This window comes from Mesorhizobium sp. WSM4842 (assembly GCF_055901575.1).
The window spans coordinates 6465170-6522301 of the sequence record NZ_CM148372.1 but is presented as its reverse complement, the minus strand read 5'-3'; the positions used below and the strand labels follow the sequence as shown (position 1 = coordinate 6522301).

Annotated in this window: 55 protein-coding genes and 4 pseudogenes (2 of these 59 only partly in view); 44 read left to right on the top strand and 15 right to left on the bottom strand. The window is 61.0% G+C overall.

The window, feature by feature from the left end; translation table 11 throughout:
• From AC0NIE_RS31610 to AC0NIE_RS31585, 6 genes are all read left to right on the top strand, one after another.
• A protein-coding gene (locus tag AC0NIE_RS31610) for a DUF736 domain-containing protein (RefSeq protein WP_008871905.1) crosses the window boundary here: on the top strand, positions 1-173 show its 3' portion. 151 nt of this gene lie to the left of the window's left edge; 173 of the gene's 324 nt are visible here — the last part of the coding sequence; its start codon lies off the left edge, out of view; its stop codon occupies positions 171-173.
• A gap of 176 nt (positions 174-349) precedes the next feature.
• A complete protein-coding gene (locus AC0NIE_RS31605; protein WP_473479475.1) occupies positions 350-619 on the top strand; it encodes a helix-turn-helix transcriptional regulator in 270 nt (89 codons plus the stop codon).
• Entirely contained in the window at positions 616-1164 is a 549-nt protein-coding gene (gene traF, locus AC0NIE_RS31600) for a conjugative transfer signal peptidase TraF (RefSeq protein WP_473489331.1), read from the top strand. Before AC0NIE_RS31605 ends, traF begins: the two co-directional genes overlap by 4 nt.
• Positions 1152-1835, top strand: a complete 684-nt coding sequence (locus tag AC0NIE_RS31595; protein ID WP_473489332.1) for a lytic transglycosylase domain-containing protein — start codon at positions 1152-1154, stop codon at positions 1833-1835. The genes traF and AC0NIE_RS31595 overlap by 13 nt, the downstream gene beginning before the upstream one ends.
• A gap of 209 nt (positions 1836-2044) precedes the next feature.
• Complete coding sequence (gene rlxS, locus AC0NIE_RS31590; protein WP_473489333.1) at positions 2045-4015, top strand: relaxase/mobilization nuclease RlxS; 1971 nt, start codon at positions 2045-2047, stop codon at positions 4013-4015.
• Positions 4016-4590: 575 nt separating this feature from the next.
• A complete protein-coding gene (locus tag AC0NIE_RS31585) occupies positions 4591-4917 on the top strand; it encodes a hypothetical protein (RefSeq protein WP_473489334.1) in 327 nt (108 codons plus the stop codon).
• A gap of 407 nt (positions 4918-5324) precedes the next feature.
• Here the strand turns inward: AC0NIE_RS31585 and AC0NIE_RS31580 are convergent, their stop codons facing one another.
• On the bottom strand, positions 5325-5564 hold the full coding sequence (locus AC0NIE_RS31580; RefSeq protein WP_473489335.1) for a hypothetical protein: 240 nt from the start codon (positions 5562-5564) through the stop codon (positions 5325-5327).
• 307 nt (positions 5565-5871) lie between these two features.
• Here AC0NIE_RS31580 and glmS point away from each other — a divergent pair, with 307 nt between their 5' ends.
• From glmS to AC0NIE_RS31515, 13 genes are all read left to right on the top strand, one after another.
• Positions 5872-7695 carry a glutamine--fructose-6-phosphate transaminase (isomerizing) gene (gene glmS, locus AC0NIE_RS31575; protein WP_473489336.1) on the top strand — a complete coding sequence of 608 codons (1824 nt, stop codon included), beginning with the start codon at positions 5872-5874 and terminating at the stop codon, positions 7693-7695.
• Between the two features lie 246 nt (positions 7696-7941).
• A complete protein-coding gene (locus AC0NIE_RS31570) occupies positions 7942-9972 on the top strand; it encodes a conjugal transfer protein TraG (protein ID WP_473489337.1) in 2031 nt (676 codons plus the stop codon).
• A 120-nt stretch (positions 9973-10092) separates the two neighbouring features.
• Positions 10093-10506 (top strand): CopG family transcriptional regulator, encoded by a 414-nt coding sequence (locus tag AC0NIE_RS31565; RefSeq protein WP_065010491.1) that lies wholly within the window; start codon positions 10093-10095, stop codon positions 10504-10506.
• Positions 10503-11471, top strand: a complete 969-nt coding sequence (trbB, locus tag AC0NIE_RS31560) for a P-type conjugative transfer ATPase TrbB (RefSeq protein ID WP_473489338.1) — start codon at positions 10503-10505, stop codon at positions 11469-11471. The genes AC0NIE_RS31565 and trbB overlap by 4 nt, the downstream gene beginning before the upstream one ends.
• An 11-nt stretch (positions 11472-11482) precedes the next feature.
• On the top strand, positions 11483-11791 hold the full coding sequence (locus tag AC0NIE_RS31555) for a TrbC/VirB2 family type IV secretion system protein (RefSeq protein WP_008871922.1): 309 nt from the start codon (positions 11483-11485) through the stop codon (positions 11789-11791).
• Complete coding sequence (locus AC0NIE_RS31550; protein ID WP_008871923.1) at positions 11791-12063, top strand: VirB3 family type IV secretion system protein; 273 nt, start codon at positions 11791-11793, stop codon at positions 12061-12063. Before AC0NIE_RS31555 ends, AC0NIE_RS31550 begins: the two co-directional genes overlap by 1 nt.
• The gene (gene trbE, locus AC0NIE_RS31545) at positions 12057-14507 is read left to right on the top strand and encodes a conjugal transfer protein TrbE (RefSeq protein WP_473489339.1); all 2451 of its coding nucleotides are present in this window, start codon (positions 12057-12059) and stop codon (positions 14505-14507) included. Before AC0NIE_RS31550 ends, trbE begins: the two co-directional genes overlap by 7 nt.
• Positions 14504-15229, top strand: coding sequence for a P-type conjugative transfer protein TrbJ (gene trbJ / locus AC0NIE_RS31540; protein WP_473489340.1), 726 nt, complete (start codon positions 14504-14506; stop codon positions 15227-15229). The genes trbE and trbJ overlap by 4 nt, the downstream gene beginning before the upstream one ends.
• Positions 15230-15258: 29 nt before the next feature.
• Positions 15259-16581: a P-type conjugative transfer protein TrbL gene (gene trbL / locus AC0NIE_RS31535; protein ID WP_473489341.1), complete on the top strand. Its 1323-nt coding sequence runs from the start codon at positions 15259-15261 to the stop codon at positions 16579-16581.
• Positions 16582-17313, top strand: a complete 732-nt coding sequence (gene trbF / locus AC0NIE_RS31530) for a conjugal transfer protein TrbF (RefSeq protein WP_473489342.1) — start codon at positions 16582-16584, stop codon at positions 17311-17313. It begins immediately after the preceding gene.
• On the top strand, positions 17303-18328 hold the full coding sequence (gene trbG, locus AC0NIE_RS31525) for a P-type conjugative transfer protein TrbG (protein WP_473489343.1): 1026 nt from the start codon (positions 17303-17305) through the stop codon (positions 18326-18328). Before trbF ends, trbG begins: the two co-directional genes overlap by 11 nt.
• Before the next feature lie 13 nt (positions 18329-18341).
• On the top strand, positions 18342-19556 hold the full coding sequence (locus tag AC0NIE_RS31520; protein WP_473489344.1) for a TraB/TrbI/VirB10 family type IV secretion system protein: 1215 nt from the start codon (positions 18342-18344) through the stop codon (positions 19554-19556).
• A 12-nt stretch (positions 19557-19568) separates the two neighbouring features.
• A complete protein-coding gene (locus AC0NIE_RS31515; RefSeq protein WP_473489345.1) occupies positions 19569-19841 on the top strand; it encodes a DUF2274 domain-containing protein in 273 nt (90 codons plus the stop codon).
• Between the two features lie 152 nt (positions 19842-19993).
• Here the strand turns inward: AC0NIE_RS31515 and hemN are convergent, their stop codons facing one another.
• On the bottom strand, positions 19994-21343 hold the full coding sequence (gene hemN, locus AC0NIE_RS31510; protein WP_473489346.1) for an oxygen-independent coproporphyrinogen III oxidase: 1350 nt from the start codon (positions 21341-21343) through the stop codon (positions 19994-19996).
• Between the two features lie 154 nt (positions 21344-21497).
• Between hemN and AC0NIE_RS31505 the strand changes: the two genes are divergently transcribed.
• From AC0NIE_RS31505 to ubiM, 13 genes are all read left to right on the top strand, one after another.
• Positions 21498-22247 (top strand): Crp/Fnr family transcriptional regulator, encoded by a 750-nt coding sequence (locus AC0NIE_RS31505; RefSeq protein ID WP_473489347.1) that lies wholly within the window; start codon positions 21498-21500, stop codon positions 22245-22247.
• A gap of 608 nt (positions 22248-22855) precedes the next feature.
• Entirely contained in the window at positions 22856-24475 is a 1620-nt protein-coding gene (gene ccoN, locus AC0NIE_RS31500; protein ID WP_473489348.1) for a cytochrome-c oxidase, cbb3-type subunit I, read from the top strand.
• A gap of 3 nt (positions 24476-24478) precedes the next feature.
• Positions 24479-25210 carry a cytochrome-c oxidase, cbb3-type subunit II gene (gene ccoO / locus AC0NIE_RS31495; protein ID WP_473489349.1) on the top strand — a complete coding sequence of 244 codons (732 nt, stop codon included), beginning with the start codon at positions 24479-24481 and terminating at the stop codon, positions 25208-25210.
• 11 nt (positions 25211-25221) lie between these two features.
• Positions 25222-25371, top strand: a complete 150-nt coding sequence (locus AC0NIE_RS31490) for a CcoQ/FixQ family Cbb3-type cytochrome c oxidase assembly chaperone (protein ID WP_040591650.1) — start codon at positions 25222-25224, stop codon at positions 25369-25371.
• Between the two features lie 2 nt (positions 25372-25373).
• Entirely contained in the window at positions 25374-26237 is an 864-nt protein-coding gene (gene ccoP / locus AC0NIE_RS31485) for a cytochrome-c oxidase, cbb3-type subunit III (RefSeq protein ID WP_473489350.1), read from the top strand.
• A 166-nt stretch (positions 26238-26403) separates the two neighbouring features.
• Complete coding sequence (gene ccoG / locus AC0NIE_RS31480; RefSeq protein WP_473489351.1) at positions 26404-27963, top strand: cytochrome c oxidase accessory protein CcoG; 1560 nt, start codon at positions 26404-26406, stop codon at positions 27961-27963.
• Positions 27960-28457 carry a FixH family protein gene (locus AC0NIE_RS31475; RefSeq protein WP_473489352.1) on the top strand — a complete coding sequence of 166 codons (498 nt, stop codon included), beginning with the start codon at positions 27960-27962 and terminating at the stop codon, positions 28455-28457. The genes ccoG and AC0NIE_RS31475 overlap by 4 nt, the downstream gene beginning before the upstream one ends.
• Positions 28454-30736 carry a cation-translocating P-type ATPase gene (locus tag AC0NIE_RS31470; protein ID WP_473489353.1) on the top strand — a complete coding sequence of 761 codons (2283 nt, stop codon included), beginning with the start codon at positions 28454-28456 and terminating at the stop codon, positions 30734-30736. Before AC0NIE_RS31475 ends, AC0NIE_RS31470 begins: the two co-directional genes overlap by 4 nt.
• Positions 30733-30888 (top strand): cbb3-type cytochrome oxidase assembly protein CcoS, encoded by a 156-nt coding sequence (gene ccoS, locus AC0NIE_RS31465; RefSeq protein ID WP_008871940.1) that lies wholly within the window; start codon positions 30733-30735, stop codon positions 30886-30888. The genes AC0NIE_RS31470 and ccoS overlap by 4 nt, the downstream gene beginning before the upstream one ends.
• Positions 30889-31093: 205 nt before the next feature.
• Positions 31094-31216 (top strand): hypothetical protein, encoded by a 123-nt coding sequence (locus AC0NIE_RS31460; RefSeq protein WP_473489354.1) that lies wholly within the window; start codon positions 31094-31096, stop codon positions 31214-31216.
• A complete protein-coding gene (locus AC0NIE_RS31455; protein WP_473489355.1) occupies positions 31213-33114 on the top strand; it encodes a glycoside hydrolase family 127 protein in 1902 nt (633 codons plus the stop codon). Before AC0NIE_RS31460 ends, AC0NIE_RS31455 begins: the two co-directional genes overlap by 4 nt.
• Positions 33115-33492 carry a hypothetical protein gene (locus AC0NIE_RS31450; RefSeq protein WP_473479540.1) on the top strand — a complete coding sequence of 126 codons (378 nt, stop codon included), beginning with the start codon at positions 33115-33117 and terminating at the stop codon, positions 33490-33492.
• Between the two features lie 129 nt (positions 33493-33621).
• Positions 33622-34803: a 5-demethoxyubiquinol-8 5-hydroxylase UbiM gene (ubiM, locus tag AC0NIE_RS31445; protein WP_473489356.1), complete on the top strand. Its 1182-nt coding sequence runs from the start codon at positions 33622-33624 to the stop codon at positions 34801-34803.
• Positions 34804-34906: 103 nt separating this feature from the next.
• Here ubiM and AC0NIE_RS31440 read toward each other — a convergent pair whose 3' ends face one another.
• Entirely contained in the window at positions 34907-35098 is a 192-nt protein-coding gene (locus AC0NIE_RS31440; protein ID WP_473489357.1) for a hypothetical protein, read from the bottom strand.
• A 71-nt stretch (positions 35099-35169) separates the two neighbouring features.
• A complete protein-coding gene (locus AC0NIE_RS31435; RefSeq protein ID WP_474047331.1) occupies positions 35170-35457 on the bottom strand; it encodes a portal protein in 288 nt (95 codons plus the stop codon).
• Between the two features lie 158 nt (positions 35458-35615).
• Between AC0NIE_RS31435 and AC0NIE_RS31430 the strand changes: the two genes are divergently transcribed.
• Positions 35616-36233 (top strand): class I SAM-dependent methyltransferase, encoded by a 618-nt coding sequence (locus AC0NIE_RS31430; protein ID WP_473489358.1) that lies wholly within the window; start codon positions 35616-35618, stop codon positions 36231-36233.
• Positions 36234-37042: 809 nt separating this feature from the next.
• Here AC0NIE_RS31430 and AC0NIE_RS31425 read toward each other — a convergent pair.
• The 4 genes and pseudogenes from AC0NIE_RS31425 to AC0NIE_RS31410 all read right to left on the bottom strand — a co-directional run bounded on the left by AC0NIE_RS31425 (position 37043) and on the right by AC0NIE_RS31410 (position 40609).
• A pseudogene (locus AC0NIE_RS31425) lies at positions 37043-37818 on the bottom strand (sulfite exporter TauE/SafE family protein).
• A gap of 122 nt (positions 37819-37940) precedes the next feature.
• Complete coding sequence (groL, locus tag AC0NIE_RS31420; protein ID WP_474045105.1) at positions 37941-39605, bottom strand: chaperonin GroEL; 1665 nt, start codon at positions 39603-39605, stop codon at positions 37941-37943.
• A gap of 62 nt (positions 39606-39667) precedes the next feature.
• On the bottom strand, positions 39668-39964 hold the full coding sequence (gene groES / locus AC0NIE_RS31415; protein ID WP_008871949.1) for a co-chaperone GroES: 297 nt from the start codon (positions 39962-39964) through the stop codon (positions 39668-39670).
• A gap of 198 nt (positions 39965-40162) precedes the next feature.
• Complete coding sequence (locus AC0NIE_RS31410; RefSeq protein WP_473489945.1) at positions 40163-40609, bottom strand: hypothetical protein; 447 nt, start codon at positions 40607-40609, stop codon at positions 40163-40165.
• Positions 40610-41066: 457 nt separating this feature from the next.
• Here AC0NIE_RS31410 and tnpA point away from each other — a divergent pair, with 457 nt between their 5' ends.
• The gene (gene tnpA / locus AC0NIE_RS31405) at positions 41067-41513 is read left to right on the top strand and encodes an IS66-like element accessory protein TnpA (RefSeq protein WP_254022669.1); all 447 of its coding nucleotides are present in this window, start codon (positions 41067-41069) and stop codon (positions 41511-41513) included.
• 134 nt (positions 41514-41647) lie between these two features.
• On the opposite strand, the gene AC0NIE_RS31400 is transcribed toward tnpA, so the two are convergent.
• Positions 41648-42757 carry an IS110 family RNA-guided transposase gene (locus AC0NIE_RS31400; RefSeq protein WP_473489944.1) on the bottom strand — a complete coding sequence of 370 codons (1110 nt, stop codon included), beginning with the start codon at positions 42755-42757 and terminating at the stop codon, positions 41648-41650.
• 98 nt (positions 42758-42855) lie between these two features.
• Here AC0NIE_RS31400 and AC0NIE_RS31395 point away from each other — a divergent pair.
• The 8 genes and pseudogenes from AC0NIE_RS31395 to AC0NIE_RS31360 all read left to right on the top strand — a co-directional run.
• Positions 42856-43298, top strand: a pseudogene (locus AC0NIE_RS31395) (IS6 family transposase); the annotation flags it as partial.
• An 88-nt stretch (positions 43299-43386) separates the two neighbouring features.
• Positions 43387-43584, top strand: coding sequence for a hypothetical protein (locus AC0NIE_RS31390; RefSeq protein ID WP_473489943.1), 198 nt, complete (start codon positions 43387-43389; stop codon positions 43582-43584).
• Between the two features lie 30 nt (positions 43585-43614).
• Complete coding sequence (locus AC0NIE_RS31385) at positions 43615-44076, top strand: MmgE/PrpD family protein (RefSeq protein WP_473489942.1); 462 nt, start codon at positions 43615-43617, stop codon at positions 44074-44076.
• A 50-nt stretch (positions 44077-44126) separates the two neighbouring features.
• Positions 44127-44468: a twin-arginine translocation signal domain-containing protein gene (locus tag AC0NIE_RS31380; protein WP_473489941.1), complete on the top strand. Its 342-nt coding sequence runs from the start codon at positions 44127-44129 to the stop codon at positions 44466-44468.
• Positions 44413-44634 (top strand): annotated as a pseudogene (locus AC0NIE_RS31375) (ABC transporter substrate-binding protein); the annotation flags it as partial. The gene AC0NIE_RS31380 and the pseudogene AC0NIE_RS31375, both read left to right, overlap by 56 nt.
• A 376-nt stretch (positions 44635-45010) precedes the next feature.
• A complete protein-coding gene (locus AC0NIE_RS31370; protein ID WP_473489940.1) occupies positions 45011-45718 on the top strand; it encodes a toll/interleukin-1 receptor domain-containing protein in 708 nt (235 codons plus the stop codon).
• A gap of 983 nt (positions 45719-46701) precedes the next feature.
• On the top strand, positions 46702-49200 hold the full coding sequence (locus tag AC0NIE_RS31365) for a DEAD/DEAH box helicase (RefSeq protein WP_473489939.1): 2499 nt from the start codon (positions 46702-46704) through the stop codon (positions 49198-49200).
• Positions 49201-49518: 318 nt separating this feature from the next.
• Positions 49519-49647, top strand: a pseudogene (locus AC0NIE_RS31360) (GMP synthase (glutamine-hydrolyzing)); the annotation flags it as partial.
• Positions 49648-49674: 27 nt separating this feature from the next.
• On the opposite strand, the gene AC0NIE_RS31355 reads toward AC0NIE_RS31360, so the two are convergent.
• Positions 49675-50550: a LysR family transcriptional regulator gene (locus AC0NIE_RS31355; RefSeq protein WP_474045102.1), complete on the bottom strand. Its 876-nt coding sequence runs from the start codon at positions 50548-50550 to the stop codon at positions 49675-49677.
• A gap of 97 nt (positions 50551-50647) precedes the next feature.
• Here AC0NIE_RS31355 and AC0NIE_RS31350 point away from each other — a divergent pair, with 97 nt between their 5' ends.
• Both AC0NIE_RS31350 and AC0NIE_RS31345 read left to right on the top strand, forming a co-directional pair.
• Positions 50648-51709, top strand: coding sequence for an alkene reductase (locus AC0NIE_RS31350; RefSeq protein WP_473489601.1), 1062 nt, complete (start codon positions 50648-50650; stop codon positions 51707-51709).
• A gap of 230 nt (positions 51710-51939) precedes the next feature.
• Positions 51940-52908, top strand: a complete 969-nt coding sequence (locus AC0NIE_RS31345; RefSeq protein WP_473489602.1) for an SDR family oxidoreductase — start codon at positions 51940-51942, stop codon at positions 52906-52908.
• 196 nt (positions 52909-53104) lie between these two features.
• Here the strand turns inward: AC0NIE_RS31345 and AC0NIE_RS31340 are convergent, their stop codons facing one another.
• From AC0NIE_RS31340 to AC0NIE_RS31320, 5 genes are all read right to left on the bottom strand, one after another.
• Positions 53105-53920: an oxidoreductase gene (locus AC0NIE_RS31340; RefSeq protein ID WP_473489603.1), complete on the bottom strand. Its 816-nt coding sequence runs from the start codon at positions 53918-53920 to the stop codon at positions 53105-53107.
• A 216-nt stretch (positions 53921-54136) separates the two neighbouring features.
• Positions 54137-55858, bottom strand: coding sequence for a hypothetical protein (locus AC0NIE_RS31335; protein ID WP_473489604.1), 1722 nt, complete (start codon positions 55856-55858; stop codon positions 54137-54139).
• A 10-nt stretch (positions 55859-55868) separates the two neighbouring features.
• A complete protein-coding gene (locus tag AC0NIE_RS31330; protein WP_473489605.1) occupies positions 55869-55994 on the bottom strand; it encodes a hypothetical protein in 126 nt (41 codons plus the stop codon).
• A 481-nt stretch (positions 55995-56475) separates the two neighbouring features.
• Entirely contained in the window at positions 56476-56865 is a 390-nt protein-coding gene (locus tag AC0NIE_RS31325; RefSeq protein WP_473489607.1) for a response regulator transcription factor, read from the bottom strand.
• A gap of 78 nt (positions 56866-56943) precedes the next feature.
• Positions 56944-57132, bottom strand: partial view of a response regulator transcription factor gene (locus AC0NIE_RS31320; RefSeq protein ID WP_473489608.1) — the end only. Its footprint extends 447 nt past the window's final position; the window shows 189 of its 636 coding nt (coding positions 448-636); its start codon lies off the right edge, out of view; it ends in the stop codon at positions 56944-56946.

Sequence of the window (57132 nt, the reverse complement as noted above, 5' to 3'; positions counted from 1 at the left end):
TCGAAGTTGGTGCCGGCTGGATCCGCACCGGCGAGACTTCCGGCAAGGATTATGTCAGCCTGTCGATTGCAGCGCCGGAGTTCGGACCGCGCAAGCTCTACGCCAATCTCGGCCGCGCCGCCGGCCAGGACGATGACGACACCTACGCCATCATCTGGAACCCGGCCGACTGATCGGCCGACCCGAGCCTCGCGCCCCATCCGGCGCGGGGCTCATTCCCAGGCGCTCCAGCCAAACCCGCCCGCCCGAAAAGGCGGCGAAAACTCTCCCCGGACTCTTCGCCCGTCCCGGAGGCGATCTCGCTCGCCCATCCTCGCCCTCGCTTGTCCGAAGCGAAACGAGGATCACCATGGACGACGAAAACGAACGCGCGGCCCGCGCCAAAAAGGGCAGTCCCTTTCTCAGCACAGCCCAAGCAGCCTTCTATATCGGGCTCTCCCAGCGCACCCTGGAAAAGATGCGGCTCACGGGCGGCGGCCCGAAATTCCGCAAGCACGGCCGCTATGTCCGCTACCATATCGACGAGCTCGATGGATGGTCGAAAGGACACCCGCAGTACGCCGGTAACGAGGGTGGTGAGGCCGGTTCCGGCCAAGCCGGCCAGGGAGGCCGAGCATGAGCCGGCGCCCTTCCATCCGTCTGATCGGCAGCCGCCTGCGGCGCCTCCAGGCACGCAAAACCATCGCCGCTGCCGTGATTGGACTGACCCTGATCGGCTTCGCCGGCACCGTCAAACCAAGGCCCTGGCTGGTCTGGAACGCCTCGGCCAGCGCGCCCGTCGGCCTCTATCGCCTCGGGTTTGCAGCACCGGCTCGGGGCGATCTGGTGCTCGTCCGCCCGCCAGAATCGCTCGCCGAACTCGCCGCCCAACGCGGCTATCTGCCCCGCAACGTGCCGCTGGTAAAACGTCTTGCCGCGCTGCCGGGCGACGAAGTCTGCACCTTCAATGACGCGGTCATCATCGACGGCGAGATCGTTGCGCGACGGCTGGCGAAGGATACCAGAGGCCGCCCGCTGCCACGGTGGAACGGGTGCCGGACACTCGCCGACAACGAAATCTTCCTGCTCGGCAGCGACGATATTCGGTCATTCGACAGCCGCTATTTCGGGCCGGTGCCGCGCGCAAATGTCATCGGGAGGCTCGTGCCGCTATGGACCGAGTGACCCTGCTGATGTTCGGCATAATCGCCTTTGCGCCATGCGCCTGTTCCGCCTCGACCGGCGCTGAGCCGGTCGCCATCTCCCAAAATCCGCAGCTTCAAAGGTGGCAGGAGTTCACAGACGAAGCAAGCAGACGCTTCCGTATTCCTCAGGCCTGGATTTACGCCGTCATGCATGCCGAAAGCGGCGGCAAGACCATGCTCGACGGCCTCCCAATTACCTCACGCGCGGGCGCAATGGGCCTCATGCAGGTGATGCCGGAAACGTATGAGGACATGCGTGCCGAATACGGTCTGGGAGCCGATCCGCACGATCCGCGTGACAATATTCTCGCCGGAACCGCCTATCTCAGCGCCATGTTTGACCGCTTCGGATTCCCCGGCCTGTTTGCCGCCTACAACGCAGGACCCGAGCGCTACGAAGAGCATTTGAAGCGTGGGAAGCCGCTGCCCAAGGAGACAGCTGCCTATCTTAAACAGCTCAGGGGGAAGGGGATTTCGGCGGACGACATTGATCAATTCGAAGGGGACTCCAAGGCGCCAAACAGCCAAAACGCTCCCTCCGGCCGCTCGCTCTTCTTCCTTCGTAACGGCGTTCGCGCCGGCGAAGCGAAAGGCGATCTCTTTGTGCCGCTGCGCGTCAATCGCGCTCGGACGAAACCGAATGGCGGGTGACTCGGCGAGCGGGGCGGTTTTGCGGGGCGGGAAAGGGCGGGTGCGGACGCCGGAAAGCGGAAGGGCGGCGTAAGGCAAGATAAAGGCAATGCCTCCAGGAGGCGGCGAAGTCTTTGTCTGCACATCGTTTTTCACGGAGGCTGCTGGCAGAGCCGGGAGTGTGGGACACGCAAGTATCTGACTCTGCTTGAAATTTCTGGGAGGCCACGATGCAGGGTGACGAATTCAGGCCGAAGCTCGGCAGAATAGGTTCGCGCGGCTCGAAGGCAGGCAAACGCTTCGCCAGCCAGGTCCGGGCGGCGATTAACAGAGCCGGCGGCCGGCCGCAGGGCGGCGGCCGCTTTAACGGCAGCCGGGCAGGGCGCGGCGGAGCGGCCGCCGCGCTGCTGAAATCACGCGACAGGTATGCTGCCTTCCGGCAGCGGCGGGTGGTGGTCAAGGCGCGCGTCGTCAAGCTGGCCGGCAAAGGCCAGGGTGGGGCGCGTGCGCATCTGCGCTACATCCAACGCGACGGCGTTACCCGGGAAGGCGCGCCTGGCGAGCTCTACGGCGCCGACAGTGATCGCGTCGACAGCAAGGCCTTCCTTGATCGTGCCGATGGCGATCGGCATCAATTCCGCTTCATCGTCGCACCCGAAGACGGCATCCAGTATGACGACCTGAAGCCACTTACGCGCCGGCTCATGGCGCAGATGGAGGAGGATCTCGGCACGAAGCTCGACTGGGTTGCCGTCGATCATTTCAACACCGGCCACCCGCACACCCATATCATCGTCCGTGGCAAGGACGACCGCGGCGAGAACCTCGTCATCGCGCGGGAATATATCTCAAGCGGAATCCGCGAACGGACCGCCGAGCTGGTCAGCCTCGATTTCGGTCCACGAACCGATCGCGAGATCGCGCACCGCCTGCGCCAGGAAATGGAGCAGGAGCGCTTCACCAGCATCGACCGGCAGCTGCTCAGCATGCGCGACAGCGATGGACTGGTTTCTCCGGTCGGCCGCGACGCCTTTCGGCAGACCCTGCACCAGGGCCGCCTGCGCAAACTTGGACGGATGGGTCTGGCCGAGGAGATCAGCTCCGGCCGCTGGCGCCTCGACGATGAGCTCGAAGCGACACTGCAGCGCATCGGCGAGCGCGGTGACATAATCAAGACGATGCACCGAGACATTGCGGGTAAAGGACTATCCCGAAGTGCAGCCGACTGTGTGATCCACGATCAATCCGGGCAGCTCGCGCGACCTTTCGTTGGCCGCCTTGTGGCGCGCGGGCTTGCCGACGAGATCAACGACCGCCACTACCTCATTGTGGATGGGGTGGACGGGAAAAGCCACTACATCGATGTCGGCAAAGGCGAGGCCACCGAACCGACGCCCGACGGCTGCATCGTCTGTGTCACGCCGAGAAACACCGGGCCGAGGCAGGTTGACCGCACCGTCGCCGAGATCGCTGCCGTCCACGGCGGGCGCTACAATGTTGATATCCACCTGAAGCATGATCCGTCTGCCAGCGAACGCTTCGCCGAAACCCATGTGCGTCGTCTGGAAGCCATTCGCCGCGAAACCGGCACTGTCAGGCGCGAAGCCGACGGCACATGGATTATCGCGCCGAACCATCTCGACCAAGTCGCCGACTACGAGCGCAAGCGAGCCATGGCTGTGCCTGTTGTCGTCGACAAGCTCTCATCAATGCCGCTGGATCAGCAAATCGGGTTCGACGGTGCCACCTGGATCGACCGGGAAATGGTTTCCGATTCACCGGAGGCCCTGCGCAACTCCGGCTTTGGCCGTGACGTGCGGGAGGCGCAAGCCCGCAGGCGGCAATGGCTGATTGCCCAGGGTCTCGCGCATGAAGAGCAGGACCGCACCGTCTATCGCGCCAACATGATTTCGATCCTCCGCCAGCGTGAACTGAACCGTGTTGCCGGTCAGCTCTCGGAAGAGCTCGGTCTGTCCTATGCTGAAGTGCGACCCGGAGACCGGGTACAAGGCACTCTCCGCCGCTCAGTTGAGCTCGCCAGCGGCAAATACGCCCTTATCGAGAAATCGCGCGAGTTTGTGCTCGTCCCGTGGCGGCCGGTGCTCGAGCGGCATGTCGGCAAAGAGATTTCTGGCATAGTGCAGCGAGACGGTATCTCCTGGAACATCGGTCGGCAAAGGAGTGGGCCTAGCGTTTCGTAACTTGTGTGGCAGCCATGCGTGAGTGCGGTGTGCCTTGGACTGGCCCGGCAAGAGTTCGACCAGGGCGCTCCGAGAGCGTGAGTGCCACCAGCTCTGGTAGGTCTATCGGACCAACGACAGCGCGCCCCGTGGCCAATTGCGATCCCATTCTAACCAAGATGCTCGGGCTCGCGCCAGATCGCCGTTAAGCTTGCCGGAGCTCGCGCAAACGTCGAGGACATTTGCTGAACCAGCTCGACAAAAAACAAGGGATAGAGCTCCTCCCGGCTGCTGTCGCTGTGGATGCCCTTCCACATGGCATGAGGATAAGGGCATTCCGAGCAACGAGTCCGCCTCCGCTTCAATGGCTCGCGAACGATCTGACGAGGTCGAGCAGTTTGGCCATGCGCTTCGAGCATCAGAGTATCGCCGCTTTCCAAGCTGATCGGTGGACGAGGTGAACCGCTCTTATGCTCGGAAAAGGCGAGGCTCGTCGCACCGATCGGGTGTAACGATGTCGACATCGGCGATAAACGTTACGAGCATCGTCGGCTGTAGGCGAGCATCATGCTTCCGTCCCAATTCGGGAGGGAGCCATGAGCAGCCCCAACACCTCGAAAATTGGCCTTGCCTACTCAAAAGACCGCGACCGTGCGCAGCCGATTTATAACCCAGTAACGGCACATAAAAACGAACTGCTGCTGCGCATGTCTCCGGCCGACCCGCAATTGCTCAGCCCACACCTTCACCGCAGCTATCTGCCATTGAGAACCCAACTCGAAACCGCAAACGCCCCTATAGAGGCTGTCTACTTCTTTGAGATGGGGATCGGCCCGGTGGTGGCGAAAACTCCGGCCGGAGCTCGACGCCGAAGTTGTCGTAGTCCGGTTTTTGTAGCACATCAGCTGTCCGCTTTGGGTTGACGGCGAAGCCCGGATGAAAGCGGAAGAACACCCGGGGCGGCTTGCTGGTTCAGGTGACTGCCGCGGCAGGCTCCTGCGCATGTGCTTGTCGCTGCCCTTGCGTCGTTTCCGGTGAAGCGCCGACCTCGTGTCGAGACGCAGTCAAGGTTGGCCGCCGCGCTGCCGCGGGCGCCGGCTGCGACGCTTCCAGGCCACGCCTTGAGGGGCGTTGAGCCGCCGGCCGGGATGTCAGCGTGCCGATGGAAGTCAGGGTCGTTGCCACGCGCTGTTTGGCATTGTCCAGAACTGATGAGTTTGGCGCAAGTTCCAGACAGCCGACAGTGCGCGTGAGCAAACATGCAGGAGTTTGCCAAGGCGGCCAGCAAGGCAGTCGAACAGGCAAAGGGAAGGTCCGGTGACTGCATCCCTCAGCGGAGATAACGAGTAGCCCGCCGCTTCGATCTGATGAGTTCAAGCAGCTCAGCCTCATCCGCGTCAGCCTCTTCTTCCAACGCGACCAAAATATCCAGGGCGAGATTGTCCGCCTCCAACGATGAGCGGGCGATATGCTCGTCACTGCATATCTGGTCGAATACCCGTTGGCATAGATCGAGATCGGCAGGGTATAGACCGGCCCGTTTGAACGGCACTTTGAAAACCCTAAGCATTGTAGCAGTCAATGGATCTAAGGGCCGTTAACCGGGCGAGTCAACAGCATGTAAAAAGCGGACATTGCGATGATCGTTACGCCTCAGCCGACTACGGAAACTCGTCCCAACTGGCGGTTGGTGGACGCAAGCCGGCACCGCGCGTACCGTTTCTCGCTGGTCAACACGTCCTCTTCTATCCACTGGCTGGATGGCAGCCATCCCAACAATCGATTTTACCTGTTTTACCTAATTCTACTAGGAGGCTCAGCGCCGGGCGGTGCCCTTCGGGTCGGCTGAGGCTACCGGGAAGAATTCGGAGACGATCATGTGCGGGATTGTTGGCATCGTTGGGCATCAGCCGGTGTCTGATCGGTTGGTCGACGCTTTGAAGCGTCTCGAATATCGAGGATACGACTCAGCCGGCGTTGCCACCATCACCGAGGGCTCGTTGCACTGCCGGCGCGCCAAGGGCAAGCTCATCAATCTCGAGACGAGGTTGAAGGAAGAGCCGCTGAGTGGCACCATCGGCATCGCACACACGCGCTGGGCAACGCATGGGGCACCGACTGAGCGCAACGCGCACCCGCACTTTACGGACGGTGTGGCCGTCGTTCACAACGGCATTATCGAGAATTTCGCCGAGTTGAAGGACGAACTGGTGGCGGCGGGCGCCGAGTTCCAGACCGACACCGACACCGAGGTCGTCGTGCATCTCTTGGCAAGACACCGCCGGGAGGGCATGGGGCGGGGTGAGGCAATGCACGCCATGCTGAAGCGCGTCAGGGGCGCCTACGCGCTTGCCATTCTCTTCGAGGATGATCCGTCGACCATCATGGCGGCGCGCAATGGACCACCGCTGGCGATCGGTCACGGCGACGGCGAGATGTTCCTGGGCTCCGACGCCATGGCGCTAGCCCCCTTCACAAATGCAATCACATATCTCGTCGACGGCGACTGGGCCGTTATCGGCAAGGCAGGCGCCGATATCTTCGATTTCGATGGCCATCCCGTCGAACGTCCGCGCCAGACTTCCACGGCCGGGGCATACCTGGCCAATAAGGGCAACCATCGCCACTTCATGGAGAAGGAAATTTACGAGCAGCCCGAGGTCATCGCCCGTGCGCTCGGTCATTACATCAACTTCGAAGGGAATCGCGTCGATACGGTTTCGAGCATAGATTTCGCCAGCATCCCGAGCCTGGCGATCTCGGCTTGCGGCACCGCCTATCTGGCCGGACTGATCGCAAAATACTGGTTCGAGCGCTATGCGCGCCTGCCGGTCGAAATCGACGTTGCGTCCGAATTCCGCTACCGGGAGATCCCGTTGCCGCCGGAATCGGCGGCTCTTTTCATTTCGCAATCCGGCGAAACCGCCGATACGCTCGCGTCCCTGAGGTACTGCAAGGGGCGTGGGCTGAAAACCGGCGCTGTCGTCAATTCCCGCGAATCGACCATCGCTCGGGAGGCCGACGCGATCTTCCCGATCCTTGCCGGCCCGGAGATCGGCGTCGCCTCCACCAAGGCTTTCACGTGCCAGCTTGCAGTTCTGGCCACACTCGCCATCGGCGCTGCCAAGGACCGTGGAACGCTAACTGAATATGAGGTGAAGGCGCTCGTCCGGAGCCTTGCCGAAATGCCGGGAGTCATGGGCCGGGTACTGAACAGCATCCAGCCAGATATCGAGCTCCTGTCGCGCGAACTGTCAAAGTGTCATGGTGTCCTGTATCTTGGCCGCGGCACCAGTTTCCCACTGGCGATGGAAGGTGCGCTGAAGCTCAAGGAGATTTCCTACATCCATGCTGAGGGCTATGCGGCTGGCGAATTGAAGCATGGTCCGATCGCATTGATAGACGAGAACATGCCAGTGATCGTCATCGCGCCACATGATCGTTTTTTCAACAAGACCGTCTCCAATATGGAGGAAGCGGCCGCCCGTGGAGGGCGGATTATCCTCATTACCGATGAAAATGGGGCCGCTGCGTCGAAACTCGACACGATGCATACGATCGTGCTGCCGGCCGTCGACGAAATTATTGCGCCGATGATCTTCTCGCTGCCGATACAGCTTCTTGCCTATCATACGGCGGTCTCCATGGGCAAAGATGTCGACCAGCCGCGCAATCTCGCAAAATCGGTCACCGTCGAATGATGTGACGCGCTCATAGGTGGCATGCGTCCATCGGAAATACACTTCAAAGCGTCACCGGCATTTGGATGTCGACGAGACGCAGATCAGGTCTGCGGCCAAGTGAGCATATTTGCTCCACCGAAAGTTTCCAGTCTGAGCGATCCTGCCCATTCCCCCATCGCACCTGGTCGTGCGTAGTGTGCATTTCAGTTCACATCGCGCCGCGCGATGCTTGGCCCCGCATGTCCAGAACTGCGGAGCAAGCCAATGACGCCTACGAAGTTGCTGATTGGGCAGATCGCCGTCGTGTTCGCAATCGTGATACTCGGCGTATGGGCGGCCACGCAGTGGTGCGCCCACATGCTCGGCCATCAACCGCCACTCGGCGCGCCATGGCTAGTCGCGGCTGGCTGGCAGATCTACAAGCCGTGGAAACTGTTCGAATGGTGGTTCCACTTCGATGCTTATGCGCCCGAGGTCTTCGATAAGGCCGGTGCGCTTGCCGGCGCCAGTGGGTTGGTGGGCTGTGCCGCCGCGATCGCCGGCTCGCTCTGGCGCGCGCGACAGCTCGGGTCGGTCACCACATATGGGTCGTCAAGGTGGGCCGCGACTCACGAGATCGAGACGGCAGGGCTGTTCCGGCCGGCCGGCGTTTTCCTAGGCAAGCTGAAGGATCGCTATCTTCGCCATGACGGGCCCGAGCACGTCATGGCCTTTGCCCCAACACGATCAGGCAAGGGCATCGGACTGGTTGTTCCAACTCTTCTGTCCTGGACCGGCTCGGCCGTCATTCACGATATCAAAGGCGAGAACTGGCAGTTGACCTCCGGCTGGCGCTCGAAGTTCTCCTACTGTCTCCTGTTCAATCCGACCGATCCGAGGTCGGCGCGCTATAACCCGCTGCTGGAGGTACGAAAAGGTTCAGACGAGGTCCGCGACGTCCAGAACATCGCCGACATCCTGGTAGATCCGGAAGGCGCGCTGGACCGGCGGAACCACTGGGAGAAAACCAGTCACTCACTCTTGGTCGGCGCCATTTTGCACGTGCTTTACGCCGAAGAGGAAAAGACGCTCGCTCGCGTCGCCACCTTCCTGTCCGACCCGCAACGCTCGTTTGCCGCGACACTACGGCGGATGATGACGACCAACCATCTCGGCGCGGCGGATAAGCCCCAGGTCCATCCTGTCGTGGCCTCGGCAGCTCGCGAGGTGTTGAACAAGTCGGAGAACGAGCGTTCAGGCGTTCTTTCGACCGCCATGTCGTTCCTCGGCCTCTATCGCGATCCTACGGTGGCGGCAGCGACATCAGCCTGCGACTGGCGCATTGCCGACCTCCTGGATGCTGAGCGACCGATGTCACTCTATCTGGTCGTGCCGCCATCGGACATCTCGCGCACGAAGCCGCTGGTGCGACTTGTGCTCAATCAGATCGGCAGGCGTCTGACGGAGCGGCTGGAGGGGGATCCTAAGAAGAGCAGGAACCATCAACTGCTCATGATGCTGGACGAATTCCCGGCGCTCGGTCGCCTTGATTTCTTCGAAACCGCGCTCGCCTTCATGGCCGGCTATGGCATCCGTGCATATCTGATCGCGCAATCCTTGAACCAGATCTCCAAGGCGTATGGCGACAACAATGCCATTCTCGACAACTGCCATGTGCGGATTGCCTTTTCCTCCAATGACGAGCGCACGGCCAAACGCATTTCGGACGCGCTCGGCACGGCGACGGAGCTGAGGTCCATGCGCAACTATGCCGGCCATCGCTTGGCCCCCTGGCTGTCGCACGTGATGGTTAGCCGCCAGGAGACCGCCCGCCCACTATTGACACCGGGCGAGGTGATGCAGTTGCCGCAAGCCGATGAACTGGTGTTGGTTTCAGGGCTGCCGCCGATCCGGGCAAAGAAGCTGCGCTACTACCAGGATCGAAATTTCACCGAGCGCGTGCTTTCTGCGCCGGTATTGCGCGACGGCGCCTACGCGGATCGGCCAGTACCGCGTCCGGACTGTTGGATCGGGCAGGTGCGGGGCGTTGACCGCCGTCTTGCTGGCGGCGGCGAAAGCGCGGGCGAGGCAATTGAAGATGAAGGAGGTGTCCAGCAACAGCGACATCCGGGTCTGCCTGAAGAGCATACAGCCGTCACTCTGGAGCCCGACCGGGACGACCTGCTCAAGCCCGCGGACGATGATAGCGAGGCAGTTGCCGACAGGCGCGTGATGGACCGAATTTCCACTGCCGCACGCGCCTATGGCATCAACGAGGGAAGGGGCGACAACAAGGACATCGTGCCCGGCTTCTGAAAGAAGCTGCCGAAGGCAGAGCGCAAATCAGCGTAGATAACGGCCATAAGCAATTTCGAGGAAGTCGCCGATGCTCGTTCCCGCCCGCGCAACAGCGCTGGGACAGTTGGAACGAGTCACATGAGCCCTCAGCGCATTCGTCATCAGTTTCTGCTCGAACCCGACCTGAGCAAGAAACTGGACGACCTCAACCGCGATCCATCGACGACCAAATCAGCGATCGTGGCGAAGGCAGTCGAGGCCTTTATCGAGCGGCGTGGCGAGAACGAGCTCGACCGGCGCTACGGCGTAAGGCTCGACCGTCTTTCTCGTGACCTCGGTCATCTCAGACGCGACGTCGAGATGATCCTAGAGAGCCTGGCGCTCTTCATTCGCTTTTCCATCACGCTTCATGCTCACACGCCAGTCCCGGACAGGGCGACGCAGGCGATTGCCCAGGAGCGCTTCGACAAATTCGTCGAGCAAGTGGGCCGCCAGATCGCCTCCGGCAAACGGTCGCTTGGGACGGATAATGGCGGGGGAGGGGAAGGATGAGTTCTCATCCGGAGGTCGACCATCGCCATCGTGCCATGTTGCGCACCGCCATGGGCCCGGCAATCGCTGAGGCCCTTGCCGATTCGTCTGTTGTCGAGGTGATGGTCAATCCCGACGGTGCGCTGCGGCTCGACCGGCTAGGAGAAGGTCGGGTCGGTACCGGCGTGCATATGCACCCATCCGAGGCGGAACGCATCGTTCGCCTGGTCGCTTCCCATGTGCGTACCGAGGCGCATGCGGGTAGTCCGATCGTCAGCGCCGAACTGCCCTCGGGCGAGCGCTTCGAGGGGCTGTTGCCGCCAGTCGTTCTGGCGCCATGCTTCGCCATCCGTAAACCGGCCGCAAAACTCTACACGTTGGCCAACTATGTCGCCGACCAAATCATGCTGCCGCTGCAGGCCGATGCGCTGAGGAAGGCCGTGCGCGAGCGGCGCAACATATTGGTCGCAGGCGGCACGTCGTCGGGTAAAACCACGCTCGCCAATGCACTGCTGGTCGAAGTCGCGGAATGCGACGAGCGGGTGATCTTGATCGAAGACACACGCGAGCTGCAGTGCGCTGCCAAGGACTGCGTTGCACTCAGGACAAGACGGGGCTCGGTGACGCTTGCCGATCTCGTACGTTCGACGCTGCGGCTCAGGCCCGACCGCATCGTCGTCGGCGAAGTCCGGGGTGCGGAAGCCCTCGATATGCTGAAGGCATGGAACACTGGCCACCCCGGCGGCATCGCAACGGTTCACGCCAATTCGGCGCGCTCCGCCCTCTACCGGATCGAGCAACTCGCGCAGGAAGCCGTCGTCACTGTACCACGCCGTCTGATCGCCGATGCCATCGATCTGATTGTCTTCATCGCCGGGCGCGGATCCTCGCGCCGCATTGACGCCATCGCCGAGGTCACCGGTCTCGACGGCAGCAGCGATTACGCCGTCACCCAACTGACGCTCCCGCAACTTCAGCAGTTTTGAAAGGCCAATTCATGTGCAAGAAGCTTCGCTTTCTTTCGTCCACCGCGCTCGTGCTTGTTCTCACGGTCTCAGCCCGCGCAGCAGGCTCCGGCATGCCTTGGGAACAGCCGCTGCAGCAGATCCTGGAGTCTGTACAGGGACCGGTCGCCAAGATTATCGCCGTGATCATCATCATCACCACGGGCTTAACCCTTGCCTTCGGCGACACCGCAGGCGGTTTCCGCCGGCTGATCCAGATCGTCTTCGGGCTGTCGATCGCCTTCGCGGCATCGAGCTTCTTTCTCTCCTTTTTCTCCTTTGGCGGCGGAGCACTCGTCTGATGGTCGCTGGAGAGCAGCATATTGAGGGCTTCGCGGTTCCCGTTCACCGGGCATTGACCGAAGCCATCCTGCTGGGCGGTGCACCGCGAGCGGTGGCGATCCTCAACGGCACGGTGGCCGCAGCTATCGGCCTCGGTTTGCAGCAGTGGATCGCTGGGCTGGTGCTGTGGATTGCCGGCCACACGCTGGCGGTCTTTGCCACAAGACGCGATCCAGACTTCGCCAGCGTGCTCGTTCGTCACCTTCGTCTGAAGGGATGGTTGGCATGCTGAACCTGTCAGAATACCGCAGCAAAGCCGACAAACTTGCGGACCATCTGCCCTGGGCAGCGCTCGTCGCGCCCAGCATCGTGCTCAATAAGGACGGCAGCTTTCAGCGGACCTTACGGTTCCGCGGGCCCGATCTCGAAAGCGCGACGGAAGCAGAACTTGTCGGCATCTGCGCCCGGGCAAACAATGCGTTGAGAAGGCTCGTGTCCGGCTGGGCATTGTTCTTCGAAGCCGAGCGCATAGAGGCGCTCGGCTATCCTAACTCAACCTTTCCCGACGCCGCGTCTTGGCTGGTCGATGAAGAACGACGCGCGGCCTTCGAGGGCAAGGTCGCGCATTACGAGAGCCGCTATCACCTGACTTTGCTGTTCATGCCGCCCCCGGACGCACGGGCGAGGGCTGAAAGCGCGCTCGTTGACGCACACCAATCTGGCGGCGGGAGAGACTGGCCCCAGGAGCTGGCGCGGTTTCGCGACGAGACCGACCGGGTCCTCGATCTTTTGTCCGGTTTCATGCCCGAGGTGCGCGTGCTCGACGATGCCGAGACCCTGACTTACCTGCACGGCACAATCTCGACCCGCCGCCATCCACTCGCTGTCCCGGAAACGCCGATGTATCTCGACGGCATCCTGGTCGACGCGCCGCTTACCGGCGGCTTGGAGCCGATGCTCGGCGAACACCATCTTCGCACCCTTACCGTCCTCGGATTCCCGAATCTCACCCGGCCCGGAATTCTCGACGCCTTGAATCATCAGGATTTCGCCTATCGCTGGGTGACGCGCTTCATCCCGCTCGACAAGACGGAAGCCACGAAGACGCTGACACGGTTGCGCCGCCAGTGGTTTGCCAAGCGCAAATCGATCGCGGCCATCCTGCGCGAGGTCGTGACCAACGAACCTGTCCCGCTGGTCGACAGCGATGCCGACAACAAGGCGCTCGATGCCGACGCAGCCCTTCAGGCGTTGGGCGGCGACCATGTCGGCTTCGGTTATCTCACCACAACGGTGACAGTGTGGGATGAGGACCATCAAGCCGCCGCGGAGAAACTTCGCGCGGTCGAGCGCATCATCAATGGGCTCGGCTTCACCACCATCCGCGAAAGCGTCAATGCGGTCGAGGCGTGGCTCGGCTCGCTGCCTGGTCATATCTATGCCAATGTTCGCCAGCCGCTCGTTCACACATTGAACCTTGCGCATCTCATGCCGTTGTCGTCGGTCTGGGCAGGTCCTGCGGCGAACGAGCATCTCGACAAGGTCACCCAGCGAGAGGCCTCGCCACTTCTGTTCGCAGAGACCAACGGGTCGACACCATTCCGGCTATCCACCCATGTCGACGATGTCGGCCACATGCTGATCGTTGGCCCGACCGGCGCCGGCAAATCGGTGCTGCTTGCCCTGATTGCGCTGCAGTTCCGTCGCTATGCCGGCGCGCAGGTCTATGTCTTCGACAAAGGCAATTCGGCGCGCGCGGCAGTCCTTGCCACGGGTGGAGAACACCACGCGCTGGGTGCTGACGGTGCGCTCGCCTTCCAGCCCCTGCGCAATATCGGCGACCAGGCTGCCCGCAGTTGGGCAGCCGAGTGGATTGCCGGCCTCATTGCCCATGAGAATGTCACCGTCACGCCGGAGGTGAAGGAGGCAATCTGGTCGGCACTCACCAGCCTTGCCACCGCGCCGGCGCAGGAACGCACGCTGACCGGCCTTTCGGTCCTGCTTCAGTCCAACGGGCTGAAGTCTGCGTTGATGCCCTACACGCTCGACGGTCCTTTCGGCCGCCTGCTCGACGCCGATGATGATCGGCTGGCCTTATCGAATGTGCAGTGTTTCGAGACGGAAGAGCTGATGCAGAGCCAAGGCGCTGTGCTGCCTGTGCTCACTTACGTGTTCCATCGTCTTGAAGAGCGGTTCGATGGACGGCCGACGCTGCTGATGCTCGACGAGGCTTGGGTCTATCTCGACAATCCGCTCTTTGCCGCCCGTATCCGCGAATGGCTGAAGGTGCTCCGAAAGCGGAATGTCTCGGTGATCTTCGCTACGCAATCGCTGGCTGATATCGCGGGCTCTTCAATCGCGCCGGCGATCATCGAGAGCTGCCCCCAGCGCATTTTCCTTCCCAATGATCGTGCTGTGGAACCGCAAGCGCGGGCAGCCTACGAGCGCTTCGGCTTGAACGAGCGGCAGATCGAATTGATCGCCCGCGCCACGCCGAAGCGCCACTACTATCTTCAGTCACGTAGCGGAAACCGTCTCTTCGAGCTCGGGCTTGGCCCCATCACTCTTGCGCTTTGCGGCGCTTCCGATCCGGCGACTCAGACCCTGATCGACAAAATCCTGTCCGAAGACGGGCAAGACAGCTTTGCCTCCCGCTTTCTGAGCGCGCGCGGCCTCGATTGGGCTGCCGAGCTTCTCCAGCAATTCCCTCAACCAGACATGGAGCAATCCTCATGATTGGACGCCGTCTTTTCACCAGCCTGATCACCGTTTCCCTGATCGCCAAGCCAATGGCCAACTATGTGCAGCCGGCCTACGCCCTTATCGTGTTCGATCCATCCAATTATGCGCAGAACGTGCTGACGGCGGCGCGCGCGCTGGAGCAGATCAACAACCAGATCCAGTCGCTGCAGAACCAGGCAACCATGCTGCAGAACATGGCGCGCAATCTTCAGCGTCTGGACTTCTCTTCCGTGGGCCAACTCTCCGGTTCGCTCCATCGCATTGACGGTTTGATGGACCAGGCGAGTGGCCTCAGCTTTGATCTGGGCAAGCTTCAAGACCAGTGGCGCAGCCAATATCCGGAAAGCTACGAGGCCACGATCAAGGTCAGCGATGTGGCAACCGCAGCGCGCGAGCGCTGGCAGACCGCCATGCAGGCGTTCCGCCAGACCATGCGGGTCCAGTCGCAGATCGTCGAGAACGTCCGCGCCGACGGCGACCTGCTTGCCGATCTCGTCAACCGCAGCCAAGGGGCAGCCGGTGCGCTTCAGGCAAGCCAGGCCACCAACCAGCTGATCGCGCTTTCGACCAAGCAGCAGATGCAGATCCAAACACTGCTCGCAACTCAGTTTCGAGCTGAGGCCGAGGATGCCGCGCGCAAGGCGCAGTCCGAGGAAGCCGCCCGCGAGACGACCAAGCGCTTCCTGGGTACCGGCTCGGCCTATCCCGGCAATTGATCACCAACTCTGACGAGGAAGGCGGCGGCATGAACGACCTTGGCGTCATCGATCGCTTCATGGAGACCTTCATCCGCTACATTGACAGCGGGTTCGGTCTGCTTTCGGGCGACGTCGCCTTCCTCACCACCATCCTGATCGGTATCGACATCACGCTGGCCGGGCTGGCCTGGGCGCTCGGCAACGAGCCCAACATTCTCGGCCGGCTTACCCGCAAGGTGCTCTATGTCGGCGTCTTCGCCTTCATCTTGAATAATTTTAAGAACCTCGCCGACATCATCTATCGCTCCTTTGCCGGGCTCGGCATCAACGCGTCCTCCGGCAATCTCTCCCCAGACAATCTCCTGCGCCCGGGCCGCATCGCCGCGACCGGTTTCGAAGGCGCTTGGCCGCTGCTTGATCAGGCAAGTCAGCTGCTCGGCTTTCCAGAAATCTTCGGCAACGCGCTCACCATCTTCGTGCTGCTCATGGCCTGGTTCCTGGTCATCATCGCCTTCTTCATCCTTTCCATTCAGCTGTTCATCACAATCCTTGAATTCAAGCTCACCACGCTTGCCGGCTTTGTTCTGGTTCCCTTCGCACTCTGGAATCGATCGGCGTTTCTGGCGGAGCGCGTGCTCGGCAATGTCATCTCTTCAGGCATCAAGGTGATGGTACTTGCCGTCATCGTCGGCATCGGCTCCACACTCTTCGGCGAGTTTGCTTCCGCGCTGCAAGGCAAGGAGCCGGACCTGGCCGCGGCCATGTCACAGGTGCTGGGCGCGCTGGCGCTGCTTGGGCTCGGCATCTTTGGGCCCGGCATCGCGTCGGGTCTTGTCTCCGGCGCGCCGCAGCTTGGCGCGGGCGCCGCCCTTGGCACGACTGCGGCGGCAGCTGGTGCATCGCTCGTTGCCGGAGGCACGGCATTTACTGGCGCGCGCATGGCAACCGGCGGCAGTCTCGCCGCAATTCGGGCCGGCACAACGATGGGATCGGCTGCTTTAACGGCCTGGCAGATCGGGCGAGCAACCTCGCCCCACACCGGCCTGTCCGGTGTGGCTGCTGGATTGCGGGGCGTGACCAGTGCCGCCGGCGGCGCCGCGATGCGAGCCGCAAAAGCTGCCGCGGGAACGTTCGGGCGCAGCGCCGATGCCGGCCGGGAAGCCGCATGGACCGCGACCGGTGGTGCGCCCACCGCGTCCATGACTCGAAACCCAACCGCTGCAGACCATAATACCGCTCCGACGTGGGCAAGGCGCTTGCGTTCCGAACAGACCGCCCGTGCCCACCGCCACGCCGCCATGCAGGCTGTCCGTGAAGGCGACAGCCCGGGAGGCAGCGCCAATCCCTCTCTCAACGACAAGGACGACTAGATGCTGTTCAAGCGACCCGTTCAACGTTACGGCAAGACACCCGAACCGGTCACGCCGTATCAAAAGGCCGCCCAGCTATGGGACGAGCGCATCGGCTCATCTCGAGTACAGGCTAGGAACTGGCGGCTCATGGCCCTCGGCTGTCTGGCCTTGGCGACCGGGCTCTCTGGCGGACTCGTATGGCAGTCGATGCAGAGCCGTGTTGTGCCTTACGTCGTCGAGGTCGACCGCTTCGGCGAGGCACGCGCCGTCGCGCCGGCGATCCAAGACTACGAGCCCTCCGACGCCGAGATAGCCTGGCACCTCGGCCGCTTCATCCAGAATGTCCGTTCCGTCTCCACTGATCCGGTGCTGGTGCGGCAGAACTGGCTGGCGGCTTACGACTTTGCCACCGACCGTGCGGCACTCTTCCTCAATGAGTACGCCAAGGCGAACGATCCCTTCGGCCAGATCGGAACGCGCAGCGTGTCCGTCCAGGTGACCAGTGTGGTCAGGGCATCCGACAGCTCGTTCCAGGTCAAATGGACTGAGCAGGTCTTTGAGCGCGGCAGCCTTGCCAGCACCACGCGCTGGACCGCGATCCTCACCATCGTGATCCGCCCGCCAAGCAATACGGATCAGCTGCGCAACAATCCGCTCGGTGTCTTCATCAACGCCATCGACTGGTCGCGCGAGCTCGACAGTGCCGCACCGACATCCGTTTCCCCGAAGGAGCCCGCCGATGACAAATAGAGCCCAATCGTTCCGTGCCGCGCTGATCCTATCCGCATCGGCAGCAGTTCTCTCGGCCTGCGCATCGAAGCCGGTGCCGCCTGAGATTTCGTATGATGCTGCCGACTTCAAAGCAGCGGCAATCGAGAAGGCGCCAGAGACACCGGTCAAGATAGTCGAGGTGCCAAAGCCGTTGCCGCTCCCCGGCCAGTTGCAGCCAGAACCGGGCAAAATCGCCGACGACAAGCGCTCTCCTGAAGAACGCGTCGCCGACGCCAACAAGGCGGCGACGCAGCAACCCACCCGGTACGGCTACGTCAATGCGGTGCAGGTCTATCCCTTCACCGATGGCGCGCTTTATCAGCTCTATGCCGCGCCGGAGCGCGTCACCGATATCGCCCTACAGCCGGGCGAGAAACTGACAGCCGTGTCGGCCGGCGACACGGTGCGCTGGGTCATCGGCGATACCGTCAGCGGCACCGGTGACGACCAGCGCACCCATGTGCTGGTAAAACCCTTCGCGCCGGGGCTTAGCACCAATCTGGTGATCACCACGGAACGACGCACCTACCACTTGCAGCTTCAAAGCACCGATAAGACCGCTATGGCGGCGATCTCCTGGACGTACAGCGAGGACCAGATCGTCGCGCTCCGCCAGCGCAACGCTCAGGCCGAGGCTACCATGCCGGTGGCGTCGAACGTGGCGCTCGAAAACATTCGCTTTCGCTACTCGATTAGGGGCGACACACCGCCCTGGAGACCGACGCGAGCCTTCGATGATGGCAGCAAGGTCTATATCGAGTTCCCGCGCCGCATAGACCAGGGAGAGGCCCCGCCACTCTTCATCGTCGGCTCTGACGGGGACAACCAGCTCGTCAACTACCGCATGCGCGGCAACTACTACATTGTCGATCGACTCTTCGCCGCGGCCGAACTACGCCTCGGCACCAAGCAGCAGCAAGTGGTGCGCATCACAAGGACGGACGGCCGGCAACCGCCGCGTCGCGTATCTCTCTTTGCGCGCTCCAGCAGGTGAGGAGAGGGGCCTTATGACCGACATTTCCCCATCCAATGCTCCGCCAAAACTCGATCCCGAGCAGCTGCAGTTACGGGCCTCGCCCCGCCGCGCCGTGCGGTTCAGGCGCGGCGTGATCATCGCCATCGCTGCCGTCGGGTCCGGTGCCATCCTGGGCGTCACGATGATGGCGCTGCAGGGACCGGCGCTTCGCTTCAAAGAACAGGCGGAAGATCTCTACAACACTGACCGCAAGCCAACCCCTGAAGGACTTGAAACACTTCCCAAGGACTATTCCGGAGTGAAGCCGAACCCTCCTGTGCTTGGACCACCACTGCCGGGCGACCTCGGTCGCCCCATCCTTGAGCGGCGGCGCCAGCTCGGCATCGCGCCAGGGCAGGACAACTCCGCCGAGGAGCAGCGCGTTGCCCAGCAGGCGATTGAGGCGCGCGAATCACAAGTCTTCTTCCGCATTGAAAATCGACCCAAGGAGGCGGGCATCGGCGGTAATGCGAAAAGTGCCCAGCAGCCGTTCGGGGCGCCTCCGCAATCTGATGCCGCTCGGCCATCAGATTCCGTTGCCCCGGCTGAGGGCGATCAGAACAATCAACAACGCAAGCTCGATTTTGTCAGCCAGCGCAACACCAGCGGGATCTACAACCCGCATGCATTGCAGACGCCAGCTTCGCCAAATCAGCTCATGGCCGGCAGCGTGATCGCCGCAAGTCTCATCACCGGCATAAATTCCGACTTGCCCGGGTTTGTCGTCGCGCAGGTCACCGAGAACGTGCACGACACGCTCACCGGCAGGATCCTGCTTATCCCGCAAGGCTCGCGGCTGATCGGGACCTATGACAGCGTCGTCGCTTTTGGGCAAAAACGGGCGCTTCTGGTTTGGCAGCGAATAATACTGCCAGACGGTTCTTCGATCGAAATCGACAATCTGCCGGCGACAGACACTGCCGGCTATGCCGGGCTCGAGGACAAGATCGATTTCCACACCTGGCAGCTGATCAAGGGAGTCGCGCTGGCCACATTGCTGGGCGTCGGCACCGAGTTAAGTTTTGGAGAAAACGAAAGCGATCTGGTCAAAGCGATCCGGGAATCCACTCAGCAGAACGTCAGTCAAGCCGGCCAGCGCATCACCGAGAAGAACCTCAATGTTCAGCCCACCATCACCATCCGCCCAGGTTGGCCACTGCGCGTCATCGTGCACAAGGATCTGGTGCTACGGCCATACGCGAGTTGAGCGGGAGTGAATATGGCCAACTTGAAACTTGGAAAGCTTCCAGACCGAACACCTTCGAAGATTACCATCACCGTCAGCTCGGAGTTGGGCCAAGCACTCAAGGAGTATGCTGCCCTTTATCGTCAGACCTATGGCGAGTCTGAAACGGTGGCGGAACTCATCCCTTTCATGCTGGCGGGGTTTCTGGAAGGCGACCGAGCGTTTGCCAAGGCCAGAAAGGAAGGTTTGCCGACGTCCAGCATGCCGGAGAAGTCGCGGCGTCTGGCAGGCTCAGATTCCGAGTAACCGAGGCAATGAGTGAACCGCCCGCACACGAGCCTCGATGGGCTAACTCCGCTTGAATATGTAACCCGATCCGTCAAGGATCACACGTGAACAGGCTCACTCACAAATGGAGGCAAACAGGGGAGCACGTCACCGCGACCGCACTCTTTGGCTCAAACTGCAACCGAGTGCCTGGCCCATCCGCTTTGGAAATATTTGTCGAACCTGGCCGCGATGCTTCGGACGAATGGGCGACTTTCAGCCGGCACGACGAAACGGTCGCCATCCAGTTCAAGCAATCGAACGGGATCGTGGAAGGCCATGGTACTCGACTCAAGAAGGAGCTTCTGGCCGGCTTTGCCGAAGCGTTCCACCAGATCGACTGCCGAGAAGGCGAAATCACACATTAGCCTCTCGATGATCCAGCCGCGAACGCGGTCGTCGTCGGAAAGCGCGATACCGCGGACAACCGCCAGCCCGCCATGCGCGACCATACTTCCGTACTCGGCGGTTGAAATATTGTTCTGCACGTAGCCCTGGCGAAAACGGCCGATGGACGAAGGGCCAAGCCCGATCAGTGTCTCGAAGCGATCCTCCGTGTAGCCCTGAAAATTGCGATGCAAAGCCCCTGCGCGGGCCGCTATCGCCAAGGCATCGCCTGGCTTGGCGAAATGATCGAGCCCTATTGCTTCATACCCCTTGTCCACAATCGCTCGCGCAGCGAGTTGCGATTGCGCCAACCGCTCCGTGGGGCCAGGCAGCCACGCCTCTTTGATTATCGTCTGGTGCTTCTTGAACCAGGGCACATGCGCGTAGCCGAACAGCGCCATCCTGTCCGGTTCCAGGGTCAGCGCCTGCGCTACGGTGGAACAGACGCTCTCCCTGCTCTGGTGCGGCAATCCGTAGAGCAGGTCCAGATTGACGGAACCGACGCCGCGGGAGCGAACTCCGTCCACGACAGCCTTCGTTTGCAAAAAGCTTTGCTCGCGGTTGATTGCCTTTTGCACTTTTGGCTCGAAATCCTGGACGCCGAGACTCGCCCTGGTCATGCCGATTTCGGCCAGCGCATCAAGGCGCGCCTCATCCATGTCGTTTGGATCGATCTCGACGCTGATTTTTGTGTCCGGGACAAAATCGAAGCTGTCCCGCAAAAACGCGCCAAGCGCCACCATGTCCTCGGGCTTCAGCATGGTGGGCGAACCGCCGCCGAAGTGGACTGCGCGGACATGGCCCTTGCCGCTGACGAGACCCGCAACCGTCGCGATCTCCGCGTGTAGCGAGCGCAGATAGGCCGTCACCGGCTCATAGTGGCGCGTCTGCTTGGTATGACACGCACAGAACCAGCAGAGTCTGTCGCAATAGGGGATGTGCAGATAGAGCGAGATCTCGCCGCCACTTTTGAGCGCCTCCAGCCAGCCACGATAAACCGCAGGATTGACGCCCGCGTGGAAATGCGGTGCAGTCGGATAACTGGTATAACGCGGGACGTTCTCGCCAACCCGGGCAGCTAATTCGGACTGCATGTCGTGGTCCACCATGTTTGCATCGCTGGAACTCTGGGCTTATTGGCAAGCCAAAGCCCTGATTTCGGTCAGCAACTCGGACAAACTGCCGCAAGGATTTTTCTACCTTAGATTGCTACCCTGTCGGCGCTTGGGAGAGGGGTAGAGCGACGGCATGACATTACGGCAAGACATTCACAGTTCCGGCGTTCCCGTTCTTTGCCTCTCTTGCGAGGCAAGGCGTCGTGGTGTGTGCGGTGCGCTCGATCCAGACCGTTTGGTTGGGCTCGCCAAGACTTCGTCGCGGCACAAGATCGAGGCGGGAGTCGAACTGATCGGCGATGCCGAGGCCGTCGACAGCTATTCGAATGTGCTTTCAGGCGTTGTGAAGCTAACAAAGAGCCTTTCGGACGGGCGCCAGCAGATCGTAGCTCTCCGGTTTGCGCCGGATTTTCTGGGACGACCCTTCAAGGTGGAAAGCGAGATCAATGCGGAAGCGGCAACAGCTGTCACGCTGTGCTCGTTTCCGAAGGCAGCCGTGGAACGGATGATGAAGGAATCACCGGAACTCGAGCATCGCCTGCTCAGGCAGACGCTGGACGAACTCGACGCAGCACGCGAATGGATGGTGACGCTGGGGCGCAAGACGGCATCGGAAAAGGTGGCGAGTTTTCTCGTCATGATCGCCCGGAATATCGATTCCAGTGTTGACCAGGCCGCCAGGTCAGCGTCGTTCGATCTGCCGCTGACTCGTGCCGACATCTCTGATTTCCTTGGACTTACGAACGAGACCGTGAGCCGCCAGCTGACGCGATTGCGAGCTGACGGCGTGATCCGGATCCAGAACAAACGCCACGTGATCGTGGACAGCATGAGCCGGCTGGAGCAGCGTTGCGGCAGCCGAATGGCGCGGCAGTTTGGATAGGCCCAAGCGGCGGGGTGTGCGTCGCCAACTCCGATTCGTGGCAGGGACACGCCCGTTCGAATGCAATGTGTCGCCATAACCCTTCGTGATGCCGCGGCAACATGAACCCGACAGCTTCCGCGCTCGCTATCGGATCACCTGACCAATCGCCAGGAGTGTTTCGGACAGCTCGCCGGCGAAGCATTGATCCCCGAGGTGGCCGACGCGCAATCGGCTGGTGGAGGCAAGATTGCCCCTCCTCGAACCTGTGAACGTCACGAAGCAACGCAACGATTGCGTTGGCCGTCCCGAGCCATTCGAAGCGAGCGACGTTTAGCAATGCACGAAAGTACTTTTCAGGGCGTCGCAGAGCCCCAGCTTTTTCCAATGGGCACGCCTCTTGTGTCGCCCATCGCCACGCGCTCCCTGCTCCGAGCCCACCCCACTTGTCCATGAGCGGGCAGGTCCGCCCTGCGTTCCCTCTTCATTCGCCACCATCTGATTGCGCCGAACTCGATGCTGCCGAAACAAAACGGGCGGCCTGACATGGATCAGGGCGACCGGGCGGCGGCTGCGCAATTGATGCACAGCGGATTTGGCGTCCGCCGGATTCGAGATCGGGATTTGCGATGAAATTCGGCACAGAGATCGTGCTTCTAAGCCTGTTTGCTTTTGCGGCCCTGGTGGCTGCCGGTTTCGGCGTAGATGAACCTTTCCGCCAGCATATGTGGGTGTTGTTCTTCGCCGTAGCTGGTTTCACCGCGATCCTGTTGCGCAATACGGAGTTCAAGCCTGCAGTTCCGATAGACCCCGCCGCTTTTATGGACGGTCCAATCCGTTACGGGGCCGTCGCGACGGTGTTTTGGGGCGTCGTAGGCATGCTGGTTGGTGTGGTCATCGCGCTGCAGCTTGCCTATCCCGATCTCAGCGTCGAGCCCTGGTTCAACTTTGGCCGCTTGCGGCCGTTGCATACATCCGGCGTGGTTTTTGCCTTCGGCGGCAATGCGCTGCTTTGCACGTCCCTTTATGTCGTACAGCGCACCTGCCGCGCCCGGCTGTTCGGCGGCAATCTCGCCTGGTTCGTGTTCTGGGGCTATCAGCTGTTCATCGTCATGGCTGCGACGGGCTACCTGCTCGGCATCACCGAAAGCCGCGAATACGCCGAGCCCGAATGGTATGTGGATCTTTGGCTGACCATCGTCTGGGTCGCCTACCTCGTCCTGTTCCTCGGCACCATCCTGAAGCGCAGGGAACCGCACATCTACGTCGCCAACTGGTTCTACCTGTCCTTCATCGTGACCATCGCGATGCTGCATGTGATCAACAACCTGTCGATGCCAGTCTCGTTCGTGGGTTCAAAAAGCTATTCAGCCTTCTCCGGCGTCCAAGACGCCTTGACGCAGTGGTGGTACGGCCACAATGCCGTGGGCTTCTTTCTCACCGCCGGCTTCCTTGGCATGATGTACTATTTCGTGCCGAAGCAGGCGAACCGGCCAGTCTATTCCTACCGGCTGTCGATCATCCACTTCTGGGCGCTGATCTTTCTCTACATCTGGGCCGGCCCGCACCACCTCCACTATACCGCCTTGCCCGATTGGGCGCAGACGCTCGGCATGGCGTTCTCGATCATGCTTTGGATGCCCTCCTGGGGCGGCATGATCAACGGCCTGATGACGCTGTCCGGCGCCTGGGACAAGCTGCGGACGGACCCGATCATCCGCATGATGGTCATGGCCATAGCCTTCTATGGCATGTCCACTTTCGAAGGCCCGATGATGTCGATCAAGACGGTCAATTCGCTCTCGCACTACACCGACTGGACCATCGGGCACGTGCATTCCGGCGCACTCGGTTGGGTCGGCATGATCTCGTTCGGCGCGGTCTATTTCATGGTGCCGAAGTTGTGGAACCGCGAGCGGCTCTATTCGCTGCGACTAGTGAACTGGCACTTCTGGTTGGCAACGCTGGGGATCGTCGTCTACGCCGCGGTGATGTGGGTCTCCGGCGTCATGCAGGGCCTGATGTGGCGCGAATACGACGACCAGGGCTTTCTGGTCTTCTCCTTCGCCGAAACTGTCGCCGCCATGCATCCGTACTACATCATGCGTGCCATCGGCGGCGCGATGTACCTGTCCGGCGCCCTGATCATGGCATGGAATGTCGCCATGACAATCCTCGGCTACCAACGCGATGAGGATCCGATGCCGCGTCCGATCGCCGCTGTCCGACCTGCGCGATCTGGAGCCTGAAAAATGGGCTTGATGAACAAACACGCCGTGATCGAGAAGAACGCCACGCTGCTTCTCGTCGGCTCCCTTCTGGTGGTGACGATCGGCGGCATCGTCGAGATCGCGCCGCTCTTCTATCTCGACAATACGATCGAGAAGGTCGAAGGCATGCGGCCCTATTCGCCGCTCGAACTCGCCGGCCGCAACATCTATGTGCGCGAGGGCTGCTACCTCTGCCATAGCCAGATGATCAGGCCGTTCCGCGATGAGGTCGAGCGCTATGGGCACTACAGCCTGGCGGCCGAGTCGATGTACGACCACCCGTTCCAGTGGGGATCGAAACGCACAGGACCGGATCTCGCGCGAGTGGGCGACCGTTATTCGAATGGATGGCACGTTCAGCACCTTGTGGATCCGCGCTCCGTGGTGCCGGAATCGATAATGCCGAGCTACGCGTTCCTGAAAGAAATGCCGATTGAGGTGAAGTACTTCTCGACGCACCTGATCGCGAACAGCCGTGTGGGCGTGCCCTACTCCGACGACATGATCGCGAGCGCGAATGCCGATCTGATGGCGCAGGCAGATCCCAACGTCGACACATCCGGTCTTGAAGCGCGGTATCCAAAGGCCAAGCTCGGTGACTTCGATGGCAATCCGCAACAGGTCAGCGAGATGGACGCGCTGGTCGCTTACCTCCAGATGCTTGGCACTCTGGTCGATTTCAAAAACTACGACGAAGCCGCCGGTTACCGCTGAGGAGAATGGTGATGACCTACAACTTCATGCGGGCGTTTGCCGACACTTGGGGCCTGCTCGCTATGGCGCTGTTCTTCGTAGGATGCATCACCTTTGCGCTCCGTCCCGGCAGCAGGACGCGAGCCGACGAAGCTGCTCAAATCCCTCTCAAGGACGACTGATCATGAGCGGTGAGCACATTGACGAAGTCTCCGACGTCTCGACCACCGGCCATGAATGGGACGGGATCAAGGAGCTCAACAATCCGCTTCCGCGCTGGTGGGTGAGCACCTTCTACGTCACCATTGTCTGGGCGATCGGCTACACCATCGCTTATCCCGCATGGCCTATGCTAAGCTCCGCCACCCGAGGCGTGCTCGTCTATTCCAGCCGCAACGATGTCAAGAATGAGCTGGCAGCGGCCGAGGTCGCCAAGGGCAAGTATGTTGCCGCCCTTCAGGCGAAGACTGTCGCCGAGATTGCCGCCGACGATGTTTTGCGCGGATTTGCTATCGCGGCCGGTGGCGCCGCCTTCAAGGTCAATTGCGTTCAGTGCCATGGCTCCGGCGCCCAGGGTTCGAAGGGCTTTCCCAACCTGAATGATGACGATTGGCTGTGGGGCGGCAAGGTCGAGCAGATCCAGCAGACAATCGCGCACGGCATCCGCGTTGCCTCCGACCCCGACACGCGCCTGTCGGAAATGCCGGCGTTTGGTGACATCATTGCGCCCGAGCAGATTACACAGGTCAGCGCTTATGTCTCGAGTCTCTCCGGCGCTGTTGGCGATCAAGCAATGGTCATACCCGGCGCCAATGTTTTCGCCGAAAATTGTGCCGCCTGTCATGGTGATAATGCAAAGGGAAACACGGAGCTTGGCGCACCCGACCTGACCGACGCGATCTGGCTCTACGGGGCGGGCGAGACGGCTATCGCCGCGCAGGTTCGCGCGCCAAAGCAAGGCGTCATGCCGGCCTGGGGTGGGCGTCTCGGCGAGGTCAAGGTCAAGGAACTTGCGGTCTATGTCCATTCGCTTGGCGGCGGAGAATAGGAACGGAAGCCTATTCTCGGCCCTCCCCCTGCCAAGCGACGAGGCCCGGCGCGAGCCGGGCCTCGACACCATTCCGGCTGTGACCTGCATCAACACGGGCGGACCGCCCACGGCGAGGCTGTTCGATGGGCGGCCCTGACATCGGCAGCGGGACTGGAGATGCCACGTGCGTGATAAAACGCAGACAGAACCGCCCGAAGCAGAAGCGATCGACTCCCCCAACACCCGTGAGCCGCTTTATGCCCCACGCAAGAAGGTTTTCCCGAAGCGAATCTCGGGTAATTTCCGTCGCTTCAAATGGCTGGTGATGGCGATCACGCTGGCGATCTACTATCTGACGCCCTGGCTGCGCTGGGACCGAGGTCCGTTTGCACCGGACCAGGCCGTGCTGATCGATCTTGCCAACCGCCGCTTCTATTTCTTCTTCATCGAGATTTGGCCGCAGGAATTCTACTATGTGGCCGGCCTTCTCGTTATGGCCGGCATCGGCCTTTTTGTGGTCACTTCCACGGTGGGCCGAGCGTGGTGTGGCTATGCGTGCCCGCAAACTGTATGGGTCGATCTGTTTCTAGTTGTAGAGCGTGCGATCGAGGGAGATCGCAATGCTCGCATAAAGCTCGACGCGGGATCCTGGACTGCGCGCAAGCTTGTGCTGCGTGTCTCGAAACACGCCATCTGGCTGGCCATAGCGGCAGCGACCGGCGGCGCCTGGATCTTCTATTTCGCCGATGCGCCATCGCTGATTGGCGAGCTCTTCGCTGGCACCGCTGCGCCCGTCGCCTACATCACCATCGCCGTGCTGACGGCAACCACCTACACATTCGGCGGGCTGATGCGCGAGCAGGTCTGCACCTACATGTGCCCGTGGCCGCGCATCCAGGCGGCCACGCTCGACGAGAATTCGCTCACTGTGACCTACAATGACTGGCGCGGCGAACCCCGTTCGCGGCATGCCAAGAAGGTCCAGGCCGCGGGGCAGCCAGTCGGCGACTGCGTCGATTGCAATGCCTGTGTCGCGGTCTGCCCGATGGGGATCGACATCCGCGACGGCCAGCAGCTCGAATGCATCACCTGCGCGCTCTGCATCGACGCCTGTGACGGCGTAATGAACAAACTCGGCAAGGACCGCGGGCTGATCTCCTATGCGACGCTGTCCGATTACAACGCCAACATGGCGGCGGCGACCGCAGGCGGCGCTTGCTCGGTGAATCCGTCGCTGGTGCGGACAGACGGCAGCGCTTTCTCCGACAGGTTAGCCCATTTCCATGTCCGCAAGATCTTTCGACCGCGCACCTTCGTCTACATGAGTGCGTGGTCGGCGGTCGGTCTCGCCTTACTCTACTCGCTGCTGACGCGCGATCGGCTCGAGGTCAACGTTCTGCACGACCGCAATCCGCAGTTCGTCACGCTGTCCGATGGTTCGATCCGCAATGGTTACACCGTCAAGCTGCTCAACATGATCCCAGAGCCAAGAACGATTGTCGTCACCATGCAGGGCCTGGCGGATGCCGAGATGAGCGTCGTCGGGATCGACATGCCTGCGGATCGCTCCCTCTCCGTTCCTGTCGAACCGGACCGGCTGAAAATGCTGAAGGTTTTCGTCCGCCAGCCGGCGGAACAGATCAATGCCCAAGCGCAGACGTTCAAGTTCCGGGTCGAGGACAAGGCGAGCTTCGAGTCGGACGAATACACGGCCACGTTCAACGCACCGGAGATCGTTAGATGAGCGTCAATGCACGAAGGCCCCCCGAATTCACCGGCAGGCATATGTTGCGTATCATCCTTAGCTTTTTCGGCGTGATCGTTGGTGTGAACCTGACCATGGCAACACTCGCCAGCACAAGCTGGACCGGTCTTGTCGTCGAAAATACTTACGTCGCGAGCCAGCAGTTCAACCGGATGGCCGAGGAAGGGCGCGCGCAGGCCGCACTCGGCTGGACCGGCAAACTGACCATCGCACGGGGCGAGGTCCGCTACGGCCTCAGCGATGCCGCCGGCAAAGCGGTCCAGTTGCACGGCGTCAGGCTCCTGTTCCGTCATCCCGTCTACGAGGCCGAGGACAAAGCCGTCATGCTTGCGCTCGCCGCGAGCCAGGAATTTGCCGCCCAGCATACGCCAAGGGACGGCGTCTGGATCGTCCAAGTCGACGCCGATGCTGGTCTCGCAGAACCCTATCGCGACGTCCGTCGAATTATAATTTCCCATGGAGCGTTAAAATGAGCTGTTGTGCACCGGGCGCCGAAACGGCGCTGGATCTGGAAAGCAGCATATCCGTCCTGCCATCAAGCCAGGAGGTCAGGCTGGCGAGCCGCTCGCTTGGCGGCGATCTGCACCAAACCGATGTCTCGGTTCCGACGGTGCATTGCGCAGCCTGCATCCAGACCATCGAGAGGGCGCTTGGAAAACTCGATCGCGTCGAGGGTGTACGTGTCAACCTGTCCACGAAACGGGTTGCGATCCGGTGGCGGGGAAATGAGGTTCCACCGTTTGTCGCCGCGCTTGGACGGCTGGGATACGAAGCGCATTTGTTCGAACCCGAGACAGGGGAGAAGGACAAGACGCTATCGGAGCTGATCCGGGCCGTCGGGGTTGCCGGCTTTGCAGCGGGCAACATCATGCTGCTTTCGATGTCGGTCTGGTCCGGCGCTCAAGGTGCGACCCGCGACCTGTTCCATTGGGTCTCGGCACTGATTGCCATCCCCGCGCTCGCCTTCGCTGGTGGCATCTACTTCCGCTCGGCATGGAACGCATTGCGTCACGGCCGCATGAACATGGATGTGCCGATTGCGGTTGGGGTCTCGCTCGCCTACGTGATGAGCCTTTACGAAACCATCAACCATGGCGACCACGCCTATTTCGATGCATCGGTATCGCTACTGTTCTTCCTGCTGATCGGCCGCACGCTTGATCACGTGATGCGCGAGCGTGCCCGGACCGCGGTGAACGGCCTGTCACGGCTGGCGGCGCGCGGCGCCATGGTATTGCGCGACGATGGCACGTGCGATTACCGACCGGTTGGCGAGATCGAACCAGGCATGCAGTTGCTGATCGCGGCCGGCGAAAGAGTCCCGGTCGACGGCAAGATCATTCGAGGCTCTTCGGATCTCGACTGTTCGCTGGTATCCGGTGAGAGCAGTCCCAGAACGGTGGCGCCAGGAGAAGCCGTCCAGGCCGGCATTCTCAATCTCACCGGCCCACTGACGGTCGAGGCGACAGCCGCCGCAAAAGACTCCTTCCTGGCCGAGATGGTCCGGCTGATGGAAGCCGCAGAGGGCGGTCGCGCGCATTATCGCAGGATCGCCGACCGCGTTTCAGCGCTCTATGCTCCAGTGGTCCATCTGACAGCCTTAGTGACGTTCCTTGGCTGGATGGCGGCGACCGGCGATTGGCATCAGGCAGTAACGATCGCCATCGCCGTTCTCATCATCACCTGCCCGTGTGCGCTCGGTCTCGCCGTGCCGATCGTGCAGGTGGTCGCCGCGCGGCGTCTGTTCGAAAGCGGCGTCATGGTCAAGGATGGCTCGGCCATGGAGCGTCTGGCGGCGATCGACACGGCGGTGTTCGACAAGACAGGAACGCTTACGCTCGGACAGCCCCGGCTCGTCAATGCGTCGTCCATCGATCCGGCCATGCTGGCCATCGCAGGCGACATGGCCGTGCATTCCCGCCATCCGTTCTCAAGGGCCATAGCCGGCTCTGCGGGCTTTGCCGGTCAGCCGAAGCTCGAGTCCGTCAGCGAGCACCCTGGTTTCGGGATCGAAGCCACCGCCGCTGGCAGCACCTGGCGACTTGGCCGGCGCGGCTGGGCCGGGTGGAAGGCCCGAACCGCCGGCGAACGCGGATACGGCGGAACGGTTCTGACCAAAGATGGGATCATTGTCGCGTCCTTTGTCTTCGAGGACGCGCTGCGTGCAGACGCCAGAGAGGCCATCGAGCAATTGAACAACGCCCGAGTTTCCGTGGAAATGCTGTCTGGCGATACCGCAGCTGCCTGCGGCGAGGTCGCGGCGATGTTGGGCATCCATCACTTTGTTCCGGCGCTGCTTCCTTCGGGCAAGGTCGAGCATATCGAAACGCTGTCGAAGGACGGCCACAAGGTGCTGATGGTTGGCGACGGCCTCAACGACACCCCTGCGCTGGGCGCGGCACATGTCTCGATCGCTCCAGCCACGGCGGCCGATGTCGGCCGCAAAGCTGCGGATTTCGTTTTCCTGCACGAAAGCCTGTCGGCCGTCTCCCTTGCCCTCGACGTTTCGCGAAAGGCCGGACAACTGATCCGGCAAAACATCGCCATCGCGATTGTCTACAACGCCATTGCCGTCCCGATCGCCATTTTGGGGCAGGTAACACCATTGATTGCGGCAATCGCGATGTCGGCCTCATCACTGCTTGTCATTGGCAATGCGTCGAGGCTGCAAGGTTTTGTGCCAGACGTGCCAAGGAGAACTGCTCCGCCTGATAGCCGCTCCCACACCGGCACATTGACGCAACCCTCATGACAATCCTGGTCTATCTCATACCGGTGGCTCTGTTGTTGGGCGGGCTTGGACTGTCTGGCTTCCTGTGGGCCTTGAGGAGTGGTCAATACGAGGATCTCGACGGAGCCGCCGAGCGTATCCTCATTGACCGGGACGAGAGGCCGGAACGCTGATTCCGTCACTCGAGGGCCTGCGTCGCCCATTCCGCCATGCAAGCGGCTGATGCCACGAAGTACCTCCCACGGCCGGACGAGCGCTGGCGATCCAACGGAGCGGATAGACCGGCGGCGCGGGTTTGTCGTGTCTGGCTGACCCAGATCAGTGCAGTCTCCTCATCGCCCTGATTTCAATGGACTAGTCTTTTCAAGGGGAGAACGCATGTCTGGCCGGACGGAAGCTGAGCGGCATCAGGTGCTGGCCGTGTTCGCCGGGGGCGCCGGCATTGTCGAAGCCGTGAGCAGGCCGGCGCACGTCATTGCAGGAGCCGATGCGTTCGAATGAGCGAGTTCAAGCCAGTTCGGTTCGTTGATGTCGCGCTGGAGGGGCAATTCTGGCGCGAGCGGCTGGAGACGGTGCTGACACGGACCATCCCCAGCCAGCACGTCCAGCTTGGCAAGCAAGGTGTATTGCTGTCCCTCACACTGCCGAACCAGTCGCTGCCACTGAGCGTCCCAGGCAACGAGCACGATTCCGGGCAGGTGTTCTGGGATTCCGACGCCGGCAAGTGGATAGAAGCAGCATCCTACGCGCTGTCACACAGGCGTGATCCCGACATCGAGGCATGGATCGAAAACATTGTCGATGATCTCGAAAAGGCGCAGGCTCCCGACGGTTATCTGAACTGCTGGTACCTGCAGCGCGAGCCCGACAAGCGCTGGACCAACCTGCGCGACAATCACGAACTCTACAATCTTGGACATCTGCTCGAGGGCGGTATCGCGTACTTCCTCGCGACGGGCCGGCGCCGGCTCCTGGACATCCTTGAGCGGTATGTTGACCATGTGCGCAACACATTCGGCCCGAACCCCGGCCAAAAGCGCGGCTATTGCGGCCATCAGGAAATCGAGCTGGCCCTCGTTAAGCTCTATCGCTTGACTGGAGACAGAATGCATCTCGACCTCGCGGCCTATTTCATGAATGAGCGCGGGCGTCAGCCGCACTACTTCGATCAGGAAGCGGTCGCGCGCGGGGAGAACCCCAGGGCTTTCAGGGCGGAAAGATATGAGTACAACCAGTCGCACAGGCCGGTGCGCGAGCAAACTAAGGTGGTCGGACATGCGGTCCGAGCGATGTACATGCTTTCTGCCATGGCCGACCTCGCGGCGGAACTGAATGACGACAGCCTCAAGAAAGCATGCGAGGTGCTCTGGGCCGACGTCATCTCCTCGAAAATCTACATCACGTCCGGCTTGGGTCCGGCTGCCGCGAATGAAGGCTTTACTGAGGATCACGACCTGCCGAACGACACGGCGTATGCGGAGACCTGCGCCTCGGTAGGCCTGATCTTCTGGGCACATCGGATGCTGCATCTCGAACTCGACGGCCGATACGCCGACGTTCTGGAACAGGCGTTGTTCAACGGCGCGCTGACCGGCCTTTCGCGCGATGGCGAGCTCTATTTCTACTCCAATCCGCTCGAGAGCGATGGGCGACGCAGCAGATGGGCCTGGCACTCATGCCCATGCTGCACGATGAATTCGTCTCGTTTGATTGCTTCGATCGGAGGCTATTTCGTCTCGGCCAGTGAAAACGCAATCGCCTTCCATCTCTACGGCGGCGTTTCGACGAACATCCAACTCGCTACGGGCAATGTGTTCCTGCGGGAAACCAGCGCCTATCCATTTTTCGGCTCGATCAGGATCGAGGTCAGCCCTGACGCGCCAGCCGAGTTCACTATCAACCTCCGCATTCCCGGTTGGGCTCATGAAGCCGAAGCTTCGGTCGGGGGATGTGCAGTCGATGTGACGGCATGCACCAGAAATGGCTATCTTGCGATCTCGCGGCTATGGAGTGCCGGAGACACCATCGCCCTCGAGCTACCGATTTCTCCCGAGCGCATCTATGCTCATCCCTCGGTCAAGCAGGATATCGGCCGGGTGGCGCTTAAGCGCGGACCATTGGTTTATTGCGTTGAAGAGGTCGATAATCCCGGGGCGCCCGTGCAGCAGCTCACACTGCCGCGAGAGTCCGAGATCGAAACGATGGAACGGGGCGATCTTTTCGATGGCGTGGTCACGCTGACTGCCTCCGCGCAGCGCGTCGAAGACCAAGGCTGGGGAGACAGCCTATACAGAAATACACCCCCCATCGCTTCGGACTGCCGGCTAACCGCCCTGCCATACTATCTCTGGAACAATCGGGCAAAAGGCTCGATGCAGGTGTGGCTGCTGGAAAGCTGAATGGCCGAGGTGAGAAACCCGTTGGTTGGCTGGCTGTCTGCCCAGGTGAGCGGAGTATGCCAAAGTTTTGTTTGCAGGAGTGAACGGATGTCGCGATTTCGCCTATTGACGATCTTCATGTCGGGAATGCTGGGAACGGCGACGTTGCCGGATCCAGTCGCCTCGGCACCAGTCCTCAACCCCGCCAATCGCAATGGGCTGGTCGAGCAGAACGAATTACTGATGCTGGAGAACAGGCTGCGGCGGCAGCAATATCAGCAGCAGCAGCAGCAGTTCCGTTCCCAGGATCGCGAGATCGCGCCGCAGCAACGGCCCGATCGACCGCTTACTTGCCAGCTACAGCCGTCAAGCAACGGCTTTGTGAGCATCTGCCGCTGATGAGGCGGCTTGCCACTTATTTAGGCGGCCATAGCTTGTGCGCGTCGTGCTTAACTAGCATCAGAGGCGTTTTTTGATTTCGCAGCTCGTGCTTGGGCACTGGAGAGCCTACGCGATGGCGCCACGCTGATGGCCGACTCCGATGACAGCTTCGACATCATTGTCGTTGGAGCGGGGCCGGTCGGACTTTGCTTCGCCGCATCACTCGCTCAAAGCCAACTCAAGGTCGCAGTTGTCGAACAGAACTCAATTGATACTCTCGCCAATCCGCCTTTTGACGGCCGGGAAATCGCGCTGACCCACGCCTCGATCAGAATCCTTCGCGAGATCGGCGCTTGGGATGCCATCCCTGCTTCGGACAAATCACAGCTTCACGGCGCGCGCGTGCTCAACGGTTCGAGCCCTTTCGCTCTGCGTTTCGATCCTCCCAGCGGGTCTGGAGAACCCCTCGGAGTTTTGGTCCCAAATTGCCGGATCCGCGACGCGCTGTTCAAGACCATCCACGTGCAGAATCACGCGCGGCTGCTGTGCGGCCACTCGGTCGTAGATGCAACAACCAGCCACACAGGAGCACTCGTAACGCTGTCTAATGGCGTGCAGTTGAACGCTAGCCTTGTGGTTGCCGCCGATTCACGTCTGTCGGCCACTCGTGATCTGCTCGGCATAGGCGCCGATATCAATCGGCTTGGCTACTCGATGCTAATATGCCGGGTGCGGCATGAGCGCCCCCACCACCAGGTGGCAATCGAATGGTTCGATCACCATCAGACGATAGCGATGTTGCCCCTGGCGGAGGGAGTGTCGTCGCTGCTGCTCACCCTGCGCTCAAACGAGGCCGATAGACTGCTTGCCTTCAGCGACCATTTGTTTCTGAGGGAATTGACGAACCGGTGTCGAGGGCGCCTTGGAAAAATGACCTTGGCAAGCAAGCGCCACACCTATCCGCTGGTCACGACTTGGGCGCACAAATTCCGAGCTCCCAGCGCCGCACTCATCGGCGACGCTGCCATCGGCATGCACCCGGTGACTGCGCATGGTTTCAACATCGGTATCAGCGGCCAGAAGCAACTCGCCTATGGAATCCTAACAGCATGTCGCGACGGTCGCGAGATTGCCGATCCCGACATGCTGCACGGATACGAAAGGTGGCTGCGCCTGTCAGCGGCGCCGCTCTTCCACGGCACGAACATTCTCGTCGGACTCTACTCAAGCGAGCACCCGGCGGCACGGCTTGCACGACATGTGGGGCTTCGGTTCGCCCAACATGCCCCCTTTATGCGGCATGGCATTTCGGCCATGCTTAGGCGATGAAACCGTACCAGCAGCTTTGGACCTTGCGCGATGAAAGAGGGCCTCATTCGCCGGAGTAATCGCTGCCCCTGCACGCAGAGGCGGCAGCTTCCTGCGGCAGGCCCTAAATGTCGCCCCGATCGATCTTGGTCGGGCGCTCGTCATGGCCGGGGGCGTCGAGACGGAGGCGGATCGGCAATTTCTTTACAAGCTTGGCTGCAGAACTGCTCAGGGCTTCCTGTTCTCCGAGGCGGTGCCTCTCAGCCAAGCTCTTGAGTAAAAGAGCACCCGAAGCAATGTTGATCACCGCCGTCAACAGTCACTGCATCGAGCAGAGCGTCAAATGACCGATGGGCTGGGGTGAGGCGGGAATGGGAAACGCGTTGATCACGGGCGTGCAACGAGCGCAAATGGGTTCGACGTCGACAGCCCGTGCCATTTTCCCGACTGCGGGATGATCAGGCTTTCCAGCCCGGCGGCCAGCCGGTTTGCAGCCGAGTTGATGGTGTTGGCGTAGACGCGGGCGCCGCGCCGCTCCTGCCGCTCGGCCTGCGGTTCCGCCCCCGGCCACCACTCCAGAAATCGGGCGCGTCGGGGTCGCAGAATTCCCGATACCGCCTCCCAGACAGCCTCATACCGGCAGCGCTCGCTCTCCAGTTCCGCCTGTCGCGACAGGATATAGTAGGCGCGGGAATTGCTCTCATGGCATTTCCTTGTTCGGTCGTATCAGCTTGTTCGAAGCCCAGATATTGCCAAGGCCAGGTCGAATTTAGTTATCTTTTTCGATAATCAAGGGGCGCGGGGGGGGGCGAATCAAGGAGATCGATGTGACAATGACGGAGAGCCTACCCGGTGCCCTGACGAGGCGAAGCAAGCAGGTTGCAAAACGGCTGATCGGCTACGATTCCCGCAACTGGCTGCGCATCAGGCAGATCGAGGCGTTCACCGCGTTTCTTGAAGCTGACGGCCGCGAATCATCTGACGTGATCGAGGTTTCACCCGGCTGGAACCGCTACTGGAAGACGATGTGCTCCAACTATACCTCGGTCGATTTCCCTGATTTCGACGTCTGCAAGGACCGCACCGACCGGCAATATTCCGTGGTCATCGCCGACCAGGTGCTGGAGCATGTGCAGCGCCCGTTTGCCGCGGCACAGAATATCCACGCCATGACCCGGCCGGGCGGCTGGGCGATGGTGGCGACGCCATTCCTGTTCAGGGTGCATGCCAGGCCGCACGACTACAACCGCTGGACCCCCGCCGGCCTGAAGCAGGTGATGGTCGAAGGCGGCTTCCCGGAATCCGGGATAGAAGTGTTCGGCTGGGGCAACAGAGCCTGCGCCAAAGCCCATATCGGCGGCCCGGTGCGCGCCTACGGCCTATGGCGCGACCTCAGCAACGACGAGGAATACCCGCTGATGGTCTGGGCGTTCGCGCGCAAGCCGGAGTAAGAGCGTAGTCTCCCCGCTTGAGGACCCTTGAGGGGAGATGCTCGGCAGAGCAGAGGGGTCATCTCGCGTAAAGCGCGGGCATCCTCTGTCCCCGATAAAGGCTGCTTCAACACGTGCCGACCCCCCGCTGTCGCCATCGGCATAATCTCCCCCTTCAAGGGCCCCTCAAGGGGGAGATTATGCGCACTCCCCCGCCGCTTCACCTGCCTCGCATGCCGGTGCCAATACCAGCAGGCCAGCGCAGCAGAGCTGTGCGAAGGCCGGTATCAACCTTGAGGTCAGGCGCGAACGGGACGACGGCTACTTTAGGTGAAAATAGATCAAGGCTTCATCCGCGGCTTGGCCAAGTCTCGGGAGGACCGGCTGCTTGTCAAAACGGTGATCGATCTTGGTCGGGCGCTCCGCATCGATGTCATGGCCGAGGCGTCGAAACAGAGGCGGACCGGCAAATTCTGTACAAGCTCGGCTGCAGAACTGCTCAGGGCTTCCTGTTCTCCAAGGCGGTGCCTTTGAGCCAAGCGCTTGAATTGGCACTAAAAGAGCACGCGAAGCAATGTTGATCGCCGCCGTCATCAGTCACTGCATCGAGCAGAGCAGTCACTGCATCGAGCAGAGCGTAAAAGGACCGATGGGTCGGGCGAGGCGGGAATGGGAAACGCGTTGATCACTGGCGTGCCATACGCCGTTCGTGGCGCAGGTAGGTTTTCCAGGGTGGCAAGTCGCCTCCAGTCCGCGATTCACTTCGGTTACGCTGATCATGATGTCCGGAAGCAAAGCGAAGGCTTAGAAGGGTAGTCCGCTTGCTCAGGTCAGACGAATCCCAGTTGTTGGGCGGTCTGGAACAAAGCGAGCAGCATGATCAGGCAGCCGACGAGCCGCAAAAGTGTCCGCTCGGCAATCGCCTTGAGCCCCCATCCGGCAAGCGGAGCGGCGACTATGCCGCCCACGATCAGCCCCAGCACCGAGCTTGCATGTGTCGACAGCGCCCCCGCTTCCTGCCAGTGCCCAGAGACGAGCGCGACGATGAAGGTGACGGACACCGCTAGCGTGATCAGGAACTCGGCCGCATTGACAGTGCCGATCACATAGCGGGGCGGCGCGCCAGCGCCGAGCAGTCCGGTCACGACCATCGGACCCCATCCGCCGCCGCCTGCAGCGTCGAGGAAGCCGCCGACAGTGCCCAGCGGCGCCACAAGACGGGTAGGAACCGGATTGCTGGGGATCTTGCGGAACGACCGGAGGAACAGCCAGAGCCCGATCACAGCGAGATAGGTCGTGACGTAGGGCTTCACCATGTCGCCGTCGAACGAGGTCAGCACGAAGGCGCCGAGGCAGCCGCCGAGAATGCCGAAAGGAGCAAGCCGCCAGAACAGCTTCCAGTCGATATTGCGGTGGTAGTGGTGCGCCGTGCCGGAAGCGGCCGTGGTGAACACTTCCGCCGCGTGTACCGCGGCGGAAGCCTGCGCCGGCGGAACACCGAAGGAGAGCAGCACGGTGGAGGAGATCGCGCCATAGGCCATGCTAACGCGCCGTCAACGGCCTGGGCGAGGAAGCCGACAATGGCGAACAGAATGAAGTCAGTCATTGGTGTCCGCCGTGAAAGTGCCGCCGTATGTAGCCTTATGGATGTGGCATCCGGCTTGGCTCCGCGTCAGAGAAAAGGGCGGCATCGCTGCCGCCCATCGAGATTGTTGAGGTGCGTGGACCTTAGAAATCCATACCGCCCATACCGCCCATACCGCCCATGCCGCCGCCGCCCATGCCGCCAGGCATGCCGCCGCCAGCCGACTCCTTCTTCGGAGCCTCCGCGATCATGGCTTCGGTGGTGACCAGCAGGCCGGCGACCGAGGCCGCATCCTGGAGAGCTGTGCGCACGACCTTGACCGGATCTACGATACCCATGGCGATCATGTCGCCATATTCGCCGGTCTGGGCATTGAAGCCGAAGGTCGGGCCCGTGTTCTCGAGGATCTTGCCGGCAACGATCGATGCTTCCGCACCGGCGTTGGCCGCGATCTGGCGAGCCGGAGCCTGCAGCGCGCGACGCACGATGCTGATGCCGGCGGTCTGGTCGGAGTTGGCGCCGCTGACGGTGATGGCCAGCGAAGCGCGCAGAAGTGCGACGCCACCGCCGGGAACGATGCCTTCTTCGACGGCCGCACGGGTCGCGTTGAGGGCGTCATCGACGCGGTCCTTCTTTTCCTTGACTTCGATCTCGGTCGCACCGCCGACGCGAATGACGGCAACGCCGCCCGCCAGCTTGGCGAGACGTTCCTGCAGCTTCTCCTTGTCGTAGTCCGATGTGGTCTCCTCGATCTGCTGCTTGATCTGGGCGACGCGGCCCTGGATCTCGGCCTTCTTGCCGGCACCGTCGACGATGGTGGTGTTCTCCTTGGAGATCGACACCTTCTTGGCGCGGCCGAGCATGTTGAGGCCAACATTCTCGAGCTTGATGCCGAGGTCTTCGGAAATGACCTGGCCACCGGTGAGGATGGCGATGTCTTCCAGCATGGCCTTGCGGCGATCACCAAAACCCGGCGCCTTGACGGCGGCGATCTTCAGGCCGCCACGCAGCTTGTTGACGACGAGCGTGGCCAGAGCCTCGCCTTCGACATCTTCCGAAATGATGACCAGCGGCTTCGAGGTCTGCACGACAGCCTCGAGGATCGGCAGCATGGCCTGCAGGTTGGAGAGCTTCTTCTCGTGGAGAAGGATGTAAGCGTCTTCCAGATCCGCAACCATCTTGTCGGCGTTGGTGACGAAGTAGGGCGAGAGGTAGCCGCGGTCGAACTGCATGCCTTCGACGACTTCGAGTTCGGTCTCCGCGGTCTTGGCTTCCTCGACCGTGATGACACCCTCATTGCCGACCTTCTGCATCGCTTCGGCGATCATCGAGCCGACCGAAGCATCGCCATTGCCGGCGATGGTGCCGACCTGGGCAACCTCTTCCGAGGTCTTGATCTTCTTGGCGTTCTTGATCAGCGTCGCGACGACGTCGCTAACCGCGAGGTCGATGCCGCGCTTCAGGTCCATCGGGTTCATGCCGGCGGCAACCGACTTGTGGCCTTCCTGGACGATCGACTGCGCCAGAACGGTCGCGGTCGTGGTGCCGTCGCCGGCGATGTCGTTGGTCTTCGAAGCGACTTCGCGGACCATCTGCGCGCCCATGTTCTCGAACTTGTCTTCAAGCTCGATTTCCTTGGCGACGGTGACGCCGTCCTTGGTGATGCGCGGTGCGCCGAACGACTTGTCGAGGACCACGTTGCGGCCCTTGGGGCCGAGCGTGACCTTCACAGCGTCGGCGAGGATGTTGACGCCGCGCAGCATGCGCTCACGGGCATCGCGAGAAAATTTTACGTCTTTGGCAGCCATTTTTAGCTCCTGGCAGGGGCTTGAATTGAGCCCTGAGGTTTAAGTGATGGTGAGGCCGATATTCAGCCGATGATGCCCATGATGTCGGATTCCTTCATGATCAGAAGGTCTTCGCCATTGAGCTTGACTTCGGTGCCCGACCACTTGCCGAACAGGATGCGATCGCCGGCCTTGACGTCCAGCGGGACGAGCTTGCCGGCTTCGTCACGGGCGCCGGAACCAACGGCGATGATGTCGCCTTCCTGCGGCTTTTCCTTAGCCGTATCGGGGATGATGATGCCGCCGGAGGTCTTGGATTCGGATTCGACCCGACGAACGACCACGCGGTCATGCAGCGGCCGGAAATTCGACTTTGCCATTTTGGATATCCCTGGTGCGGAGGTTGAAAGGTTCTCCGTTGCCGGAGCGTGGTTAGCACTCGCCAGTGGAGAGTGCTAACGTGGCGCTGAAATAGGCTGTGGGCTCGTACTAGTCAAGACGGACGAGGGGACGGCCGAAGAGCAAAGGATTTGGAATCGGCGCGGAAGCCTCGCGTCCGTTACGGTGCATCCAACTGCCTAAGCGAGCGTTTCGGCCGTAAGCGCTGGGCCAACTTTCGTCTCTGTTTGGAATGTGAAATTATGTGAAATTAATGGCCGAGCAGTCGGCCGGAATCGATGGTCAGCCAAACAGTCTTGAGCTTTTTGCAATTCATCATAACCTAAGTGGCATCGCCAAAAGGAGCGCTTATCGCAATCGATGGTCTGCAAATGCCTGCCGAAGCGCCTGGCAATCCTAAAGCGCGCTCGCAATTTGCTTGTTCGGTAGGTTCCGATCAGCGGGTCGAGCGGAATGCTCGTTTTGAGGACGATGTTTGGGATTTCATGATCGAGGTGGATTGTTTCAGTGGTGAGGTTTGCCGCTTCAGAGAGCCTGAGTCCCATGTCGGCGATTAGATAGACAGGATGGCGCGCCTCCTCGTTGAACCCGTCCAGTGCGCCTTCCGCGAGAAACTCTCCCTGCACGAATTCCGCCGTGAACGCAGCGCGTTGAGCCGCAACGGCACCGGAAAGCCGTGACGATCATGCCGGGTACTGGCGTGTGCTGCGATGTTGTAGGTGGTCACGCGGGCCTTGACGTCATTGCGATCGGAAGACCGAGATTTTCCATCGGCGTCACAGTTTGCGTTACGGTTGTGGCCTCGGAGTTCACAAGACCAATCGAGCACTGAGACGTTGGCCAAGTGTTAAGAGCTTCGTTCGGCCCTTCCATTGCTCTGCGGCATCTCCGGAGGGAACTGACAGGTTCGCCGCGATAATCTGCGGCTCGCACCCTCAGGGGCCTTACGCCGGTTTTACCCACCCTCGTGGGCCCCACGCCGATTTGACCATAAACCGAGATGAAACGTAAGCGGTGTTCCGACGGCACCTTTCGGAGATCGGCATGAAGGACGATGTTCGGAGCCTTTGAGGGCTTCGACATATGACGATTTCAGAGCTAACGCTTAAGTCGAACGATTTGGAGCCGGTGCGCCGGTTCGAGGTGTTCACGGGCTCCGGCCGGCGACGCGAGTGGCCTCCAGAGGAGAAGGCGCGGATCGTTGCGGAGAGCTACGAGGCTGGCGTGACGGTTTGTGCTGTAGCTCGCCGATATGCGCTTTCCCCGCAGCAATTGTTTGCCTGGCGCCGTGCCGCGCGTCAGCCATCGGCAGAGGCGACGGCATCAGAATCCCTGTTCGTTCCTGCGGTGGTTGCAGCGTCTTTGCCGGAACCGGTGGCGCAGCGCCCAGGACGACCACGGAAGCAGAAGGCGGTCCGCGACGCCGGAGTGATCGAGCTTGAGATCGGCGGTGTCGCCATGCGCGTTGGCCGCGGCGCCGACACCAAGACGGTGGCTGCTATAATCCGCGCGCTTAAGGCAACGACGTGATCGGGCCGACGGGTGCGGTCAAGGTCATGGTGGCGACGAAGCCAGTGGACTTCCGCAAGGGCGCGGACGGGCATTCCCCTGGCCGTGGTCCCGCCTCCGCCCATGCGCGAGGTGTACACTGCCGCGGCGAGCGATCAGGTGGAGCGTGCCTCCCTGGCGACGGCCCACATGAAGCCGACTAGTTCGCGGGCGATCGCCGTGCAGACCACCGTCGTTCGCTTGCCTGGCGCAACCAGCTTTCGATACCGGGTCGTCAGGCGGGCCTGAGCCTTCCATGCGATCTCGCGGACTTTCGGCGGCGCTTGCTCCAACCGGTATAGCTTCGCCTTACCGATCCGGGGCGGATGTCGATAGGTCCAGGCGCTCTCGACCAGCATGTGGCGAACGCGGCCATTGCCTGCCTTAGTGATGCCGCCACGCCTGATTGTCTCTCCAGTCGATCGCTCACCGGGAACGAGGCCGAGGTAGCCCATGAGCTGGCGAGGGCTCTCAAAACGGCTCACGTCGCCGACCTCGGTAGCGAACGTCACGGCGACAATCAGATCGACCCCACGCAATGTCTGGAGCGCTCGTACGATCGGCGCCAGCGACCAGTTCGGAATGAACTCTTCGATCACGCGCTCAAGCCGTTCCACCCGCTCGTTCGACACGCGCACCGCTTCGACCATCTCCTGGAGCGCGATCTGATGTGCGGGATAATCGAACCGCTGCTCCTGCAACCAGCGCAGGTAGCGCATGGTCCAGCTCTTTGTGCGCGGATAGGTACGACCATGCTTGAGCATGAAAGCGCCCACCTGCTGGCGATGGACCCGCAGCGTCTCGACCGCGGCTGCCCGGGCGCGAACGAGATCTCGCATGGCTTCGTGATCTTCATCGGGAACCCATACCGCCGTCAGTTCGCCGGCGCGCAGCAGCCTTGCCAATGAAAGAGCATCCCGGCGGTTCGTCTTCACCCGATCGCCAGGCTTCCTTGGAATCAGCGATGGCGCGACCACGGTGCATTCATGGCCAAGGGAACGGATCAGCCGGTAAAGGCCATAGCCGGTTGGGCCCGCCTCGTAGCAGAGGTGGATGCGATCGAACTTGGCGGCGATCCGTTGGATAACGCGGCGCATGCTCGTATCCGATGCGTCGACCTCGCCGAAGAACCGAACCTCTCCCTCCCGGCCGGCTTCCGCAATCGCGATGGCATTCCTCAGCTTGGCGACATCGATTCCGACAAATGCTTCCCTATAATCTGCCACGGCTCGTCCTCCTGTGATGAGGATCGGCTCGGACCGCCCGAGCAACCCTCGGACGCGCAGTGTAGGGCGAGCTACCTCACCGGCAGAAGCGGACATACGGTCTTACGAAACACTGTTTGTGGCGCGCCGTCGACCAGGATGGCTATGTGCTCGACGAGATCGTCCCGAACCGCCGCAAGACCAAAGCGGCCAACCGCTTGCTGACGCGGCTGCTGAAGAAGCAAGGCGTCTCGCCGAAGCGCATGATCACCGACAAGTTGCGTCCCTATGGAGCAACCAGGCGACAGGTGATGCCGGGCGTCGAGCATCGGTCGCATAAGGATTGAACAACCGGGCGGAGGATGCACATGTGCCGCTGCGAAAACGGGAGCGGATGATGCAAGGCTTCCGATCACCAGGAGCACTGCAACGCTTCGTTTCGATCTTCTCGGCTCTGCGCAATCTCTTCGTCCCGCCCCGCTCAAAACGCTCCGCTCTCGCTATATATATTCACCGCCTGCAGGCCATGGCGGAATGGAAAGCCGTGGCCATGGTAAGCTGACATCAGCGGCCGCAGGTCTCAACGCGTGTATGTGCAGACAACGTGACATCGCCTCTTCGGGCATTTTGATGTTTTCAGGCGCAACGCGATGACATCAGTCGTCGGTCAGGCTGAAATCTCGGCCTCGCGCACCATCCAGTCCGGGCCGGCTGTTGCGGACCTTGGCTTGGCATTGAAGCCGTCCGGCGAAAACTCACGGATGCTCGAAGCGGTGCCCGCCCCTTGCACGATCGAAGTGACGCAGGCGCGCGCCCGGGAGCACGCTCTCTTTATCGCAGTCGAATAACGAAATACGCACGATCATAACTATCCGCAAATGCTCCGGAGAATGACATCGCTTAGAGTGGAGAAATCCAAAGAAGAGGAAAGAAGTGAAAGCCAACCTCATAATTTGCCTTTGTGGACTCGCGGCAGTCTCGCTAGCAGTGTCTGCGGCCCCGGTAATAGCGCAGGTTCCTCATTGCGGTTTGAAACTATGTCGCTGACACTAGACGTTGCCAATACGGTCGCCAGCCTCACATACGACGAACTGCCGGCAGCAGTAGTTGACAAGGCGAAGCTCCTTGTCCTCGACCATGTCGGCTGCATGATCGCGGGAAGCACCAGCCGCGGGGCGAGACAAATGACGCCCTATCTCGCGCGTACCGACTCCGGTGGTCCCAGCACCGTTTTCGATGAAACGAACTGTGCACGAGGAAAGGAAAGAACGCCAATTTCCTGCGTTAATAGCAGGATTTTGACCGTAAAGCGCTCCAATGAGTTGATATTGTCGAAATAGGGCTTCGATAAAGGCCACAGCGAACACCCATCCGAGTGAGGAGCATCTCAATGTCGCAGGAACTCGACTATCTCAGCCGCCGTTTAGCTGCGGGTCGGCTGAGCCGACGTGAATTTCTCGGACATGCGACGGCGCTCGGCGTTTCAGCCACGTTCGCAAATTCGATCCTCGCCAGCGGCGCGCGCGCATCTATGCGTACTGTTCCAGTTAAGCGCGTTTACGAGAAACCTGTACTGACCCCGCTGGGCCACATGGCGCAGGTCACTCAGAAATCAGGGGCTGAGGGGCCGGTCCGCGGCGGTGTCATCGGGGGCGGCCTTAGTGGTGCTGGGGCAGCCGACAGTCTCGATCCGGCGACGTCCTCGACGGTTATATCAAGGTCGTGGATATGATCAGGCGCTTACCCACCTGAGGTCATTCTGCGACACCGCGCCATTTGACAACAACGATCTGAGGATGGCGCTAAAGCTTGCCATCGACCGCGAGGAGATACTCAACAAGATCCTGCGTGGGTACGGTACGCTCGGCAACGAATTCCCGGTCAATGCCGGTCGCCCGACTCAGGATCAGACGTACTCGACTACCTATCTATCCACGATGCCCTGGAACGACACGCACTTCTTCAATGAAAGTTCGATAAACTTCTCATTGAGGCGCGACGCGCTCCCAGTTCGGCCGTTCCGGGCGACAATTCCGTTGCTCCAAAGCGGACGTCCGTTGATCGGCGCGAACTCCCCCGTCTTCAGTGAAATCCACCTCCATCAGATTTTGCATCTTGTCAGAGTACTAGTTGGTGTACTTTTTCGCCCGATGCAAGAATCGTGAATTTTGCAACAGTAGACTATCAATAACGCCGACTAAAGCGATATAGCACTTGACGAATTTGAGCTCCCAAGCGGGAGCTTGTTAGAGAAAGACATTGGGGGACGTTCACATGGCTAGATGCACAGCGCCAAGAGAGGGCCACCGCTCAGCGAGCGCTGCGGCGAACTGCCCTGCGTGCCGTCACCGCTACGGGCGCTACGGTGGATATAGCAGCGGGTCGTACTCGTCCCCGGCCCTGTCCTACTATTCCTCGTCGGGGGGCAGCGGGGGCGGCCGGAGCAGCGGCGGCGGGTCCGGCCGCATAAAAGCAAGTTGGTCGAAAGCTGGCTCGTCCGTGTTGTACACGCCTACAGAAGTGCGGGCACTCACGCCTATCCGCCACACTGTCGAGAGCCGAGCGGAACTACCTGACCTTCGAGATGTCTTCCTATGTCACGCGTGGGACGACCGGCAGGGGGCTGCCAAGGAGCTGCACGATCTGCTCGAATCACTCGATGTCTCGGTCTGGTTCAGCGAAAAGGACGTTGCCCTCGGCACGCCGTTGCTTCGCGAAATCGACAAGGGACTGGTGAAGTCGCGAGTCGGGATCGTGCTGGTTACTCCCGCGCTGCTGCGCCGCCTCCCAGCAGAGGGCATCGCCGACAAGGAGCTTTCGGCACTTCTAGCGCGTGAACAGCTCGTTCCTATCGTCCACAACACGACGTACGAAGCTCTCCGCAACGTCAGCCCCCTGTTGGGCTCGCGAAGCGGCCTGAGCACCGCAGAAGAGCCGATGGCAGACGTGGCGGCCAAGCTCGCCGAGCTGGTCGCACTCTAGCTTTATTGCCGGAGCGGCTGGCCCTACGTTACACAAGCGGTTCAGGCACTGACGCGCCGGCACTCACCAGGCAGCCGCACCCGTGCAAACCTGTCGGCAGCGAGCGGCGATTGCCGATATCTCCGGCGTTCAGCAGGTTCGGCAAAAGGTGAGGAGGCGCGAATTCGCCGCAGCATTGTGGGGCAGGGAAGGGCGCATGTCTTACCCCCAACAACGCCGTCGCAGGACAACTGGCTATGCTTTCTACCGCCCGTCGGCTCTCTACCACCCGTCGCATGGCCGACAGAGCCGGCGGCAGGGAAACTCGTAAGCCATTATGAATTTAGATCGACGCGTCGAGCAGTGTGGTCCAGCATGCGCGTGAGCTGTCGAGCATGAGCAAAGCCCGTCCTTGCCTTATGGTCGGAGAACTCCAGCTTTGCCTCGCCGAATGACAGCCCGTAAATAATGCAGTCAAAAGTGTGCATACCGCGGCGTCGACCACATTGTTTCAGTCTTTTCAACAGCGTAGGAATCTGACGGTATTATTGACGGTATGTGAAATCAGATTATATGATTTCATCAGGAAAATCAATGAGATGATAGTCTAATTGATGATTGAGTGGGAGTGAGGGGAGAGTGGCGCGCAGTAGGCTAGGCCACGACCGGGCAACCGAACCAGCAGAGTCTGTCCAACGACTGGCCGTGACGGTCTTTTTCCGACGACGCTGATCGTTGAAGGCACGTCTAAAGAAGGTCGAAAATCGATCGATCGATGCCGATAGTGGTTGAACCGAGCAAGTCGCGAATCACCGAAATTCGCCTTTGAAATCAACAGCGCGAATTTCTGACGGATGGGGGAGACGGTTCTTGGCTATCCACAGAAAAAGTTTCTGAAAAGTCAGCATGTTACGAAAGCTGAGAACAATCGAGTGGGAATAGGGGGGCGCCCGCATCTATGATCGACGTCTGGGGAGAAATTTTTCTGAACGGATTACGGTTCGATGAAACCCAAGCGCCAAAGCCTGAATTCCACGATCAAGCCGAACCGGGAGCCTAAGCTCTCGCGCGCCCACGCGCCTGCCGATCTTTCGCCGGTGGACTGGCAACGCGGCTTGCGCCGCCAGTTCGGACGCGAGCAGGACTTCGGACTTGAGAATCTGACCAGCGAACCGTTTTTCTCCGAATTTCGGGTCAGCAATCCTGTTTCGAAGTCCAGCTACCGTGTGGCGATCCGAGGCTTGGGGCCGGGTGGCAATTTCTGTTCATGCCCCGATTATGCCACCAGCGAATTGGGAACCTGCAAGCACCTCGAATTCACACTTGCCCGGCTGAAGAAAAAGCGCGGCGCCAGGACAGCGTTTGCGCGCGGTTACCAGCCGGCATTTTCTGAGCTGTATTTACGCAATGAAGGCAAGCGCTGCGTGTATTTTCGCGCCGGAACGGACTGCCCGCCGGCGGTGAGCGAGGCCGCCAAAGGCTTGTTCGATGCCGAACACGACGGGATGCTGCCGGACGAGCGGTTTGGCGAGTTGGAGCGCTTCATGACCTTGGTGTCGAAGTGCGGCCATGAGATGCGGGCCTATGACGATGCGCTCGATTTTATCGCGGGAAGGCGCGATGCGGACCGGCGTGCAGTAAAGCTCGAACAAGTGTTCCAGCGCGGTGCCGCCGATCCCAAGCTGCTGGCACTTCTGAAGGTACCGCTCTATCCCTATCAGGCCGAAGGCGCGCTGTTTGCGGTGCGAACCGGCCGGGCATTGATCGCCGACGATATGGGATTGGGCAAGACCATACAGGCAATTGCCGCAGCTGAAATACTGGCGCGACACTTTGGCGTCTCGAAAGTGCTGGTGGTCTGCCCGACCTCGCTCAAATACCAGTGGCAAAGCGAGATTATGCGTTTCTCGGGGCGGGAAGGTGAAAATGCGGCACGCGTGATCAACGGCGGTCGGGCGCAGCGGCAGATGGACTACGCCTTTGACGATTTCTGCAAGATCACAAATTATGAGAAACTCAAGCCCGATCTCGACCTGATCGCCGCGTGGGGACCCGAACTGGTCATCGTCGATGAAGCGCAAAGGGTCAAGAACTGGAACACGATTGCCGCGCGCGCACTGAAACGCATCGATAGCTCCTATGCGATCGTGCTTACCGGGACGCCGTTGGAAAACAAGCTGGAGGAACTGGTGTCCATCGTCCAGTTTGTCGATCAGCACCGGCTGGGGCCGACTTGGAAGCTGCTGCACGAGCATCAGGTCAAGGACGATGCCGGGCGTGTTACCGGCTATACCGGGCTGGAGAAGGTCAGCCAAACGCTGGCGCCGGTTATGATCCGCCGACGCAAATCCGAGGTGCTGCGGCAACTGCCCAGCCGGACCGACCAGAATCTGCTGGTGCCGATGACGGAGATGCAAATGCTCTATCATCAGGAAAACGCTGACGTGGTAGCGAAAATCGTCCAGCGCTGGCGCAAGACCAGGTTTCTGTCGGACAAGGATCAGCGCCGGCTGACCTGTGCGCTACAGAACATGCGCATGTCGTGCAACAGCACCTATCTGCTGGACCGGGAAACCGACCATGGCGTCAAGGCCGGCGAACTGGCGGCGCTGTTCGAGGATTTGTTCGCCGAGCCCAACGCCAAGGCGGTTGTGTTTTCGCAATGGACGCGGACCCACGACATCGTCATCCGCCGCCTCGAAGCGCGTAAGCTGGGCTATGTCAGCTTCCACGGCGGCGTGCCGTCGGAGAAGCGGCCGGCATTGGTCGAGCGGTTTCGCGACGATCCCGCCTGCCGCGTGTTTCTGTCCACCGATGCCGGCAGCACGGGGCTCAATCTGCAGCATGCTTCGACCCTGGTGAACATGGACTTGCCATGGAACCCGGCGATCCTCGAACAGCGCATCGCGCGCATTCATCGCATGGGTCAGAAACGGCCGGTGCGGGTCATCAATTTCGTGGCCAAGGGCACCATCGAGGAAGGCATGCTTTCGGTGCTGGCGTTCAAACGCTCTTTGTCGGCGGGAATTCTCGATGGCGCCAGCGGCGAGATTTCGCTCGGCGGTTCGCGTCTCAACCGCTTCATGAAGGACGTGGAAAATGTCACCGGGAGCATGGGTGAGGGCGAGGCCGTAACACCGGCCGAGGAAGTGAGGAACATCGCCGCTGCAGATGCGGCCGGTTCCGCGGAAGATGTAAATGCGGATGTAGACGCTGGAGCGGGCGAGACGGCGATTGCGCGAACTGATGCGGCCGGAGCACCGCCGAGCGATACGGGTGCCGATGTCGATCCCTGGCGCGCCTTGCTGCAGGTCGGCGCCCAGTTTGTCGCCGCGCTGGCGTCCGCCAACGATCCCAGCGCACCGGCGCATCCATGGATTGAGCGCGATCTCGCCACCGGCGCGCAAAGCCTCAAAATGCCGCTGCCGCCACCGGAAGCCGCGAGACAACTTGCCGATACGCTTTCTGCACTCGCGGACAGCTTGCGGGGGAAGATTGCATGACGAACCGTGGCTGAACGCATGATCGCTTCAATCGCGCAGTACTCTTCACCGCGTAGTCGAGTGCCGCTTCCTCGCAGGCTCATCTCAGCCGGAGATCACGCACAAAGCCTCTGGGCCATTTTCGCCGCCGGGCACCCGGTCGTATGTCCAAATGGTGAGCATGCTGTTCCCGCGAATTAGTCACTGTCGGTCGCTCACTTGCCATTGCGACTGGAGCAAGATGATATTCTCCGCCGCCGACCACGGGCTGATGCGCAAGGAAGAGGCATCAGGCGTGGTGGAGATGTTTCGCCAGCACTACAGTACAGTCTGCCGCTCATGACGGCGGATTTCTACCGCTACGGCATGGCGTTCCTGAGCGCCGCCACCATCATCAACGAGGTGCGCGGCATCAACCGCGTCGTCTACGACGTGACGAGCAAGCCGCCGGGCACAATCGAGTGGGAGTACCGGGCAACGGCGGCAATAGCATGTTCAAGCCTCCATCAACCTGGAAGACAGGAATTCGATGAAGCGCTGGGTCTTGGCTGGAATAAGGCGAGTTTCGGTGACGGCGTAAATGCTGACCGACGACCCCTGCCATTCGGGCAGGATGCGTCGGAGCCGGCCAGAGGCCAAGTCTTCGGCGACGATCTTCTCGGCAAGCAGGGCGATGCCCTGGTGGTTGACCGCCAGGGCGCGGATCATCCCGACGCTGTTGAGCGTGAAGCGGCCGCGAACGCCGACATCGACCTTGTTCATCTCCTGGTGCAAAGTCCAGGTCGGGCTCCGCGGCATGCAGATGCATTCATGCTCCGCCAGGTCCGCTGGTGTCGCGGGCTCGCCTGACGCTTCGATATAGCCAGGAGACGCATAGAGGTGGCGCGAATGCCGCCCGATCAGGCGAGCGATCAGGCTGGAATCTTCCAGTTTGCCGATGCGGATCGCCACATCGAACGGCTCGGCCACCAGATCGACGCGGCGTGGGGTCAGGTCGAATTCGAACGTGATGCCGGGATAGTGCCGTGCGAAATCGCCGATGATCGGAGTGAGGTAAAGCGTGGCGAGGTCGACCGGGAGCGAAACCCGTAGGACGCCGCTCGGCTGCTCAAGCATCGCGCCGAGCTGTTCGTGCGCCAGCCGCGCCTCGTCGACGATTCGCTTGCTTCGCTCATAATAGAGCTGGCCGGCCTCGGTGAGCTCGATCTTGCGCGTCGTGCGATGCAGCAGTCTCAGGCCGATCGCCTTCTCTAGTTCGCTGATACGTCGCGACAGAGTGGAGTTCGGCATGCCGAGAGCCTCCGCAGCCTTCCGAAAGCTCCTGGCTCTGGCCACCTCCACGAACAGCGCCATGTCGTTCAAATGGTTCAACCGATTGCTCCATAGATGGAAAGATGATTTCACTTCTGCCGGATTTATCCCGTGAGTGGAATAGCGGACAAGGACTCCAGCAAAATGGAGGTCCCCAATGAGTCCGCTGTTCACCCCTGTCCGCGTCGGCCGCTACACGCTGCTGAACCGCCTCGTCATGGCCCCGATGACCCGCAGCCGCGCCGGCTTCGACGGTACGCCTGGCGCGCTGGCCGCCGAATATTATGCCCAGCGTGCCGACATCGGCCTGATCGTCACCGAAGGCACTCAGCCCTCGGATGACGGCCAAGGCTACGTCACCACCCCGGGCATCTACACTCCCGCCCACGTCGCCGGCTGGCGGAAGATCATTTCCGCCGTGCACGACAAGGGCGGCCACATCTTCATCCAGCTCATGCACGCCGGGCGCATGTCGCATCCCGACAACACGCCACATCACCGCCAGGGCGTCGCGCCGTCCGCAATCGCGCCGGGGACGGGCATGTTCACCGCGACCGGGCTGCAGGACATTCCCACGCCGCGCGCGCTGACGACCGAAGAAGTGCGCCGGACCGTCGCCGATTTCCGCCATGCGGCCCGCTCAGCGATCGAGGCCGGCGCCGACGGCATCGAGATTCACGGCGCAAACGCCTACCTCGTCCAGCAGTTCTTCGCGCCGAGCGCCAACGCCCGCACGGACGAATATGGCGGCTCCCTCGAGAACCGCGCCCGCTTCGCCATCGAGGTCGCAACGGCGATCGCCGAGGAGATCGGCGCGGACCGCACCGCGATCCGCCTGTCCCCGGGGGCGACCATGTGGGGGATCGACGAAGGCGCCGAAGGGCCGGACCTCTACCGCCATCTTGTCGCCGAGCTCGACAAGCTCGGGCTCGCCTATGTGCACATCATGCACCAGGGCAACGAGCCGTTGCTGGCCGATATTCGCAAGCTCTGGCGCCAATCGCTGATCCTCAGCCGGCCGGGTCGTCCGCGCGACCAGATCGGAGCCGACGTAGCTTCGGGGCTGGCCGATCTCGAAGCCTATGGCCAGATGGTCCTTGCCAATCCGGACTACGTCGTGCGGCTGAAGGCCAATGCAGCGATGAACGGGGCAGACCAAAACACCTTCTTCGGCGGCAACGCGCGAGGCTACATCGATTACCCCGCCCTGAGCGCCTAGGGTACGCGGCCATACCCGTTGTCGAGCTCCAGCGTCCGTCGCCGCTCAGCATTGGCTCGTCAAGGCCATGTCTCTCGTTGAGGCAGCGCCGCCCATCATCGAGGCCTGGGCGCAAGATTGACTATCAGATCAGGCGGCGGAAGCCGGTGCCAAAATCGAAGCCCTGAACGGATGATCGATCAGGGCTGGGGGAGCTACGGACCGATATCAGTTAATGAGAGGAAATTAGGTTGGATCAATCACCGCGTCCTTCGACTGCCTCGGATAAGAAGGCACTTGCCGAGACCGCAAATTCAAGCGCGACGGGGAAGAAAAAGGTCCTGCTCGTTGGCGCCACAGGGTTCCTCGGAGCCAAGATTCTCCGCAACCTGGCGCATGCTGCGAATGCGACCATCGTTGCGATGTCGCGTAAGGGCGCGCCCTCAAATGAGAGCGCCGACGTCGAATGGGTGCGCGGCGATATGATGGATCCAGCGTCATTGGATCGTGCTTTGCAGGGTGTGGACGTCGTAGTCAGTTCGGCTAACAGTTACATGAAGGGAAGCCTCGACACGGACTTTGAGGGCAACCAGAATCTTATAGAGGCCGCAGCAAGAGCCAATGTTGGCCGATTTGTTTTTCTCAGCATCGTCAGCTGCGAGGCGGCGTCAGCAGTGCCACATTTCCACGCCAAGAAAGTGGCCGAGGATCTGATCAAGGCCTCCGGTGTGCCATATGTATTTGTCCGCGCGCCCACATTTCTCGATCAAAGCTCAGACTATATTGCGAAGGGTGTGAAAGCTGGCCGGTTCCTGGCGATGGGCGATAAGACTACAAAATGGTCCTATGTTTTGACAGATGATCTGGCCTCATATCTTGCAAAAGCCGCGACGTTTCCTGGTAGTGAAATCAACAACCAAACGATCGATGTCGGCTGGCGCGATGGGCCCAAGAGCCAGCAAGAGGTCGCCGATCTCGTCTCCGAGGTTATAAAGAAACGCCTCAACGTCCGGGTTGTGCCGTGGCTGGTTTTCCGCTTGCTCGCACGCCCGGTAAAGCTGTTTTCCGAGCTTGGGTATGATCTGATTCAGATGTTCCTGTTCTTCAAGAAGGGCGTCTATGTTTCGCATATTTCGAAGCAAGAACACTTCTTTGGACCCGCCCCTACATCCCGAGATGCGATCACGCGATGGGCGAAAAGTCATCAGCTAAATTCCTGATGCATATGGACTGGCTTCCAAGAGCAGCGAGACAGAATGATGATGTTGGAAACGGGTTCGTCCGCGCGCTCACGCGCGACAACCATGCTCTCGGATGAGGTGCTGGAACAGACACGTTCCTGGATTGATGCCAGGATCAACCAAGTGTCGGTCACACAAGTGCTATGCTTGCCGACTGGCCGGGTCGAGGCTGTGATCAGGCCGGCAGGCGGAACTGCTGGCGCAAGGCCTTGTCGAACGTCCTCGCAGGCATGAAACGCCGCAGCAGGCTGATCTGCCACGCGACCTTGCCGACGGTGTAGCGTTGCCGCTGGTGCGCGGCCGTGGCCGCCAGAAGCACTGCGTCCGCCACCTTCTCGGGAGTATCGGCCGTTAGCATAGCTTTCTTGATAAAGGCATGCACCCAAGCGCGCCCTGCGTCGTACTCCTTCATCATGGAATCCGGTTCCAGCGAGTTTTGGTCGAATGTGCTTTGGACGTTGCCCGGCTCGATCAGCGAGATGCGGACGTTGAAGGCGCGGATTTCGTGGTCGAGCGACTCCGAATAGCCTTCGAGTGCGTGCTTGCTCGCCACGTAATGCGCCGAGTACGGTGCCGGCACGAATCCCAGCGCCGAACTGATGTTGACAATGCGGCCTTCTCCACGACGCCGCATCGAAGGCAACACGGCGTTGGTCATCCGCATGACACCGAACAGGTTGACATCGAACAGGCTCTGAACCTGAGCGACCGAGGACTCTTCGGCACCCCCAAACAGGCCCAAGCCGGCATTGTTGACGAGAACGTCGATACGCCCGGTGCTTGAGAGTACCGTCGAAACGAGTGAAGCCACAGAGGCTTCATCAGTCACGTTACAAGCCAGCATCGAGACCTGGCTCGGGCTCTTGCCACTCGCCTTGCGGCTAGTGCCGAAGACTGTGAAGCCGGCTCGTACTAAGGCTTCGGCACTCGCGTGACCAATGCCGGACGAGGCTCCCGTTACGAGAGCGGTTTTTTTGGAATTTAAGTTCACCGCTGCCTCCAAAACTCTGGAGCTTCCACCAGCGGCCTGCTATTGCATTACACTCAATTATAGAAATTATGATCGTAATGCAATAGCACGGGGCCAGCTTCAGTGCCGATCGATATGGTTGCGCCGCGAAATGTTCATGATGCCCTCCACTGGCGCTACGGGTGGGCTTGCGTTGCGGCATCAGGCGGCGCGTTGCCGTGTCTTACGGGCAGAGTTTTACGTCTGCCCGCCTAAGTCCTTGAATGCGAGCCCGGCCTTTTTGAGCGAACCGAGGAAGAAATCGACGTCCTCTGGTCTAATGATCCGCATTGCGACCTCCTGCCGGAGGTTCTTGATCAAGCCTGGCGCGTTTTCTTCAAGCCAGACACGCTCGCGCCGGGCGTCCGCTTCATATCCGCCTTCGCCGAAAATCGCGGCCGCGATGGTGTGATAGTTCGCGTTGCCGGGAACCGTCGCTTTCCTGATCCACATGGCCGCCTGCGGATAATCGCCGCGAAAATAGGCGCAAAGGGCAAGCGCGGTCTCGTAATAGGCTAAGGGACCCGGATTGCGTGTGCGAGCTTCCTCGACCAGCGGACAGCCGTCGTCCCAGCCTCCTGAAAGCGCCAGCCGATATCCGTATTCGCCCATCAGTTCGGTATCGTTGGGGTTGATGGTCAAGGCACGTTTGCCCACTAGCAGCGCCGCCTCGATCTCTTTGCTGAAATAGAGCGCGAACATTTCCGCCTGCAGGCCGCGGATGTTGAGCGGGTCCAGTTCCACGGCCCGCCTGGCCGCCGCAAGAGCGCGAGCGATCGAGGCCGACGTCGCGGCTTCGTTGGAAGGATAGAGGAATCGAATCTCGTCGATATAGGCCTGCGACAGCAGACCCCAAGCCGTGGCGTAGCCCGGGAAGCGGTCAACGGCCTTCTCCAGGCACGCACGCACCGCTGGAAGTGCCCTTTGATCGAGCTTTGCCCGGTATGCGTAGAAGGAAAGCGTGCAGGAATAGGCAGCCCAATCGTCGGGAGGATTCGAAACGTTGAGCGAGGCGTCCGCCTGATAGATCACGCCGTATGTCTGGGCCAGGCTTGTCGCCACTTTCTGTCCGATATTGGCCTCGGTCTCGAGAAGCGCGGCGACTTTCATCTCTCCATCATAACTGTCCGCCCACAGCACGGACCCGTCGGCGCGGTTGATAAACCTGACCCGAAGCCGGAAGGCATCCGCCGACAGGTGGACGCTTCCCGCAAGAACAAAGCGCGACGGCGCGACCGAATTTTCGGAAGACTGGACGACGATGACGTCCTTGAACTTAGAGAGTTGCCCGACAATTTCCTGTGTCAATCCGCCCGCAATCGCCCTGGAGGCTTCTGTTCCAGAAAGGTCGTCAAACGTCTCGACCAGCAATCGCGGAATCTCAGGCGAAGTCGGGCGGACGCCGCTCCTCGCCAATCCCAATGCCAGAACAGCCAATGCCGCGACGGTAGCCGCAAGAACCACCGTCAGCCATGATGCCTTTATCCATCGAGCAGGGGTCGGGACTTTCTCTGCCCACACAACCGGCAAGGCCGGCTCAATGGTCTCGGGGGTCGCTCGCACCGAGAACGTTGGAACGTAACCACCTTTCGGGATCGTGATGAGAATTGGATCGTCGTGTCCGGCAGTCAGATAGTATCGCTCGAGCCCGCGCCGGAGGTGGCCAGCCTCGATGCGGACAATCGGATCCGTCTGCGGGTCGAAGGACATGTCACGGCCGAACACTTCGACTGCGATCGAATAGGCCTTGATACGATCACCGCGACCCGCCAGCGTCTCCTCCACCACATGGCTGAGGAAGCGGCGCTCGCGACCGGTTGCATCGAAGTCCGCGCTGTTGAGGATCCGGGCAAGCTGGGCACGACAATCCTCTGGGGCGAGCCTATGCCCATTCCCTGCAGCTATTTCCGCCCGGATCACCTTGGTCCCCTCACATGACCTTGCCGGAGCCGCTGTACTGGAATTTCTGGCCTTGCAAATCGATGAGTCCGTGATCCGCCTGGTAGTCGAGGCTGAATGCATCTAGGGCCTTCAGCTGGTCGGCGACGGCCCGCAAGATGGGAATCGGCTTCCGGCTCGATGACAGTTTTTCCCCAGGCGGCCGAGTCCGCAAGCGCCAGCCCGACGCAAAATCCAATGCCCAGCCGCAGCGGCCGAGTTCCCGTGCCGCAAGTCGCTCTTATTACGGCCACGCGAGCCTCCCTGTAAAAAGAACGCTTCCCGATCGAGGTATGACTAAAGTCTAGCGAGTTGAGCAGATACCGCTATTGGCCTTTGGGGAACCGCAGCCCTAGCGGGTGCATCTGTCCGAGGGCAAGGCACTGGAACGCCCGCCGCGATCAGCGCCAGGCCGAGGTAGCGCGGTGCCGCCTTGCCGGATCGACTCCCGCCCTGCGGATCCATTGGATGTCCTTTGGTTCGCCTCACGATCGGGAAGGCCATCCGAGAAGACTGGCCGCGCTAATTGACCTTTGGGAAGGAGGCAGAAACCTATTGCAGCCCAAAATGAGATCGCCCGAAAGGCCGGGAAACTAGTTTTAGTTTAAGTTGCCTGAGGACGACGCGAGCGCCGCCTGGATCGCACCGATCAGCAAGGCGGCAGGGAAGGGTTTTTGGAGATAGGCGACGCAGCCCAAGCGAACGGCTTCCACCTCGATGGCACCGTCATCGACGGCGGTAATGAAAATGACAGGCAGCCAAGGATCGGAGCTCTGCAAGCGCCGCCTGAGCTCCAGTCCGGAAATCCCACCGAGCTGGATATCGAGCACGACGCACAAGATCGAGCTTGCCGGGTCGCGACCGAGAAAGGTTTCAGCCGATCCATAACCCTCAGTCGGAAATCCATGGGCGTTGAGCAGGCGCTCGACACTCCTCCGCATGCTGGTATCGTCCTCTACGACGGCTATCCTGCCTGGCAGGCTTTCCAAGGCGCGCCCCTTTCCCGTCTTGGCATCTGGGTAACCACATCCGAACGGTAGGCATAACCGGGCGCGTATGATACTGGCCTAAGGGGCAGAACCGCCTCTTTTTGGGGCGTTCAGGAGTCCCAGTCGCTCGGCGATCGACACCATCTCGGCCAGCGAATTCACTTCAAGCTTCTCCATGATCGCGTGCCTGTGGGCCTTCACCGTCCTTTCGGACGTGCCAAGTTCGAAAGCCACCTGCTTGTTGCGCTTACCGCGCACGACCATGTC

Bases quoted from the DNA above. Each gene is read 5' to 3' on its own strand.
- AC0NIE_RS31605 (WP_473479475.1), top strand. From the start codon at position 350: ATGGACGACGAAAACGAACGCGCGGCCCGCGCCAAAAAGGGCAGTCCC.
- traF (WP_473489331.1), top strand. From the start codon at position 616: ATGAGCCGGCGCCCTTCCATCCGTCTGATCGGCAGCCGCCTGCGGCGC.
- AC0NIE_RS31595 (WP_473489332.1), top strand. From the start codon at position 1,152: ATGGACCGAGTGACCCTGCTGATGTTCGGCATAATCGCCTTTGCGCCA.
- rlxS (WP_473489333.1), top strand. From the start codon at position 2,045: ATGCAGGGTGACGAATTCAGGCCGAAGCTCGGCAGAATAGGTTCGCGC.
- AC0NIE_RS31585 (WP_473489334.1), top strand. From the start codon at position 4,591: ATGAGCAGCCCCAACACCTCGAAAATTGGCCTTGCCTACTCAAAAGAC.
- AC0NIE_RS31580 (WP_473489335.1), bottom strand. From the start codon at position 5,564: ATGCTTAGGGTTTTCAAAGTGCCGTTCAAACGGGCCGGTCTATACCCT.
- glmS (WP_473489336.1), top strand. From the start codon at position 5,872: ATGTGCGGGATTGTTGGCATCGTTGGGCATCAGCCGGTGTCTGATCGG.
- AC0NIE_RS31570 (WP_473489337.1), top strand. From the start codon at position 7,942: ATGACGCCTACGAAGTTGCTGATTGGGCAGATCGCCGTCGTGTTCGCA.
- AC0NIE_RS31565 (WP_065010491.1), top strand. From the start codon at position 10,093: ATGAGCCCTCAGCGCATTCGTCATCAGTTTCTGCTCGAACCCGACCTG.
- trbB (WP_473489338.1), top strand. From the start codon at position 10,503: ATGAGTTCTCATCCGGAGGTCGACCATCGCCATCGTGCCATGTTGCGC.
- AC0NIE_RS31555 (WP_008871922.1), top strand. From the start codon at position 11,483: ATGTGCAAGAAGCTTCGCTTTCTTTCGTCCACCGCGCTCGTGCTTGTT.
- AC0NIE_RS31550 (WP_008871923.1), top strand. From the start codon at position 11,791: ATGGTCGCTGGAGAGCAGCATATTGAGGGCTTCGCGGTTCCCGTTCAC.
- trbE (WP_473489339.1), top strand. From the start codon at position 12,057: ATGCTGAACCTGTCAGAATACCGCAGCAAAGCCGACAAACTTGCGGAC.
- trbJ (WP_473489340.1), top strand. From the start codon at position 14,504: ATGATTGGACGCCGTCTTTTCACCAGCCTGATCACCGTTTCCCTGATC.
- trbL (WP_473489341.1), top strand. From the start codon at position 15,259: ATGAACGACCTTGGCGTCATCGATCGCTTCATGGAGACCTTCATCCGC.
- trbF (WP_473489342.1), top strand. From the start codon at position 16,582: ATGCTGTTCAAGCGACCCGTTCAACGTTACGGCAAGACACCCGAACCG.
- trbG (WP_473489343.1), top strand. From the start codon at position 17,303: ATGACAAATAGAGCCCAATCGTTCCGTGCCGCGCTGATCCTATCCGCA.
- AC0NIE_RS31520 (WP_473489344.1), top strand. From the start codon at position 18,342: ATGACCGACATTTCCCCATCCAATGCTCCGCCAAAACTCGATCCCGAG.
- AC0NIE_RS31515 (WP_473489345.1), top strand. From the start codon at position 19,569: ATGGCCAACTTGAAACTTGGAAAGCTTCCAGACCGAACACCTTCGAAG.
- hemN (WP_473489346.1), bottom strand. From the start codon at position 21,343: ATGCAGTCCGAATTAGCTGCCCGGGTTGGCGAGAACGTCCCGCGTTAT.
- AC0NIE_RS31505 (WP_473489347.1), top strand. From the start codon at position 21,498: ATGACATTACGGCAAGACATTCACAGTTCCGGCGTTCCCGTTCTTTGC.
- ccoN (WP_473489348.1), top strand. From the start codon at position 22,856: ATGAAATTCGGCACAGAGATCGTGCTTCTAAGCCTGTTTGCTTTTGCG.
- ccoO (WP_473489349.1), top strand. From the start codon at position 24,479: ATGGGCTTGATGAACAAACACGCCGTGATCGAGAAGAACGCCACGCTG.
- AC0NIE_RS31490 (WP_040591650.1), top strand. From the start codon at position 25,222: ATGACCTACAACTTCATGCGGGCGTTTGCCGACACTTGGGGCCTGCTC.
- ccoP (WP_473489350.1), top strand. From the start codon at position 25,374: ATGAGCGGTGAGCACATTGACGAAGTCTCCGACGTCTCGACCACCGGC.
- AC0NIE_RS31475 (WP_473489352.1), top strand. From the start codon at position 27,960: ATGAGCGTCAATGCACGAAGGCCCCCCGAATTCACCGGCAGGCATATG.
- AC0NIE_RS31470 (WP_473489353.1), top strand. From the start codon at position 28,454: ATGAGCTGTTGTGCACCGGGCGCCGAAACGGCGCTGGATCTGGAAAGC.
- ccoS (WP_008871940.1), top strand. From the start codon at position 30,733: ATGACAATCCTGGTCTATCTCATACCGGTGGCTCTGTTGTTGGGCGGG.
- AC0NIE_RS31460 (WP_473489354.1), top strand. From the start codon at position 31,094: ATGTCTGGCCGGACGGAAGCTGAGCGGCATCAGGTGCTGGCCGTGTTC.
- AC0NIE_RS31455 (WP_473489355.1), top strand. From the start codon at position 31,213: ATGAGCGAGTTCAAGCCAGTTCGGTTCGTTGATGTCGCGCTGGAGGGG.
- AC0NIE_RS31450 (WP_473479540.1), top strand. From the start codon at position 33,115: ATGGCCGAGGTGAGAAACCCGTTGGTTGGCTGGCTGTCTGCCCAGGTG.
- ubiM (WP_473489356.1), top strand. From the start codon at position 33,622: ATGGCCGACTCCGATGACAGCTTCGACATCATTGTCGTTGGAGCGGGG.
- AC0NIE_RS31430 (WP_473489358.1), top strand. From the start codon at position 35,616: ATGACGGAGAGCCTACCCGGTGCCCTGACGAGGCGAAGCAAGCAGGTT.
- groL (WP_474045105.1), bottom strand. From the start codon at position 39,605: ATGGCTGCCAAAGACGTAAAATTTTCTCGCGATGCCCGTGAGCGCATG.
- groES (WP_008871949.1), bottom strand. From the start codon at position 39,964: ATGGCAAAGTCGAATTTCCGGCCGCTGCATGACCGCGTGGTCGTTCGT.
- tnpA (WP_254022669.1), top strand. From the start codon at position 41,067: ATGACGATTTCAGAGCTAACGCTTAAGTCGAACGATTTGGAGCCGGTG.
- AC0NIE_RS31390 (WP_473489943.1), top strand. From the start codon at position 43,387: ATGACATCAGTCGTCGGTCAGGCTGAAATCTCGGCCTCGCGCACCATC.
- AC0NIE_RS31385 (WP_473489942.1), top strand. From the start codon at position 43,615: ATGCTCCGGAGAATGACATCGCTTAGAGTGGAGAAATCCAAAGAAGAG.
- AC0NIE_RS31380 (WP_473489941.1), top strand. From the start codon at position 44,127: ATGTCGCAGGAACTCGACTATCTCAGCCGCCGTTTAGCTGCGGGTCGG.
- AC0NIE_RS31370 (WP_473489940.1), top strand. From the start codon at position 45,011: ATGGCTAGATGCACAGCGCCAAGAGAGGGCCACCGCTCAGCGAGCGCT.
- AC0NIE_RS31365 (WP_473489939.1), top strand. From the start codon at position 46,702: ATGAAACCCAAGCGCCAAAGCCTGAATTCCACGATCAAGCCGAACCGG.
- AC0NIE_RS31350 (WP_473489601.1), top strand. From the start codon at position 50,648: ATGAGTCCGCTGTTCACCCCTGTCCGCGTCGGCCGCTACACGCTGCTG.